This window comes from Pseudomonas nitroreducens NBRC 12694 (assembly GCF_002091755.1).
GTDB lineage: Bacteria > Pseudomonadota > Gammaproteobacteria > Pseudomonadales > Pseudomonadaceae > Pseudomonas > Pseudomonas nitroreducens.
This window is the reverse complement of the sequence record NZ_BDAI01000017.1, coordinates 1-56,655: the sequence shown is the minus strand read 5'-3', so window position 1 is coordinate 56,655 and position 56,655 is coordinate 1. Positions and strand designations below refer to the sequence as shown.

The window sequence follows — 56,655 nt, the reverse complement described above, 5'->3', positions numbered from 1 at the left end:
GGACGATCTTGATCCAGTTGCCGGTGGCATTCTGCGCAGGCAGCAGGGAGAAGGCACTGCCGGTGCCGACGCCGAGGCTGTCGACGGTGCCGGAGTACTTCACTTCGCTGCCGTAAAGATCCGAGCGGATCTCCACCGGCTGGCCGATGCGCATGTGCTTGAGCTGGGTTTCCTTGAAGTTGGCGTCGATCCACACCTGGTCCAGCGGAATCACCGCCATCAGCGCGGCGCCCGGCTGCACGCGCTGGCCGACCTGCACGGTGCGCTTCGCAACGTAGCCGGTAACCGGCGCGATGATCACAGCGCGGGCATCGTCCAGATAAGCCTGACGCAGTTTCGCAGCAGCGGCCTTCACGTCAGGGTGGGAAGCAATCACGGTGTCGTCGACCAGCGCGCGGTTGGTGTCCAGTTGCTGTTCGGAGGTGGTCAGCGAGCTGCGCGCTGTGTCCAGGGCGTCGCGGGCGTGGGCCAGTTCTTCCTGGGAGATGGCGCCGTCGTTGGCGAGGTTCTGGCGGCGCTTGAAGTCGGCCTCGGCCTTGGCCAGGGCGACCTTCTTGGCCGCCACGTCGGCCTTGTAGCCGTCGACGTTGCTGAACAGCCCCCGCACCTGGCGCACGGTGCGCGCGAGGTTGGCTTCGGCCTGCTGCAGGGCGATGTCGGCGTCGCTGGGGTCGAACTTCACTAGCACCTGGCCCTTGCGCACCAGGTCGCCGTCATCGGCGCCGATGCTGACCACGGTGCCGGTGATCTGCGGGGTGATCTGCACGACGTTGCCGTTCACGTAGGCATCGTCGGTGTCCTCGTGCCAGCGGCCGTAGAGGACTTCCCAGGCGACGCTGGCGAGGCCTGCGAGGATGACGACGGCGAGCAGGATCAGCAGCCAGCGCTTGCGCTTGGGATTGCTGCTCGGGGTTTCTTGCATTGCGGTGCTCATGTCGGGTGCCTCGTTCAGTGCGCGGCGGCCGCGTTCGCCTGGGCGAGCGGGGCGGGAGTGGGAGTGGGAGTGGTGTCGGGCTGGTAGCCACCGCCCAGGGCCTGGATCAGCTGCACCGAGAGGTCGATGCGCTGGGCGTCCAGGCTGGCCAGTTGGCGTTCGGCGAGGAGCAACTGTTGTTGCACGCTGAGGGCGTCGAGGTAGTTGCCGACACCTTCGCCATAACGGCGCATGGCCAGGTCGAAGTTGGATTTGGCGATGTCGCGGGCATCGCGCTGGTCGTCGATCTGCTGCTCCAGCGAGCGCAGCTTGCCGAGGTCGTCGGTGACTTCGCCCAGGGCATTGATCAGGGTCCTGTTGTACTGGGCAACAGCCAGGTCGTAGTCGGCGTTTTTCCCGGCGAGGTTGGCGCGCAGGCGGCCGCCGTCGAAGATCGGCAGGGAGATCGCCGGGGCGATCTGGAAGAAGCGGCTCGGCGCCTTCAATACGTCGCTGGTGTGCAAGGCAGCCAGGCCGACCATCGCGCTCAGGTTCAGGTTGGGATAGAACTCGGTCTTCGCCGAATCGATGCTTTTCGACGCGGCCTCGACGCGCCAGCGTGCGGCAACGATGTCCGGGCGCCGGCCCAGCAGTTCAGCCGGCAGGTTCGACGGCAGGGTCAGTGCGCCAGGTTTGAGTTCCTGCGGACGCTGCAGCTCCTGGCCGCGGTCCGGGCCCTGGCCGAGCAGGACGGCCAGGGCGATGCGATCGCTGGCAATGTCCTGTTCCGCCGCCGCCAATTGCTGCTTGGCGCTGGCCACCTGGGTTTGCGTCTGTTGCAGCTGGACCTTGCTGTCCAGGCCGGCATCCATACGCTTCTGGCTGAGCTGGAAGAGATGTTGTGAGCGATCCAGTTCGTCCTGGGCCAGGTCGCGGGCGATGAAGGCGTGGGCCAGTTCGCTATAGGCACGGGCGACATTGGTGGACAGCGTGATCGACGCGGCCTGGCGGTCGACTTCGGCGGCGTTGGCCTGGCCGAGCGCGGCCTCCCAGGCGTCGCGCTGACCGCCCCAGAGGTCGAGGTCGTAACTGAAGCTCGCCGACAGGTATTTCACCGCTGAGTAGCGGCCGCCGGTCGGCGCCGGCAGGACGCTTTCCGGTGCGCGGATGCCGGCATAACTGGCAGTGCCCTTCACGCTGGGCATGCGCTCCGCGTCCTGCGCCTGGGCAGCGGCTGTGGCCTGGCGGGCGCGGGCCTCGGCGATTTGCAGGTCCGGGGTGCCACGCAGGGCTTCATCGATCAGGCTGTCCAGTTGTGCGTCGCCCAGACCGGTCCACCAGCGCTCGCTGGGCCAGGCGGCGGGCGACAGCGGGGTGCCGTCGAGGCTGACGCCGGCCTTCAGGCTGGTGGGATCAACGGCCTTGCCGCTGGTGTGCAGGCCTGAATAGTTGGCGCAACCTGCAAGGCCGAGCATGGCGGCGAACACGGCCGCCGGCAGCAGGGCAATACAAGGACGTTTCATCTTCAATTCTCCTGCGCCGGGCAGCTGGCCGCGGCGCCATGGGCGCGCAGGATCTTGTCGAGCAGGCCGGTGAGGGTCTGCAGTTCGTCGCTGGAAAGGCCGCCGACCAGTTCGTTCATGGCGGCAGCCGCGATGCGCGGCGCCTCGTCGTTCACCGCCTGGCCCGCAGCGCTCAGGCTCAGGCGCACGCTGCGGCGATCGTTGGGACAGGGCTGGCGCAGCAGCAGGTCCTTGCGCGACAGGCGGTCGAGCATGCGGGTCATGGAGCCGCTGTCGATCGACAGCTCGCGGCACAGCTCGGCCGGGGTGTTGGCGCGGTCGTTGCCGATGAAGAACAGCACCTTGAACTGCGCGGCGGTGATGTCCAGGTGCGCCAGGTGCTTGTCCAGCAGGCGATCCTTGAGGATGGCGGTGGCGCCCAGCAACTGGCCGATTGAGCCTTTGAACGGAAAGTCCGCGACGTCGTAGTGATTCATGTCAAAACAGATAGCTGCTTAGGCAGTGAAATGTTTCGAAATGATACTGCCTAGGCAGCGATTGACAAGGTGCGATTGTCGCGATTGCGCAACAATCCGTTCGACGAAGCGCAATTGGGACGTGATTGGCAACAGGGATGGTTGATTTCCTACGACCTTGGCGGCTCTTTATGCACAACGGAGAAAGCTTTAGGGCACAAATCGCATATGCCCTGTGATGGCAATCACGAAAGTTCGTAAGTTGCTGTTTTTGAAAGATTTGTTTTTCGTGTACAGAAAATGATCAGATCGCAGCGAGACGGTCTGGCCGGTAAGGAAGGTGGCGTTTTTCCTGGGTTACGAACAGAGTTATCCACAGGGCCTGTGGGTGAAGCTCTGGAACGCCCGTCTCAGATGCGTTCAGCCAGCAACAGCAGGTTGCGCGGGGTCATTCGCGTGGCGCAGAAGGCGCCCAGGGTGGCGCGATAGCCCTGCTCCTCGAGGAATAACGCGCGGTCGAGCAGCAGCCAGAGCTCCATGGGCCGGCGGAACAGTCCGCGCACCAGTTCGAGGTTGCGGACTTGGGCCAGTCGCTGCCAGCCTCGGGCCTCCAAATGGAGCCAGTCGACCACGGCAGGCAGGTGGAGGCCCTTGAGCGCGGCGAGATAACGACAGTAATCGGCGAAGGATTTGTCCAGCCAGGTCGGTGATACGGGCGGGACGGGCAGGTAGTCGTCACTGTCGCGGACCTCCCGCTGCAGCAGGTCGAATGCCAGTCGACGTGCCATCGAAGCATCGCGCTGGCGGCGCACGCGGGCACCGGCGGTCACGGTTTCGGCCAGAGGCAGGCGCAGGTCTTCGCGCGAAAGCCCGAGAGTGGAGCCTTGCGCGGCGTTTGAGAGCGGCTGGTAGTGTTCGCTATCGATGCGGTTGTAGCAGCAAGGTGCAACCGCAAGCTGGCGACAGCCGCGACTGCTGGCGAGCTGCAACAGGCGCACGTGCAGGTCGCCGCAGGCGTGCAGGGCGACGGCGGTGTGCCCGGCCTGGAGATGCTCGAGGGCGTTCGGGGCGAGCACGTCCTGCTGATGATGTCGGGCCTGCAATTGGAGCCGGTCGCTCAGGCGCTGGCCATCCTCAACCAGTGCACTGTCCAATTCCAGGCTCAACAGTGGCTTGCCGTCGCGGGCCAGCAGGCGGCCCAGGTGGCCTTTGCCGGCGCACCAGTCGAGCCATTGCTGCGGCGCCTCGGTGAACTCCAGTCGGCTGGCGAAGGCTTCGATCTGTTGCCACTTGCGACCGGGGACATCGACAGTCAGCAGGTTCGACAGCTTTCCCATGGGCGTTGCCGGGAACTCGCCGACGACGGACAGTTTGGCAGCCATGGCAGCCAACGTGGGGAAGGGCGCGGGAGCGTCGAGTTGCTGCGGTGCGTTGTGCACCGCATCGGCCTCTTCGAGGCTTCGGCTGCGCAGCCAGGTGGCCAGTTCGGGGTGGTCGTGCTCCCAGGGCAGCTCCAGCACCGTGAAGGGTTTGGGCCGCCAGAGCGCCTGGTGTTCCAGCAGGAAGGTGTCCAGAGCCAGGAAGCGCTGGAGCAGGTCGGGGCCGGTCAGGGGAGTGTCGTTCGGGAGCACGGTGCGAAGCGGGAGAAAGCCACGGGGCGCGCATTATAGCGACCCCGTGGGGGAGCGGCGCGCCGGTCAGCGGCCCTGCATGGAGTCGACCTTCAGCCAGCGTTCCAGCAGGCGGAAGATGCGGGTCAGCAGGAGGGTGATGACCAGGTAGAACACCCCGGCGAGGCAGAAGAACAGCATGGCCTCGTAGGTGCGCGCGATGATGGTGCGGGTCATGCCCATGATGTCGAACAGGGTCACGGTGTAGACCACGGCGCTGGCCTTGAGCATGAGGATCACCTCGTTGCTGTAGGCCGGCATGGCGATGCGCGCGGCGCGCGGCAGAATGATGTGGAACAGCGCCTGGCGGCGGGACATGCCCAGCGCGCGGGCGGCTTCCACTTCTCCGACCGGGATGGCGTGGATGGCGCCGCGCAGGATCTCCGCGATGTAGGCGGCGGTGTGCAGGGTCATGGTCAGCAGGGCGCACCAGTACGGGTCGCGCAGGTATGGCCAGAGCGGCCCCTTGCGCACGCTTTCGAACTGGGCGAAGCCGTAGTAGACGATGAACAGCTGCAGCAGCAGCGGTGTGCCGCGGAAGAAGAAGATGTAGGCGTAGGGCACGGCGCGTACGTACCAGTGCCGCGAGGCGCGGGCGATGCCCAGCGGTACGGCGAGGCACAGGCCGGCTACCACGGCGATGGCCAGCAGCTCCAGGGTCAGGGTGGCGCCCTGGAGCATCTTCGGCAGCCATTTGAGGATCAGCTCGAGATCGGTCATAGCTCGTTCCTCACGAAGCCGCGGCCGGCGCGTCGCTCAAGGAAGTGCAGGGCGGCCATGATGAAGACGGTCAGGCCCAGGTAGATGAAGGCCGCAGTCATGTAGAAGGTGAAGGGTTCCTTGGTCGCGTTGGAAGCGACCTGGGCCTTGCGCATGATTTCGTCGAGGGTGATCAGCGAGACCAGCGCGGTGTCCTTCAGCAGAATCAGGTAGAGGTTGCCCAGGCCCGGCAGCGCCACGCGCCACACTTGCGGCAGGACGATGCGCCAGAAGATGCGCGGAGCGGAGAGGCCCAGCGCCTGCCCGGCTTCGCGGTGGCCCTTGGGAATCGCCAGTAGCGCGCCACGGAACACCTCGGTGGCGTAGGCGCCGAAGCACAGGCCCAGGGCGCAGGTGCCGGCGGCGAAGGGCGACAGGGCGAATTCGGGGTAGCCGAACAGGTCACCGATGGCGTTCAGGCCGGCCACGGTGCCGAAATAGATCATCAATACCCAGAGCGTCTCGGGTACGCCGCGCACTACGGTGGTGTAGAAACCGCCGAGCATGCGCAGGAAGCCATTCTTCGAGGTCTTGGCGACGGCGCCGAGCAGGCCGAGGATCAGTCCCACGCAGACTGCGGCGAGCGAGAGCTTGAGCGTCATCCAGGTGCCGGCGATCAACTGATCGCCAAAGCCGTGCAGGTCGAAAATCATGGGGAGTCACGCCTGAAGGCGCGCGCCGCCCGGCAAGGGCGGCGCGGCACGTGCATCAGTAGATGCTGAAGGGGAAGTACTTGTCGTTGATCTTCTTGTAGGTACCGTCGTCGACGATTTCCTTCAGAGCGGCGTTCAGCTTCTCGCGCAGCGGGTCGCCCTTGCGCACGGCGATGCCGATCTTGTCGTTGTCGAATACCGGCTCGCCCTTGAACTCGAAGTCCTTGCCGGCGTCGCTCTTCAGCCAGTCGTACTGCACGAACTTGTCGGCCAGTACGCCGTCGAGGCGGCCCGAGGACAGGTCGAGGTAGGCGTTTTCCTGGGTGTCGTACAGCTTGATGGTGACGACGTCGGACATGTTGTCCTCGAGCCAGGTACCGGCGATGGTCGCGCGCTGCGCACCGATCACCTTGCCTTTCAGGTAGCCCTTGTCGGTCTTGAAGTCGGTGGACTTGGGCGCCACGAACTGCAGCTTGTTGGTGTAGTAGGGGTTGGTGAAGTCGACGGCCTGCTTGCGCTCGTCGGTGATCGACATGGAAGCGACGATGAAGTCGAATTTCTTGGCGTTCAGGGCCGGAATGATGCCGTCCCAGTCCGAAGTGACGACTTCGCATTCGGTCTTCATCTTGGCGCACAGCGCCTTGCCGATGTCGAGGTCGAAACCGACGACCTGGCCGCTGGCGTCGATACCGTTGAAGGGCGGGTAGGCGCCTTCGGTACCGATGCGCAGTTTGTCCGCGGCGATGGCCTGGCTCCCCAGTGCAAAGGTGGCCGCGATAGCCAGAACGATCTTCTTATAGTTGTTCATGCAGTGATGCTCCGTTAGCGGTGGCTGGACATGAATTGTTTACAGCGTGCCGATTGCGGGTTGTCAAATACCTGCTGCGGCGGTCCCTGCTCTTCTACCAGGCCCTGGTGGAGGAACACCACCTCGCTGGAAACCTGGCGGGCAAAGTTCATTTCGTGGGTCACCAGCAGCATGGTGCGACCCTCCTCGGCAAGCGCGCGGATTACGTTAAGCACTTCCTGGACCATTTCCGGGTCCAGTGCCGAAGTCGGCTCGTCGAAGAGGATGACCTTGGGTTGCATCGCCAGCGTACGGGCGATGGCGGCGCGCTGCTGCTGGCCGCCGGAAAGCTGTGCGGGGAAGCTGTGGCGCTTGTCGGAGATGCCGACCTTGGCCAGCAGGGCTTCGGCGATCTCGGTGGCTTCGGCCTTGGTCTTGCCCAGCACACGGCGTGGCGCCTCGATGATGTTGTCGAGGATGCTCATGTGCGGCCAGAGGTTGAAGTTCTGGAAGACGAAGCCCAGTTCGCTGCGCAGGCGATTGATCTGCTTGCCGTCCGAGGCGACCAGCGAGCCATCCTTGGATTTCTTCAGCTTGAGTTCTTCACCGGCAACCAGGATCTGGCCCTGGTGGGGGTTCTCCAGCAGGTTGATGCAGCGCAGGAACGTGGATTTACCGGAACCGGAGGAGCCGAGAATGGAAATCACATCGCCGTCGCGGGCGGTCAGGGAAATGCCTTTGAGCACTTCCAGGTCACCGTAACGCTTGTGCAGGTTACGGATTTCCAGTGCGGGTATGGCCGTGGCCATAGGGGGCTCCTCTGTTGTTATTCGGACGCTTTCGCAGCAGGTCACTGCAGAATCGGGGCCATCCTGGCGAGGGGCAACCTAACATGCACTCCAGGGTGCGCCAAGCGCCCATCTGCCGCGGTCGTCGGCTGTAGTGGCAAGTTGTCGCATTGCCGCTCGGCGTTGTCGCCTGGGCTGAACTAGCCGCGCCGGAGGAGGGTGTCCGATGGTGGCGCGGGCGCGGGATAGTGCCAGTTTAGGCCGGCAGTTAAAAGTCCGGCGGCCACTGGGGCCGCCGGTTCGGGTTACTGCATCATCTGCCGCAGCTGCGGATTCGGATCTTCCAACGCCTCGGCGGGCGTAATGTCGTCCTGGGACTCCGGCGGCTGGCTGGCCATCAGATTCGGGTGGCCGGACAGGCGCGGGACCGGCAGCGGCTTAGCGTCGGCCAGGCCGGTACCGCCGGCTTCGGTGGCATTGATCGTCGATTTGCGTGGCTGGGTCAGCACGTGGAAGTCGGTGATCTCGATGACGCCCTTGCCCTCGGCCAGCAGGTGGAAGGAGAACGCCTTGCGCGCTTCCTCGTTGTCGAAGCCGAAGGTCACTTCCAGCGGCTGGTTGCGTTTCACCAGCGGGAAGTCCGGCATCTGGATCGGCACCGGCTTCTCGAACGAGCGCGTCTTGAGTGTCACTTTTGCACCCTTGGCGTCCATCTGGATCGCCCGGATCTTCAGGCTCACGGTGGTGTGGGTATTGGCCGGGAATTCCAGGTACTGCGCGCCGATCAGGTTGTCGGTGTACTCATTGTCGATCTGCGGCTTCAGGCGGATGCGTTCCTTGGTCGCGAACTGGTATTCGCGGGCCGACTGCGCATTGACCACCGACTGGTCGAGGATGTCCGCGCGAGCGGTCATCAGACGGGCATCGCGGCCACTGAAGCGCCCGACGAACTTGGCGCTGTCAGCGATGAAGCCGTCACTCTGGTAGCGCCGGCAAACCTGCTGGAAGTCGCACTCGGTGAAGTTGCCCTTGCCGTCGTGGTAGCGCTGCATGCCGTTGGTGAACGTCACCATCTCGCGCCCGTTGCTGTATTCGCGGAACAGGGAGCGGCCGGCAATATCCTGCGGCGCCTTGATGGCGAAGTAGTCGAGCACCGAGGATTCCATGTCGACGTGTCCGTAGACGCCAGCCTTCACCGGCGGGAGCGCGGCCTGTTCCGGTGCAAGAATCAGGTTCAGGCCCCAGGCCGAGGCAAGGCGTACGTTGTCGATGCCGTGGGATTCGTCGGAGGTGACGATCACCAGGGTGTCCTTGAGCACGCCTTTCTCTTCCAGGCCCTTGAGGAAGGCATCGACCGCGTCGTCGAGGTAGGCGACCGCTGCCTGGCGCGGCGTCGGGTACTTGGCCAGATACTCCGGGGTGGCCGAATACGGCTGGTGGGTGCCGACGGTGAGCAGGGTGAGCATCCACGGCTGTTTCTTCTGGCGCAGCTGGCCGACATAGTCCAGCGCACCCTCGAAGAAGGCCTTGTCATCCATGCCCCAGGCGAACTCCAGGTAGGGCTTCTTCTTGAACCAATCGCGGCCCAGGGTCTTGTCGAAGCCCATGGCCGGCATGACCTTGTCCTTGGCCATGAAGCGCAGCCCGGCGCCCTGCAGGAAGTGGGTGCTGAAGCCGGCCTGGTGCATCTGCGCCGGCAGGCACTCGGCGGCGCGGGTCGGATTGCCCAGCAGCTCGACGCCCTTGGGCGTGCCGTTGTCCAGCTTGCTGTAATCGCCGCAGAGCATGGCATAGAGGCCGCGGATGGTCTGGTGGCTATGCACTACGTAGTCCGGGGTGGTCATGGCGCGCTCGGCCCAGGTGCTCAGGCGAGGCATCATCGATTCTTCGTAGCTGCTGCTGAGCGCGGCCCGGTTGGTGGCCACGTAGGCGCCAGGAATACCTTCCATGGCGATGATCAGCACATTCTTCGCCTGGCCGCGACCGGCCAGCAGCGGCGTCCCGTTGAGGTCGTGCTGGGTCAGGCCGGTGACGTCCGGGCGGACTTCCGGAAGGTCGCGGTCGCGCCAGTCCTGATAGGCCATCTCGCCGCTGGTGACAGCGCGGGAGACAAGCTGGTGCGGCAGGTTGAACTGCTTCCACATTTCCGCATCGCTGGGCTGGAAGTACTGCACGGCGGCATGGCTGGCCAGCAGAACCGCCGGCACGGCATAGGCGTAGCGCGGCAGCGGCTTCTCGCGGCGGCGCCAGAGCAATGCGCTGAGCAGGATGCCGGCGCCGATCAGGATCGCCAGGTGCAGGTGGTTGAGGCCGCCGCCCTCGGTGGAGTTGGCGACGAAGGTCGGGTCGGCGAGGAAGTGCAGGTCTTCCGGCGCGGGCATGCGGCCCACGGCGCTGACCAGCTCGGCGGTGCCGATCACCGAGAGCGCCCAGACCAGCATCACCGGAATCGCGATGAACAGTCGTCGATTGTGCAGCGCGACGACCAGCAGTGTGCCGAGTGCCAGGTCCGACAGGTAGCCCAGGGGGGAGCTCCAGCCAAGGCTGTAGCGGCCGATCAGCGGGATCAGCAGGAAAAGGGCAGACAGAGAAACCAGGTTGCCCCGGGAATTCCACCAGCTAATGAGTTTGCGCACAGTGACTCCGCTACCAAACATCGAATCCCGGAGGGTATCCCACTCAAAGTGTGGAAATCGTCCGGATGGTCATGATTCTGAAAGATCGGTGTGCTATGTGCCAGTAGACACTGAACTTAAGCAAACATTCGATACGAATCGTGGGAGCGTGCCGGGGCGGGGGAGTGACTTGTTCGGACGGGAATGAAAAAGCCCCTGAAATCTCTCGATTTCAGGGGCTTTTCGGAAGGCTTGGTGCCCAGGGACGGAATCGAACCGCCGACACGGGGATTTTCAATCCCCTGCTCTACCAACTGAGCTACCTGGGCAACGTGGCGCGCATTAAAAGGGTTTTCGGAAAGGGTGTCAAGCGTGCCGCGAAAAAATTTTTCAAATAATACCGGAGCTTACGCGCTGGGCGGGACGTAGCCTTCGGCCTGCGCGTATTCCTCGCCGCTGAGGAACTTGTCCATTTCGGTGCTGAGGAACTTGCGATCCTCGGCGTTCATCATGTTCAGGCGACGCTCGTTGATCAGCATGGTCTGGTGCTTCTGCCATTCTTCCCAGGCTTTCTTCGAAACGTGCTCATAGATGTCCTGGCCCTTGGCCCCGGGATAGGGCGCGCGATCGAGGCCGGGCAGCTCTTCTTTGTATTTGCGGCACATCACCAGTCGGGTCATGACATTTCTCCTGCGTTCAACACGTCGGCGGCTCGTTTGAGCAGCTTCTTCACCGGGGCGGCAAGGCCGAGCCGGGGCGGGGTGGCGAGGTTATACCAGAGCCAGTCGGCCTCGGCCACGGCGGGGGTTGCGTCTTCGACGCGCACCAGCCAGGGCTCGATGGCCAGCTGGAAGTGGCTGAAGGTATGGGTCAGGCCGGGCAGTTCGCGGCGCTCGCCCAGGCGAAGGGCGTGGCGCTGGGCCAGCGGGTCGAGGGCGGCCAGGTCGTCCAACTCGGGGAAGCTCCACAGGCCGCCCCAGAGGCCGGTCGACGGACGGCGATAGAGCAGGATGTCGCCCTCGCGGTTGGCGAGGATCGGCATCAGCGTGCGCTTCTGCGGCAGCGCCTTGCGCGGCTTGGACACCGGGAAATCGGTCTCGCGGCCGAGGAAGTGCGCGCGGCAGCCCTCACGCAGCGGGCAGAGCAGGCAGCTCGGCTTGCTGCGGGTGCAGAGCGTGGCGCCCAGGTCCATCATCGCCTGGGTGTAGTGGTTGACCCGCTCCTGTGGCGTGAAGCGTTCGGCGGCGTCCCACAGTTGCTTGGCCACTTTCGGCTCGCCCGGATAGCCGTCGCAGGCCAGGTAGCGCGCCAGCACGCGCTTGACGTTGCCGTCGAGGATCGGCGCGCGCAGGCCCATGGAGATGCTGGCGATGGCGCCGGCGGTGGAGCGGCCGATGCCAGGCAGCTCGGCGAGCTGCTCGACGTCACGGGGGAATTCGCCGCCGTGCTGCTCCATGACCCGCTTGGCGGTCTTGTGCAGATTACGGGCGCGGGTGTAGTAGCCCAGGCCCGTCCACAGGTGCAGTACTTCGTCTTCCGGCGCATTCGCGAGATCGGCCACGGTGGGCAGCGCCGTCATGAAGCGGTCGTAGTAGCCCATCACGGTGCTGACCTGGGTCTGCTGCAGCATGATTTCCGAGACCCACACCCGATAGGGCGTGATGTTCTGCTGCCAGGGCAGGTCATGGCGGCCGTGCGTGTCGAACCAGTCGAGCACGGCCGAGTTGAAGCTTTGCGGGGTCACTTCTTGAACAGCCCTTTGAGTGCGTCTTTGAGTTCGGGACTGACCTTGTCGCCGAGCTTCTCTTCGAGTTTCTGGTTCAGCCGGTCCCCGGCCAACCGTGCGGCGATCTTGCCGATGCCGTCCTTGTCCAGGCGACAGGCCTTGGCGCCCAGCTCCAGCGGGCCGCGGCAGCGCAGCGGCCACTCGATGCCGACATAGCGCTTGTTCACTTCGCAGGCCGGATCGGGCATGTCGCTCTTGTCGCCTTCGATGGTCACGCCGACGCGGTAGTCCATGCCCAGTACACGCAGGTCGAGGTCGCCGTCAGCCTTGACGGTCAGGCCGGGAATGCTGGCCTTGAGGTCCGGGTTGCTGGCCACGCCGTTGCGGAAGGTGAGGTTGCCCTGCAGTTCGCGGAACGGGGTGTCCTTGCCGCCGTGCTCGGCGGTCAGCGACTTGCGGTTGAGCGTGGCGATGCCCTGGCACAGTTGTTGTTCGAGGTTGGCGTTGAGCAGCACGCCCTGGGTCATGACGAAGCGCGCGGTGCCGTTGAGGTTGTCGATCCAGGCCTTTTGACTGTTGCCCTGGGTGGTGATGTCGGCATCCAGATCGAGCAGGCCCTTCACCGGCGGCTTCTGGCCCTGGGATTCGAGCAGGCGCTCCACCGGTATGTCGGCGATGTGTTTCTTGGCCTTCAGCGTCGGTACGTCCTGGCGCACGTCGAGGCTGGCGCTGGCGTTGAACCTGCCGTCGTAGAGCTCGCCGCGCATGTCGTCGAGGTTGAGCAGGCCACCCTGGCCGCGCAACTTGAGCACGGCGTTGTCGATGGGCAGCTTGTCCAGGATCAGCTGGCCGAGGGTCAGGCTGGCGTCCAGGTCCAGTGCACGCAGGCGGGCGATAGGCAGCAGCGGCGTGTCGCTCCAGGCCTGCTGGGTCGGCTGGTTGGGCAGCGGAGTGTCGCCTTTGATAGCGCTCTGCTCGGTACTGGCAACTTCAGCCTTGCGTGCGCTGTTGGTGGCGTCCTGGGCCTGCTTGACCTTGGCCGGCAGGTAGCGGTCGAGGTTCAGCTTGTCGCCTGACAACTGGGCGCGGATGGCCTGCTTGCCGAAGTCGGCGATGCCGAGGTTGCCGCTGAAGCTGCTGTCGTCCAGCTTCAGCTTGAGGTCGTTCAAGGTCAGGCTGTTGCGGGTGGCGCTGACGCGGGTGGCCATTTCGAGCTTGGTGAGGGTGGTGGCGTCGGCCATTTCCGGCAGGGTCTGGCCGATGCTTTCGAGGAATTCGCGCAGATTGAACGGCGCCAGCGACAGGCCGCCATCGAACTTGGGTTCCTTGTCCAGCTCGCGGGCCTTGATCTCGCCGAGGGCGCGCAGCTGGTTGACGGTGACCTTCAGGCCATTCCACTCGGCAACCTGGGCTGCCTGGTCGAGTACCAGCTGGCCCTGGGCGCTGTAGTTGGCGGTCTTGCCCTGGAACTGGTCGCCGGAAACTTCGCCGGAGAGCTTGGCGTCTTCGAGCTGGTAGCGCTTGAGCGCGCGGTCGAAGCGCAGGTTGCCGGTCAGTTCGGTGCGGGCGCGGATCACCGGCTGGTTGGTGCCCAGGTAGGCGCTGAGCTTGAGCGGGATGTTGCTGCCTTCGCGGATGGCCCCGGTGGTCAGCTCGAGGCCCTCGACGCTGTAGGTCTTGCCGCTCTGGGCGTCGGCGTAGTCGATACGCGCGTTCTTCACGTTGAGGCTGTCGATGTCCAGCTTCATCGCCTGGTGGGATTGCTGGGCGTCGGCCTTGGCCTGCTCGGTCGGTACGGGCGCTGGTTGTGCGGCAGGCGGCGTGCCGGCGGCGGGCTGGGCGGGCTTGCCGATGCTTTCCCAGTTACCGACGCCGGCCTTGTCCCTGTTCAGGGAAAGGGTCAGGCCTTCGACGCGGATATCGCTCATCTGCACTTCCTTGCGCAGCAGCGGCAGCACGCGCACGGACATGGCCAGCAACTGGGCGTCGGCGAACGGCTTGTCCGGGGTCTGCAGGCTCGCCACGCTGGTGTCATGCAGTTCCAGCCCGAGCCAGGGGAACAGGCTCCAGCCGATATCGCCCTTGAGGTTCAGTTCGAGGTTGGCCTTGTCCCGGGCGAGCTGGCGGATCTCGTCCTTGTAGTCGTTCGGGTCGAAGAAGTGGGTCAGCACGAAGCCGGCGGCGACGATGAGCAGCAGCAGGACCAGGGCAATGATGCCGATGAGTTTGCCGAACGCTTTCATGGACGGGTCCTTGTTCAGGCGGCGAATGGAATGGCGAAGGAGTATACCAATGACGCGCCGGCACCCCAGCCCGCAGGGCAGGGTGGCGTTATTGCGGAGTTGGAACGGGGACGCGGCGCTCGGTTCCCGTCATGAACGCGATCAGGTCGTTTCCAGTGTCAGGCCGAGATGCTCGGCAAAAACAGCCGCTTCGTGTTTGCCGTCAGGTGCTGTCAGCCGCAGCGCGGCCCCTTGCAGCACAGCCAGGCGCTGCGCCTCTTCGAGAAGGCGGCGGGCCACGCCGCGTCCGCGGGTGACCTGGCGCACGCAGAGGCGGGAAAGCCGCCAGGTATCGCCATCGCGCTCGATCCAGGCGGCGCCCAGCAGGCGATCATTGAAGCGCCCGGTGAACAGCAGGCCGTCGGCAAGTCCACGCTCGACCAGCTCGCCGGCGTCTGGGAAGGGCGCCAGCAGCCAGTCGGGCGCGTCGGCGTAGATCTTCAGCAGGTCCTGGCGGTCCTGGTCGCTGGGCTGGGTCAGGTGCTGGACGACGATGGGCATGTTCGATCCTCGTATTCGGGCCGCGCAGTGTAGGACCATCGGCCAGCGCCGACCACCGCCCGTAGCGGCGCAGCGCCCTGCGCGCCTATAATGCCGGCCCTTCTTATAATTACGTGCAGTGTTAGCTGTGGAGCTGGTGATGGCCGAACGCAAGGCATCCGTCGCGCGCGACACCCTGGAAACCCAGATCAAGGTTTCCATCGACCTGGATGGAACGGGCAAGGCCCGCTTCGATACCGGGGTTCCCTTCCTCGAGCACATGATGGACCAGATCGCCCGCCACGGCCTGATCGACCTGGACATCGAGTGCAAGGGCGACCTGCATATCGACGACCACCATACCGTCGAAGACATCGGCATCACCCTCGGCCAGGCCTTCGCCAAGGCTATCGGCGACAAGAAGGGCATCCGCCGCTACGGCCATGCCTACGTGCCGCTGGACGAGGCGCTGTCGCGTGTGGTCATCGACTTCTCCGGCCGCCCCGGCCTGCAGATGCACGTGCCGTTCACCCGCGCTAGCGTCGGCGGCTTCGACGTGGACCTGTTCATGGAGTTCTTCCAGGGCTTCGTCAACCACGCCAACGTCACCCTGCACATCGACAACCTGCGTGGGCACAACACCCACCACCAGATCGAAACCGTGTTCAAGGCCTTCGGCCGCGCGCTGCGCATGGCCATCGAACTGGACGAGCGCATGGCCGGCCAGATGCCGTCCACCAAAGGGTGCCTGTAATGCAGACTGTCGCCGTCATCGACTACGGCATGGGCAACCTGCACTCGGTGTCCAAGGCGCTGGAGCGCGTGGGCGCCGGGCGCGTACTGGTGACCAGCGACGCCAATGTGATCCGCGAGGCGGACCGCGTGGTGTTCCCCGGCGTCGGCGCGATCCGCGACTGCATGGCCGAGATCAAGCGCCTGGGCTTCGACAGCCTGGTGCGTGAAGTCAGCCAGGACCGTCCGTTCCTCGGCATCTGCGTCGGCATGCAGGCGCTGATGGAGCGTAGTGAAGAGAATGACGGTGTCGACTGCATCGGTCTGTTCCCCGGCCAGGTGCGCTTCTTCGGCAAGGACCTGCACGAGGACGGCGAGCACCTGAAGGTGCCGCACATGGGCTGGAACGAAGTGGCGCAGGGCGTCGACCACCCGCTGTGGCACGACATCCCGAACAACGCGCGCTTCTACTTCGTGCACAGCTACTACATCGAGGCGGGCAACCCGCGCCAGGTGGTCGGCCGCGGCCATTACGGGCGTGATTTCGCCGCTGCGCTGGCCGATGGCTCGCGCTTCGCCGTGCAGTTCCACCCGGAGAAGAGCCATACCCATGGCCTGCAGTTGTTGCAGAACTTCGCCGCCTGGGATGGCCGCTGGTAAGCCATGGCCCGCCAGAAGGACAAGCCCGCGATCCTCGAACTCGATGGCGCCCAGCGCCAGAGTGCGGCGCGGGCCATCCAGCGTTTCCTCGAAGACCGTTTCGAGCTGGATGTCGGCTCCTTCGAGGCCGAGGAGGCGCTGGATTTCTTCATGCGCGAGTTCGGCCCGCTGTTCTACAACAAGGCGATCTTCGACGTGCAATCTCACCTGAAAGACCGGTTCGAGAGCATCGAAAGCGACTTGTGGGCGCTCGAGAAGAGCTGACCCGACCCCATTCATCTTTGGATTCGAGCAGGTTCAACCCATGCTGATCATCCCCGCAATCGATCTGAAAGACGGCGCCTGCGTGCGCCTGCGCCAGGGCCTGATGGAAGACGCCACCGTCTTCTCCGATGACCCGGTATCCATGGCCGCCAAGTGGGTGGAGGGCGGATGCCGTCGTCTGCACCTGGTGGACCTGAACGGCGCCTTCGAAGGCAAGCCGGTCAACGGTGAAGTGGTCACCGCCATCGCCAAGCGCTACCCGAACCTGCCGATTCAGATCGGCGGCGGCATCCGTTCGCTGGAAACCATCGAGCACTACGTCCGCGCCGGCGTCAGCTACGTGATCATCGGCACCAAGGCAGTGAAGCAGCCGGAATTTGTCGCCGAAGCCTGCAAGGCATTCCCGGGCAAGGTCATCGTTGGCCTCGACGCGAAAGACGGCTTCGTCGCCACCGATGGCTGGGCGGAAGTGAGCTCGGTACAGGTCATCGACCTGGCCAAGCGTTTCGAGGCCGATGGCGTCTCGGCGATCGTCTACACCGACATCGCGAAGGACGGCATGATGCAGGGCTGCAACGTCGAAGCTACTGCTGCCCTGGCCAACGCCACGCGCATTCCGGTGATCGCTTCGGGCGGCATCCACAACCTGGGCGACATCCAGAAGCTGCTGGACGCCCGCACACCGGGCATCGTCGGCGCCATCACCGGTCGCGCGATCTATGAAGGCACCCTGGACGTCGCCGAGGCCCAGGCACTGTGCGACGCCTTCAAGGGCTGAGCTGAACCACGGGGAACCCTGACATGGCACTGGCTAAACGCATCATTCCCTGCCTCGACGTGGACAACGGCCGCGTGGTGAAGGGCGTCAAGTTCGAGAACATCCGCGATGCCGGCGACCCGGTGGAAATCGCCCGTCGCTACGACGAGCAGGGCGCGGACGAGATCACCTTCCTCGACATCACCGCCAGCGTCGATGGCCGCGACACTACTCTGCATACCGTCGAGCGCATGGCCAGCCAGGTGTTCATCCCGCTGACCGTGGGCGGCGGCGTCAGGACAGTGCAGGACATCCGCAACCTGCTCAATGCCGGTGCGGACAAGGTCTCGATCAACACCGCCGCGGTATTCACCCCGGAATTTGTCGGCGAAGCCGCCGCGCGCTTCGGCTCGCAGTGCATCGTGGTCGCCATCGACGCCAAGAAAGTGTCGGCCCCCGGCGAAACCCCGCGCTGGGAAATCTTCACCCACGGCGGCCGCAAGCCTACTGGGCTGGATGCCGTGGAGTGGGCGAAGAAGATGGAAGGCCTGGGCGCCGGTGAAATCCTGCTGACCAGCATGGATCAGGACGGCGTCAAAAGCGGCTACGACCTGGGCGTGACCCGCGCCATCAGTGAGGCTGTGGGCGTTCCGGTGATCGCTTCCGGCGGTGTCGGCAACCTGGAGCACCTGGCCGCCGGCATCATCGAAGGCAAGGCCGACGCGGTTCTGGCGGCGAGCATCTTCCACTTCGGCGAGTACAGCGTGCCGGAAGCCAAGGCTTACCTGGCCAGCCGCGGCATCGTCGTGCGCTGATCCCTTCCGGGCCGGGGTTCTCCCGGCCCGATGGCTCTATCGCGAGCCTTCCTCTCCTGCGTCCGGTGGCCGCATCCCCTTCCTGCGCACGAAGCTTGCTAGCCGAAGGCTTCAGTCAAGGTAATGGCGTATCCATGTCCCATTGCCATATTCATAGGGTTTATTGGCGTCAATTCTCCGAGTAAGCTCTGCGCCTTCTCAGAAATGTCATACGCAGGAAATATCTCGATGCTGAAGCGCATTCTGCTCGCATGGCTAGGCTGCGGCCTGCTTCTGGCCGGTGCGGCAAGGGCCGAAACGGATTCTTCGGATTACAGCGTGGTGCTGCTCACCGAGAACTTCCCCCCTTACAACATGGCCATCAACGGCAAGAACTTCGCCCAGGAAGACAGCATCGACGGCATCGCCGTGGATATCGTCAAGGAGATGTTCAAGCGCGCCGGCGTGCAGTACAGCCTGACCCTGCGCTTCCCCTGGGACCGCATCTACAAGCTGGCGCTGGAGAAGCCCGGCTACGGCGTGTTCGTCACCGCCCGCCTGCCCGAGCGCGAAAGCCAGTTCAGGTGGGTCGGCCCGATCGGTCCGGACGACTGGGTGCTGCTGGCCAAGGCCGACAGCCCGATCAGCCTGAACAATCTGGACGAAGCGAAGAAATATCGCGTCGGCGCCTACAAGGGCGACGCCATGGCCCAGTACCTGAGCGAGCACGGCTTCGAGCCGGTGCTGGCGCTGCGTGACCAGGAGAACGCCGCCAAGCTGCGCGACGGCCAGATCGACCTTTGGGCCAGCGGTGACCCGGCGGGTCGCTACCTGGCCAAGCAGGTTGGCGTCACCGGCCTGAAGACCGTGCTGCGTTTCAATAGCGACCAGCTGTTCCTCGCGCTGAACCGCGAGACCCCGGATGCCGTGGTGCAGAAGCTGCAGGCGGCGCTGGACAAGATGCGCGCCGAAGGTTTCGTCGACGACGTACTCAACAGTTACCTGTGACACCCGAAGGCCGGCTGCTCGCCGGCCTTCGTGTTTGGCGCCGACATCCCTCGGCGCCGGTTTTGCCACGGAAGGCAGACGAGCGAAGTATTACGTCCCCTCTGCAGGGATGCCGCAAGCCCAATAACGATAACCAAGCGAGCGGTATGACCATGCTGAAAGTCCTGATCAAGACCCTGACCCTGGGTCTGTTGCTGGGGGCCGCCACGGCCCGCGCCGAGTTGCCCGCCGATTACAAGATGGTGCTGCTCACCGAGAACTTCCCGCCGTTCAACATGGCGGTGGACGACAAGAACTTCGCCCGTGATGAGGGTATCGACGGCATCAGCGCCGATATCGTTCGCGAGATGTTCAAGCGCGCCGGCATCCAGTACAGCCTGAGCCTGCGTTTCCCCTGGGACCGCCTGTACAAACTGGCCCTCGACAAGCCCGACTACGGGCTGTTCTCCACCACCTATACGCCCGAGCGCGTGCCGCTGTTCAAGTGGGTCGGGCCGATCGCCAAGACCCACTGGGTGCTGCTGGCGCCGCCGGGCAGTTCGATCAAGGTGAAGGACCTCAAGGACGCCGCCAAGTACAAGCTCGGTGCCTACAAGAACGACGCCGTCAGCCAGAACCTGGAGAGCCAGGGCATCCCGGTGCTCAACGCGCTACGCGATCAGGAAAACGTGAAGAAGCTGACCACCGGCGAAATCGACCTCTGGGCTACCACCGATCCCGTGGGTCGCTACCTGGCCAAGCAGGAGGGCGTGTCCGGCCTGCAGACCGTGCTGCGTTTCAATGAGGCGCAGTTGTACCTGGCGATCAACAAGGACACGCCGGACGAGGTGGTGGCCAAGCTGCAGAAGGCGCTGGACGAGATGCGCGCCGATGGCTTCATCGAGCAGGCGACCAATAACTACCTGTAAGGTCGGCTTATCGTTGTAGGAGCGAGCTTGCTCGCGAACCCAGCTTCCGCGGATTTCTGTGCCGGGCGCTGTTCGCGAGCAAGCTCGCTCCTACAGAAAGCCGATCCTGGCTACATCTATCGGTAAATCCCATCCCGCCCATGCCCCGCCATGGCGCGGTTGCCGCGCTCGGCGATCATCAACGGCGGTTTCACCAGTTCGAAGCCCTGGGCCTTCAGCGTCGGCAAAACACGCTTGAGCACCGCCAGGGTCGCCGGCTTCGGGTGGCCGATCATCACCACCGTGCCCTGCTTGCGCGCCAGTTGCAGGCCGCGCTGCATCTGCTCCATCACTGCGGCTTCGCTCGGGTCGTCATCGAGGAATACGTCCCGCGAGAGGCTGGCGAGGCCGATCTTCTGCGCCTCGGCGGCGGCTACGGTGGCAGCGCTGGTGCGGCTGTCGAGGAGGAACAGATGGCGGCGCTGCAGCTCCGCGGCCAGCCAGGCCATGGCCGGGCGGTCGGCCGTCATGCGGCTGCCTTCGTGGTTGTTCAGGCCTTGCACATAGGGGACTTTTGCCAGCGCGGCGTCCAGACGCCGAGCTCTTTCGTCCTGGGTCAGCTCAGGGCTCCAGGCGAAGTCACCGCGGGCCGGGTCCATCGGCATGTGCAGCATCACGGTGCGCCCGCGCTGGTGCGCCTCGCGCGCAAGCTCGGCGGCGTGGGGCGTGTCGGGGATGATCGCCAGGGCGATGGCGGGAGATATGTCGAGCACCTGGCGGTCGCGCGCCAGATTCTGCCCGAGGTCGTCGATGACGATGCTGACCAGCGGCTTGCTGCCATCCGGCCGGGGCGCGGCGGCCACCGGCAGGCACAGCAACGCACCCAGGCACAGGCTCAGTAGCAGCCGGGCCGGGCGCATCGGTCAGTTGTTGCCGCGGCTGACGCTGAGTCCTTTCAGCAGGCTGAGGGCTTGGCTGAGCTGGTAGTCGCCATCCTGCGGGCGATCCTCCGGCGGCTTGCCGGAGGCGGTCGGACGATCCTGGCCACCATTGCCGTTGGCCAGGTGGCCCTGCAGGTCGGCTTCCTTGAACCCGTCGAACTCGCTCTTCTCGCGGGTCACCTTGGCGCGTTCCACCTCAATGTCCGGGGTGATGCCCTGGGCCTGGATGGAGCGGCCGTTGGGGGTGTAGTACAGCGCGGTGGTGAGCTTCAGGGCGCGGTCGTTGTTCAGCGGCAGCACGGTCTGCACCGAGCCCTTGCCGAAGCTGTCGGTGCCCATGAGGATGCCGCGCTTCTGGTCCTGCAGAGCGCCGGCGACGATTTCTGCCGCCGAGGCGCTGCCGCCGTTGATCAGTACCACCAACGGCACACCGTCGCTCGGGTCGGCCGGATCGGCGGAGAAGCGCAGCTCGGAGTTGGGGATGCGGCCCTTGGTGTAGACGATCAGCCCCTTGGTGAGGAAGGCGTCCGCCACTTCCACCGCCGACTGCAGCACGCCGCCAGGGTTGTTGCGCAGGTCCAGGATCACGCCCTTGAGCTTACCCTTGTTGTCGTTGCGCAGCTTGGCCAGCGCCTTGACGGTCTCCTCGCCGGTGTTGACCTGGAACTGGGTGATGCGCAGGTAACCATAGCCCGGTTCGAGCATCTGGCTCTTCACGCTCTTGACCTTGATGATGGCGCGCTTGAGGGTGACGTCGAACGGCTTGCCGCCGCCGCGCACGATGGTCAGGGTGATCGGCGAGCCAGCCTTGCCGCGCATGCTGTCCACCGCCTCGTTCATCGACTGGCCCTTGGTCGGCTTGCCGTCGATCTTGACGATCAGGTCGCCCGGCTGGATGCCGGCGTTGGCGGCGGGGGTGTCGTCGATCGGCGAGATCACCTTGACGAAGCCATCCTCGCTGCCGACCTCGATGCCCAGGCCACCGAATTCGCCGCTGGTGCTTTCCTGCAGCTCGGCGAATTCTTCCGGGCCGAGGTACGCCGAGTGCGGGTCGAGGTTGCTGAGCATGCCCTTGATGGCATTCTCCAGCAGCGTCTTGTCGTCCACCGGTTCCACATAGGCCGCCTTCACCCGGTCGAGGACCTCGGCAAAGGTGCGCAGCTCATCGAGCGGCAGCGGAGCCTCCTTGCCGTTGGCCACAGCAGATGCGGCCGGCGCGTCGGCGGCCTGGGCCGCACCGACGCCGAGCAGCAAGGCCAGGGCCAGGGTAGTAAGACGGAAAGCTTGCGACATGTTTGGCTCCTAATGCGTGATCGCCGCTTATCCTTGCGTGCGACACCAGGTCGAAGGGTCCGCCGGGCGGCCCTGATGGCGAATGGCAAAATACACCGCCGGGGTACTCTGACCCCCGCTGGCTCCCACGGTTGCAATGGGATCGCCCGCTTTGACGGTATCGCCGGCGTCCTTCAGAAGACTTTGATTATGCCCATAAAGGCTCAGGTAGCCACCACCGTGGTCGAGAATCACCAGTAGGCCGGAGCCGCGCAGCCAGTCGGCGAACACCACGCGGCCGCCATGTACGGCACGCACGGTGCTGCCGGCAGAAGCGCCGATCAGTACGCCGTCCCAGGTGGCACGGGGGTCGTCGCCACGCGGGCTGCCGAAGCGCGCAAGGACGCGGCCATCCACCGGCCAGGGCAGCCGGCCCTTGGTGGCGGCGAAGGCTCCGCCGAAACCGGCGCCGCTGGAAACCAGCGGGCCGCTGTAATCGGGGCGCTTGGAGGGCGTGTCCGGCTTCTCGCCGCGTGCCGCCAGTTCCTGCTCGCGCTTGACCCGCTCGCGCTCGGCGGCCAGGGCGCGCTGTCGCGCTTCCTCGGCTTCGCGGGCCTGGCGGGCGAGGGTTTCCTCGATGGTCTTGAGTACCTTGTTGAGGTCCACCTGGCTCTGTTCGCGGTCCTTGAGCTTGCTGCTGCCGTCCTTGAGATCGCTGTTGAGCTTGGCCAGGGTCTCCTGGCGCGCCTTGCGGGCGTCGGCCAGTTCCTGGCGACGGGCTTCCAGGGCGCTCTGCTGGGCGACCTGCTCGTCCTTCTGCGAGGTGATTTCCTGCTCGACGTTGCTCAGCTGGCGCAACGTCTCGTTGAAGGCCGAGAGCTGCTCCAGGCGCGCCTTGTTGATGTAGTCGTAGTAGGTGAGGGTGCGGCTGAACTTCTCCGGGTGCTCCTGGTTCAGCAGCAGCTTGAGGTATTCCTGGCGGCCGCTCTGGTAGGCGGCGCGGGCCTGGATGGCGATCAGACGCTGCTGCTCAAGGCGCGCGCCCTGGAGTTTTTTTTTCTCTGAATCGAGGCGCTGCAGCTCTTCCTCGTTCTTCTTCATCTCGTCCTGGATCTGCTTGATCTGCTTCTCCAGGTCGCCCATCTGGGTCTCGGTGGACTTGAGCTGCTTCTGCACCCCGGACTTTTCGTCCTGGATGTTCTTCAGGTTTTTCTTCAGCTCGTTGATGTCTTTCTGCGTCTGCTCCAGCTGACGCTGGGCGTCGGCGCGTTCGTCGGCAACGGCCGGGAGCGGGCTCAGGAGGCAGATCAGCAGCAGCGGGAGGAGGGCGCGAGGCATTGGGCGGCGGGGACCTGAAGTCTGGACGGCCTAGTATGCCCGTGGCGGGCATTAAAAAAAACGCCCCAGGCCGCATGGCGTGGGGCGTTTGCTCTTACCGACGGGAGGTGGCTCACGTTCCCGCCAGATCGATAGCTATTAAAGCAGGGTGACGATCGATTTCCCGGTCATCTCTTTTGGCTGCTCCAGACCCATCAGGTTCAGCAGGGTCGGGGCCACATCGGCGAGTACGCCGCCCTCGCGTATGCTCAGCTTGCGCTTGCCGACATAGACGAAGGGCACCGGCTCGCAGGTGTGCGCGGTGTGCGCCTGGCCGGTCATGGCGTCTTCCATCTGCTCGACGTTGCCGTGGTCGGCGGTGATCAGCGCTTCGCCGCCGACCTTGTCCAGCGCCTCGACGATGCGACCGACGCAGGTATCCAGGCACTCGACGGCTTTCACCGCGGCTTCGAACACGCCGGTGTGGCCGACCATGTCGCCGTTGGCGTAGTTGACGATGATCACGTCGAAGCGCTGGTTCTCGATGGCGTCGACGATCTTGTCGGTGACCTCCGGCGCGCTCATTTCCGGCTGCAGGTCATAGGTGGCGACCTTGGGCGAGGGGATGAGGATGCGTTCTTCGCCTTCGAACGGCTCTTCACGGCCGCCGGAGAAGAAGAAGGTCACATGGGCGTACTTCTCGGTCTCGGCGATGCGCAGCTGGGTCTTGCCGTTCTTGGCCAGGTATTCGCCCAGGACGTTGTCCAGGGATTCGGGCTTGAACGCGCAGGGGGCCGGAATGCTCGCCGCGTACTGGGTCAGCATCACGTATTCGGCCAGGTGCAGCTCGCGCTGGCGCGGGAATTCCTTGAAGCCCGGCTCGACGAAGGCGCGCGACAGCTCGCGGGCACGGTCGGCGCGGAAGTTCATGAAGACCACGGCATCGCCATCTTCCACGCGCACCTGTGCGCCGATGCGGGTGGCCTTGACGAATTCGTCGCTCTCACCGCGCTCGTAGGCGGCGTTTAGCGCGCCCTCGGCGGTCTCGGCGGTGAATTCGGCAGTGCCGTCGGTGATCAGGTTGTAGGCGGCTTCGACGCGGTCCCAGCGATTGTCGCGGTCCATGGCGAAGTAGCGGCCGATGATGCTGGCGGTACGGCCCTTGCCGATGCGGGCGAAGGCGTCGTCGAGCAGCTTCAGCGACGGCTCGGCGCTCCTGGGCGGCGTGTCGCGACCGTCGAGGAAGGCGTGCAGGTAGATTTTCTCGGCGCCACGCTGGGCGGCCAGCTCGGCCATGGCGATCAGGTGGTCCTGGTGGCTGTGTACGCCACCGTCGGAAAGCAGGCCGAGGATGTGCACGGCCTTTCCGGCATTCGCTGCCTTGTCCACGGCGCCAGTCAGCACGGGGTTCTGGAAGAACTCGCCATCGCGGATGGCCTTGGTGACGCGGGTGAAGTCCTGGTAGACGACACGGCCTGCGCCCAGGTTCATGTGGCCGACCTCGGAGTTGCCCATCTGGCCGTCGGGCAGGCCGACGTCCATGCCGGAGCCTGAGATCAGGCCGTTGGGCTGGCTGGCCAGTAGGCGGTCCCAGTTGGGCTTCTTCGCGGCATAGATGGCGTTGTATTCCGGGCTCTCGCTATGGCCGAAGCCGTCCAGAATGATCAGGACCAGCGGTTTGGGCGTTGCAGTCATAGTTACGGCTCTTTCCGAGAATAGGGGTCAGAAAAGGACACATATTTTACCTTTTGGTGCCGACAGACGCCATGATCCCTAGGGTTCAGCCGTCAGATACGCGCGTGTATACTGGCCGGCATTTTTACGTCTGGATGTCCTGCGCATGTCTTCGTTTCTTCCTCGTCTGATCGAATTCGCCACCCACCACTACCTGCTGGTCGGTGCCCTGGTCATCCTGCTGGTACTGCTGGCCCTGCACGAAATGCGCAAGGGTGGCCGCGCGCTGTCCACCCGCGAGCTGACTGCCATGGTCAACGCCGAGCAGGCCGTGGTGCTGGATATCCGTCCCACCAAGGAGTTCACCACCGGTCACATCGTCGGTGCTCTGAATATCCCGGCGGACAAGCTGAACGCCCGCATGAGCGAGCTGGACAAACACAAGGCCAAGACCATCATCGTGGTCGATGGCATGGGGCAGCACTCGGGCACCTGGTGCAGCGTGCTGCAGAAGGCTGGCTACACCGCCGCCAAGCTCTCCGGCGGTATCGGCAGCTGGCGTGGCGACAACCTGCCCCTGGTGAAGTGAGATGCCGTCGACCTTGATCTACACCAGCGCGTGGTGCCCTTATTGCATCCGCGCCAAGGCCCTGCTGGACAAGAAGGGTGTCGCCTACGAGGAAATCTCCGTGGACGGCAAGCCTGGCGTTCGCGCCGAGATGGCCAGCAAGGCGGGCCGCACTTCGGTGCCGCAGATCTGGATCGACGGAACCCACATCGGCGGCTGCGACGATCTTTACGCGCTGGAACGCGCGGGCAAGCTGGATACGCTGCTCTCGGCGTGATCCCTCATTCTGAAACGATGCACAAGAAGGTCCCGAAATGACTGAACAAGCCAGCAACGGCGCAGCCGAACAAGACAACAACCCGCAGTTCTCGCTGCAGCGCATCTACGTACGCGACCTCTCCTTCGAGGCCCCCAAGGCTCCGGAAATCTTCCGCCAGGAGTGGCAGCCGGCCATTTCGATGGACCTGAACACCCGTCAGAAGCAGCTGGACGGCGACTTCTACGAAGTGGTCCTGACCGTTTCGGTGACCGTGAAGAACAACGAGGAAACCGCTTTCATCGTTGAGGTGCAGCAGGCCGGCATCTTCCTGATCAAGGGCCTGGACGCTTCCAGCATGAGCCACACCCTGGGTGCCTTCTGCCCGAACATCCTCTTCCCCTACGCTCGCGAAACCCTGGACAGCCTGGTTGTCCGCGGTTCTTTCCCGGCGCTGATGCTGTCCCCGGTGAACTTCGATGCGCTGTACGCGCAGGAAATTGCCCGTATGCAGGCTTCCGGCGAGATCCCGGCTCAGTAATCACTGACGCCCGACGAGAAAGGCGCCTTCGGGCGCCTTTTTCTTTGCCTGCGATCCGGGGTGGTCAAAATTTGCACAACATTGTGCGAGCTACGAGCCGCATGGCCTGTGCATGGTTATCCACAGGCTGTTCCGTCGGTTGCTCAGAGTTGCTGTGGGTAAGCGCTGCTGCTCTTCGTGGGAGCGCGCTTGCTTGCGAACAGTCTGGCTGTAGCTGAGGGAGTCCGGCGTTCGCGAGCAAGCTCGCTCCTGTAGAAAGGAAATGCGGGCTGAGCGTTCAAGTTTGGTGCATGCGCACTAGCAGGGCGCAGGTGCAGCGACACTCGACTCGCCGGGAAATGCCTGGGGAATGCTGCCGTCAGCGCGTTTCGGTTATCGGGTAGAAATCGCTGAAAGCCTTATGCGGCAAGGCCTGTAGGGTCTTTTCGTGTCGTGCCTCCGCTCGCCGGCAAGGCCCTGGGCCGATTTTGGCACGCCCTCTGCAATACCCCTGACAACAGCGATTTCAGGGGCCTCGGTACAGGCAGGCTGGGGAACCCCTCTTTTACATCTTGCGAGCGTGCAGCCCGAAGCGGCGGCCGTCGCAGCCGGTTCGGGGGTCCTGGTACAGGCAGGCCGGGAAAGCCCCCTTTTTATGCCCGCAGGCGTGCCACGGCGCCCTGCGCACCCGTTAGGGGTCCTGGTACAGGCAGGCCGGGGAAACCCCTCTTTTATGCCCGCGAACCTTCGCTCGAAGGCTTCGCCTCCCACTTCGGGGCCCCGGACCAGGCAGGCCGGGAATACCCCGCTTTTATTCGGGCCGCGCGCTGATGGTCAGGCGCCACCGGCCCTCGACTTCGGTGCTGTCCCAGGTACCTTGCAGGCGCCGGGTCGACAGCAGCGTCAGCAGAAGCCCTTCTCCTTGCGGCTCCAGTCTCCAGCGCACCGGCGCATCACCGATCCGCAGTTGCCCCTGCTGTGCCGTGGCAACGGCTTCGATCTGCAGCACCAGTGCGCCGTCCTGATGGCCGGCGCGAACGGCCGGCTGCGCGTCCAGGGTGAGTACCAGGCCATCGGTCGCAGGCTCTATGGCGAGGATCCGGGTTGGCCCTTCGTGCGGCGGATTGACCAGGCGGCCTATCATCAGGCCCAGCAGCAGGCCCAGCACACACAGCGAAACCATCACTTTCAGCCAGGGCCTGGGCCGCATTTGCTCCTTTGCGGGAGTAGAATGCCCGCCGTTCTCAGGCTCGGAGCGCTGCATGTTCCACGTAATCCTTTTTCAACCGGAAATTCCCCCCAACACCGGCAACATTATCAGGCTGTGCGCCAACGCGGGCGCAAGCCTGCACCTGATCGAGCCGCTGGGCTTCGAGCTGGACGACAAGCGCCTGCGTCGCGCCGGGCTGGATTACCACGAGTACGCCAGCGTGCGGCGCTACGCGAGCCTCGAGCAATGCCTGGAACAGCTCGGCCGCCCGCGCCTGTTCGCCTTCACCACCAAGGGTTCGCAGCCATTCCATGAAGTGGCTTACGAGCGTGGCGACGCTTTCCTCTTCGGTCCGGAAAGCCGTGGGCTGCCCGAGGAAGTGCGTGACGCGCTGCCGCCGGAGCAGCGCGTGCGCCTGCCGATGCGTCCGGGTTGCCGCAGCCTGAACCTGTCCAATACCGTCGCCGTGACCGTCTATGAAGCCTGGCGTCAACACGGCTTCGCCATGGACTGAGCGTTTTTTGTACGGCTCACGCCAACCCGCGTCGGGCGTGAAGCGCAGCGGCTTGCCCCAAGCTTATCCACAGGCAGGCGCACAGCCGATGTGAGCAACCCGCAAATTCCTGCACAGAAACCGAGCAAACTCCCAGACCGCGCATGCTCTGGGCTGTAGCACGTTCCTTCCCCGTTCCGTGCACAGTGTTATCCACAGGTTCTGGGGGTAAATGCTACCGGGATGTGACCTGGTTTAATGGGCATTGATGGCGGCCGTGGCCCCCGCTTACAGCCAATGACGCGCTCGCCAACTGTGAAGGAGCGGACTTCGTCCGCGAGCGGTCAGCCCCGCACCGCGCTGCGGGGTTTGGCACGGCAACACAAGAAAAAGGGGCCTTCGGCCCCTTTCCAGTGGAACGACTTCAGTCGTCGCCGTCCTCGTCCGGGCCGTCGATCTTCATGCCCAGTTCCTTGATCTTGCGAGTCAGGGTATTACGGCCCCAGCCCAGCAGCACGGCGGCGTCGCGGCGGCGGCCGGCGGTGTGCTTGAGCGCGGTCTCGATCATGATCCGCTCGAACGCCGGCACGGCGGTGTCCAGCAGGTTCGACTGCCCGCGTCCCAGTGCCTGGTCGGCCCAATGGCGCAACGCCTGCTCCCAGTTGGCGGCCGGCACGCTGTCCTGCGGCTGGGTCATCAGCTCCGGCGGCAGGTCGTCGATATGCACCTCACGGCCCGAAGCCATGACGGTGATCCAGCGGCAGGTGTTCTCCAACTGGCGCACGTTGCCCGGCCAGCCGAGGTTCTTCAGGTATTCCTCGGTTTCCGGCTTGAGCAGCTTCGGCTCGACTGCCAGCTCCTGCGCCGCGCGGGAAAGGAAGTGTCGGGCCAGTGCCGGGATGTCCTCGCGGCGGTCGGCCAGGCGCGGAATGTGCACCCGGATGACGTTCAGGCGGTGGAACAGGTCCTCGCGGAACTTGCCTTCGCGCACCAGGTTTTCCAGGTTCTGGTGAGTGGCGGCGATGATTCTCACGTCCACTTTCACCGGGGTGTGGCCACCCACCCGGTAGAACTCGCCGTCGGCCAGTACGCGCAACAGGCGGGTCTGGGTGTCGGCCGGCATGTCGCCGATCTCGTCGAGGAACAGCGAGCCGCCGTCAGCCTGTTCGAAGCGGCCGCGCCGCTGGTTGGCTGCGCCGGTAAAGGCGCCTTTCTCGTGGCCGAACAGTTCGGACTCCATCAGATCCTTGGGGATCGCCGCCATGTTCAGCGCGATGAACGGCGAAGCCGCGCGCGGGCTGTGGCGGTGCAGGGCGTGGGCGACCAGCTCCTTGCCGGTGCCCGACTCGCCGTTGATCAGCACGGTGATGTTGGAGTGGGAGAGGCGGCCGATGGCGCGGAATACTTCCTGCATCGCCGGCGCCTCGCCGATGATCTCCGGGGTGCGTGTCTGGTTGGCCGGGGCTTCCAGGCCCTGTTGCTCCTGGGCGTGCTGGTTGGCGCGCTTGACCAGGGAGACGGCCTCGTCGACGTCGAACGGCTTGGGCAGGTATTCGAAGGCGCCGCCCTGGTAGGAGGCCACGGCGCTGTCCAGGTCCGAATGCGCAGTCATGATGATCACCGGCAGGCGCGGGTGCACCTCGCGGATCTGCGCCAGCAAATCCAGGCCGCTGGAACCGGGCATGCGGATGTCGGAGATGATCACGTCCGGTTGTTGCCGGCCCAGGCGGCTCATCACGCTGTCGGCGCTGTCGAAGCTGACGGTGGTCATGCCTTCCTGCTGCAGGGCTTTTTCCAGCACCCAGCGGATGGAGCGGTCGTCGTCGACGATCCAGACGGTCTCTGATCGGCTCATGGTCAATGGACTCCTTGTTCCAGGGGCAGGAACAGACTGAACACGGTGTGGCCGGGATGGCTCTCGCATTCGATCAAGCCCTGGTGCTGGCTGATGATGTTCTGGGTGATGGCGAGGCCCAGGCCGGTGCCGTCGGCGCGGCCGCTGACCATGGGATAGAAGATGGTGTCCTGCAGTTCAGCCGGAATGCCGGGGCCGTTGTCGATGATCTCGACCTTGCACACGAGGCGATGGCGCGTGTGGCCGATGGTGAACTGACGCAGGGTGCGGGTGCGCAGGGTGATGCGCCCCAGCTTGAGTTCGTTCTGCGCGGCGATCGCCTGCATGGCGTTGCGCACGATGTTGAGCACCGCCTGGATCATCTGCTCGCGGTCGATCAGCAGATCCGGGATGCTCGGGTCGTAGTCGCGTACCAGCGGAATGGTGCCCTGGGTTTCGGCTTCGACGAGGCTGCAGACGCGCTCCAGCACTTCGTGGACGTTGGTCACCGAGAGCTGCGGGAGCTTGTTGGAGCCGAGCATGCGGTCCACCAGGTTCCTCAGCCGGTCGGCTTCCTCGATGATGACGTTGGTGTAGTCCTTGAGCGACTCGTCCGGCAGCTCGCGGGAAAGCAGCTGCGCCGCGCCACGAATCCCACCCAGCGGGTTCTTGATCTCATGGGCCAGGCCGCGCACCAGGAGCTTGGTGGTCTCCTGCTTGGACAGTTGCGCCTCTTCCTTGGTGATCCGCAGCAGCCGGTCGCGAGGGTGGACTTCGAGTAGCAGCAGGGTGTCGCGACGGTCGAGAATCGGCGTCACCGCGTAGTCGACGGTGATGGTCTGGCCGGTCAGCGAGGTCAGGGTCGCTTCGCGCTTGGTGAAGGGGTGCGCCTCTTCCACGGCCTGGCGCAGCGACTGCAGTGCCTCGGGCGATTCGGTGAACAGCTCGCTGATGAATTGCCCATGGCTGCGCTGGCCACTGACTGCCAGCAGCATTTCCGCTGCCGGGTTCATGTACTCCAGGCGCAGCTCGGCGTTGAGCAGGATCACCGCCGTGGTGAGGTTGTCGAGCAACAGGCGGAGCTGGGTTTCTGTAGGCATGGCGTAGGAGATGTCCCAAGACTGTGCGGGAAAATGCAAGAAGCAAACCAGGCCCTGAAAAGACGCGTATTTCGCGGCATCGCGCTGATTTGCGGTGCGCAGGCGGCCAATCCGCTCAGCGGGAGTGACCCGAAATGGGGAGAGTATAGAAAGTGGTGCAGGCATATGCACCGATATGGTGCATTTGTGGCTGGTCGCACGCCGCCGTCAGCGACGGTCGGCGCTGAACGGTTGGCTGCGGTCGAGGTCGAGCGAGTCGGCCACGGAAACGCGGAACATATGGAAGGGCTGGTTGGGCGTCTGCTCGATGGTGCGCCCGAGGGTGTCGATGATTTCCACCGACAGCTGGTGAGTGCCGCGATCGATGTTGTTCAGCGGGAAGACCGGGCTGCGGCCAGGGTCGCCGACCGGCTTGCCGTCCAGCAGCAGGCGGTAGAGGTGGCCGGGCAACAGGGCTGGGTCGCTGGTGGCGGAAACGATCAGGGCCCCGTCATTGGCGCGTACGGTGGCATCGGGCTCCGGCACGATGATGCGCAGCAACTGGTAGGCCGGCGGGCCGGGCGGCAGCGCGGGAGTGGCCGGTGCGTAGAGCGGCGGCGGCATCTGCACGCCGTTGGGCGAGCCGGGCTGGGAGTTGGTCGGCGCCAGTTGCAGCTTCTGCGCGTTGCCGCGCGGTGGCTGGTCGGTGAAGACGCGATTGCCGTCCTTGTCGATGTAGGTGTAGACCTCGGCGCTGGCCGAGAGGCAGAACAGTACCGAGAGCAGGAAAACCAGCAGATGACGCATCGTCAGTTGGCCTTGCGCGCAGGGCTGTTGGTGCTGATGCGTTGCAGGGTGAAGCTCACCGGACTGCTGGCCTGGATCACCCGGCTGCCCTGCAGCACCTGGACAGCCAGGGTGTGGTCGCCACGGTCGATGTTCTGCAGGCCGATGCTGGTGCTGCTGGTCGGGACGCCGTAGGGCTGGCCGTCGAGCAACAGCTGCAATTGATGATCCGGCGCCAGGGGCGGCTGCACCACGACGTTCACCGTGAAAGTACCGTTGTTCTGGCGCAGCGCTTCGTCGTTCGGCAGGTTGCTCAGGGCGAGAATGGCATAGGCACCGGCAGGCTGGTTCTGGCTGCCGCTGACGGCGGGGACGATGGGAGCCTGCGGGCCGACGGTGTTGGTCGGTGGCAATTCCACGGGCTTGGCGTCGACGTTGGTCGGCGGCTGGTTGGTGAACACCGTCTTGCCGTTGGCGTCGGTGTACTTGTAGATCTGCGCGCTGGCTGGCAATGCGGCGGCGAGCAGCAGGGCGGTAAGGATCAGGCGCATGAAGAATCTCCGGATGGTCGTGCCAAGCCTTGCACCGCCGACGGCGGCTGGCAAGTTGCCTATTGTCTTTCAGCAGGGTGCCGCGCGTTGTGCGCTGCTGCTCGTCGAAGGACCTTTCCCGCGCGGGACGGGTCCGAGCCTGGCGCCCGCGTCTGTATGATGCGGGCGAGCGTCATTTTCCATCGGTGTGGGGTGTGCCTGTGATTTCGATTCGTTACCTGCTTCGTCAGTGGCTGCTGCTGTGCTGCCTTGGCCTCGGCTTGTCCGCCGCCGGTCCTGTGCTGGCGGCGCTACCCGGGCCGCTGGCCGGGGTGACGGGCGGTGGCGAGGCCAAGGTCAGCGATGCCCAGCTGGAGCAGTCGCTGAACCAGGTGATCAAGACCCTGGAGAATGACCAGCAGCGCGGCGATCTGCTGAAGAAACTCAAGCAGCTGCGCGATGCGACGCAGAAGGGTGCACAGGAACAGGGCGGCGTGCTCGGCCTGATCGGCGATACCCTGGGCAGCCTGGAGAAGCAGTTCGAAGGCGCCAACAGCCCGATGGTGCGCTGGGCCGAGCTGTTCCAGGGGGCGGGTTACGAGCTGGAAGTGCGTACGCCGTCGCTGGCGGAATGGCCGGGGATGATCCTCGATTTTGCCCTGGTCATCCTCATCTGGGCCTGCGTCGCCCTCGGCCTGCGCTGGATCGCCGGGCGCATGCGCAAGCGCTTCGGCCTGGAAGACGAGCTGCCACAGCATCCCAAGACCCGCGACCTGCTGCTGTTCGCCTTGCGCAAACTGGGCCCCTGGCTGGTCGCCTTCCTGATTACCGTCTACCTGTCGGTTGTCCTGCCCAGCTCGCTCGGCAAACTGGTGGCGATGGTGATCGCTTACACCCTGGTGTGCGGCACGCTGTTCTCCGCCCTTTGCGTGATCTCCCTGTCGCTGCTCAGCGGTCCGCACCGCATGCGCGCGCTGGATATCCTGCGCCGTCGGGCCTTCCGTCCGCTCTGGCTGATCGGCAGCCTCGCCGCACTGGGCGAGGTGATGCACGACCCGCGCGTCATCGAGAGCCTGGGCATGAACATCTCGCTCTTCGTCGGTTCGGTGGCGAACATCTGCGCGGCGCTGCTCACCGCGCTGTTCGTCCTGCAGTTCCGCCGCCCCATCGCACACCTGATCCGCAACCAGCCGCTGGAACGCCGGCTCAAGCGCCGCGGCCTGAGCGACCTGGTCGAGCTGATCGGCTCGATCTGGTTCCTGCCGGTGCTGGTGCTGGTGGGCATTTCGCTGTTCGCCACCATCGTTACTGCCGGCGACAGCAGCTACGCACTGCGCCGGGCCCTGGTCTGCGCCGTCGTGGCGGTGGTGGCGATGACCGTCAACGGCCTGATCCGTCGCGCGCACCAGCGCTCTGCCCGGCGCGGTGCGCGTCGCCATGCGCCCTACATCGAGCAATTGCAGAGCTTCGGCTACACGCTGCTGCACATCGCCAGCCTGCTGTTCTTCCTGGAGATCGGCCTGCGCGTCTGGGGCATGTCGCTGATCCGCTTCGCCGAGGGCGACGGCTCGCAGATCAGCCTCAAGCTGTTCAGCTTCGGCACCACCCTGCTGGTCGCCTGGCTGGTCTGGATCCTCACGGACACCGCCGTGCAGCACAGCCTCGGACTGGGCGGCAAGAAGAGCGCCAATGCCCGCGCCCTGACCATGCTGCCGCTGATCCGCAACGTACTGTTCGTGACTATCGCGGTGATCGCCCTGATCGTCGCCCTGGCCAACATGGGCATGAACGTCACGCCGCTGCTCGCCGGTGCCGGTGTGATCGGCCTGGCCATCGGTTTCGGCGCGCAATCGCTGGTGGCGGATTTGATCACCGGCCTGTTCATCATCATCGAGGACTCGCTGTCCATCGACGACTACGTCGACGTCGGCGGCCACCTCGGCACGGTGGAGGGCCTGACCATCCGCACCGTGCGCCTGCGCGACCTGGACGGCGTGGTGCACACCATCCCGTTCAGCGAGATCAAGAGCATCAAGAACTACTCGCGCCAGTTCGGCTACGCCATGTTCCGCTGGCCGGTGCCGGCGAGCATGCCGATCGACGACGCGCTGGCGCTGGTCAAGGAAGTCTCCGGCGAGCTGCGCACCGACCGCACCATCAACCGCGCCATCTGGTCGCCACTGGAAATCCAGGGTATCGAGAGCTTCGATGCCGGCCAGGCGATCCTGCGCTTCCGCTTCAAGACCGCGCCGATCCGCCAGTGGGAAGTACAGCGGGCGTTCAACCTGCGCCTGCGGCAGAAGCTCGACAAGGCCGGGCTGGAGCTCTCCATGCCGCGCCTGAACGTGCAGCTTTCGCGCATGCGCAAATCGCGCCGCGAGGACGACGAGGAACAGGGCGTGCCGGCGGACGGTGGTATCTGACCCGGCCTCCCGTTGCAGAAAGGGGCCTGCTCGCGATCAGATCAGTGCCAGGCGGTTCGCGAGCAGGCTCGCTCCTGCGGGGATGAGCTGCGGCGTTTTTCTGCAGGCATAAAAAAGGCCTCCCGAAGGAGGCCTTAATGCTGTCGCTATTTATAGGTATTCGTGGATCAGACGCTGTAGTACAGGTCGTATTCCAGCGGGTGCACGAAGGTACGCACCTTGATTTCTTCTTCCGACTTCAGCTCGATGTAGGCATCGATGAACTCGTCGGTGAACACGCCGCCCTTGGTCAGGAACGCACGGCCCTTGTCGAGTTCTTCCAGCGCCTCTTTCAGGCTGCCGCACACCTGCGGGATTTCCTTCGCCTCTTCCGGCGGCAGGTCGTACAGGTTCTTGTCGGCGGCATCGCCGGGGTGAATCTTGTTCTGGATGCCGTCCAGGCCGGCCATCAGCAGAGCGGCGAAGCACAGGTAGGGGTTGGCAGCCGGGTCCGGGAAGCGCGCTTCGATGCGGCGGGCTTTCGGGCTGGAAACGTACGGGATGCGGATCGAGGCGGAACGGTTACGGGCCGAGTAGGCCAGCATGACCGGGGCTTCGAAGCCCGGAACCAGACGCTTGTAGGAGTTGGTGGCCGGGTTGGTGAAGCCGTTCAGGGCCTTGCCGTGCTTGATGATGCCGCCGATGAAGTACAGGGCGGTGTCGGACAGGCCGGCATAGCCTTCGCCCGCGAAGGTGTTCTTGCCATCCTTGGAGATGGACATGTGCACGTGCATGCCCGAGCCGTTGTCGCCGTACAGCGGCTTCGGCATGAAGGTCACGGTCTTGCCGTAGGCGTCGGCCACGTTGTGGATGCAGTACTTCAGGGTCTGCACTTCGTCAGCCTTGGCAACGAGGGTGTTGAACTTCACACCGATCTCGTTCTGGCCGGCGGTGGCCACTTCGTGGTGGTGAACTTCCACGGTCAGGCCCATTTCTTCCAGAGCGTTGCACATGGCGGTACGGATTTCGTGGTCGTGGTCGACCGGCGGTACCGGGAAGTAGCCGCCTTTAACGCCCGGACGGTGACCTTTGTTGCCGGTCTCGATGTCGGCGTCGGTGTTCCAGGAAGCCTGCTCGGAGAAGATCTTGAACATCGAGCCGGAGATGTCGGACTTGAACTTCACTTCGTCGAAGATGAAGAACTCCGGCTCCGGGCCGACGAAGACGGTGTCGCCGATACCGGTGGACTTCAGGTATTCCTCGGCGCGCTTGGCGATGTTGCGCGGGTCGCGCTCATAGCCCTGCATGGTGCTCGGCTCGATGATGTCGCAGACCAGGATCAGCGTCGGCTCTTCGGTGAACGGGTCGAGCACGGCGGTGCTGTCGTCCGGGAGCAGGATCATGTCGGAGGCTTCGATGCCTTTCCAACCAGCGATGGAGGAACCGTCGAACATCTTGCCGGCTTCGAAGAATTCATCGTCCAGGGCGTCGCGGGCGGGCATGGTGACGTGCTGCTGCTTGCCTTTGGTATCGGTGAAGCGCAGGTCAACCCACTTCACGTCATGATCTTTGATCAGTTGTTGCGACTTGTACGACATGCTGTCCTCCAGGAGGGATTAGAGCTGGGAGCTTTTTCGTGCCCCAGTATCGGGTGATGCCGGCCGGAATACTCCGCCAGGGCAACCTGCCTCACAAGAGAGCAAGTTGCGTGCCAGTGCCCGTAAACGGGCAGGGCCCCTGAAAATGCGGGCTGTGGCGGGTGTTGCGGCGAACTGCGCCGTTTCTCTGCACTGCTTTGGTGCTCCATGGTGGTGCACAAGTCCATTTTGGTGCACAAAAAAGAAAGTCTCTGATTTCTGCTCAAGTCTTGAGCAATTTCGGATATAATTCCGCCCCTTTTTTTCAGTCCCATGGCAATCGCCCGATTCGCATGAAACTCATCGTCAAGGTCTTCCAGGAAATCACCATCAAGAGCCGGCCGGTGCGCAAGCGCTTCATCCGGCAACTGGCGAAGAACATTCGCACGGTGCTCCGCGACCTCGACCCCGAGCTGATGGTCGAAGGCGAGTGGGACAACCTCGAGGTCGAGACCAGGGTCACCGACCCCAAGGCCCTGCGCGAGATGATCGAGCGGCTGACCTGCACGCCGGGCATCGGCCACTTCCTGGAAGTGCATGAGTACCCGCTGGGCGATTTCGACGACATCCTCGAGAAGTGCAAACAGCACTTCGGCGACAAGCTGCTGGGCAAAGTGTTCTCCATGCGCTGCAAGCGCGCCGGCAAGCATCCCTTCACCTCTATAGATGTGGAGCGTTATGTCGGCGGCGGCCTGCGCCAGCACTGCGGTGCGGCGGGCGTATCGCTGAAGAACCCGGAAGTGGAAGTGCGCGTGGAAATCCGCCACGACCGCCTCTATGTCATCCACGCTCAGCACGAGGGCCTGGGCGGCTATCCGCTGGGCGCGCTGGAGCAGGTGCTGGTGCTGATGTCCGGCGGCTTCGACTCCACCGTGGCGGCCTACCAGATGATGCGCCGCGGCATGATCAGCCACTTCGTGTTCTTCAATCTCGGCGGCCGTGCCCACGAACTGGGCGTGATGGAAGTCGCGCACTACCTGTGGCAGAAGTACGGCAGCTCCCAGCGCGTGCTGTTCGTCAGCGTGCCTTTCGAGGAAGTGGTCGGCGAGATTCTCACCAAGGTCGACGACAGCTACATGGGCGTGACCTTGAAGCGCATGATGCTGCGCGCCGCGAGCCGCGTGGCCGAGCGCCTGGAGATCGACGCGCTGGTGACCGGCGAGGCGATTTCCCAGGTGTCCAGCCAGACTCTGCCGAACCTCTCGGTGATCGACCGGGTGACCGACACCCTGGTGCTGCGCCCGCTGATCGTCAGCCACAAGCAGGACATCATCGATACCGCGACGAAGATCGGCACCGCCGAGTTCGCCAAGCACATGCCCGAGTACTGTGGTGTGATCTCGGTGAACCCGACCACCCAGGCCAAGCCGCAGCGCGTCGACTACGAAGAAACCAAGTTCGACATGGCCGTGCTCGACCGCGCCCTGGAACGCTCCACCCAGATGACCGTCGACCGCGTGATCGACGAACTCGGCAAGGACCTGCCGGTGGAGATGGTCGACGAAGTGTTGGCCGGCCAGATAGTCATCGACATCCGTCACCCGGATGCCCAGGAAGATGAACCGCTGGCCATCGAGGGCATCGAAGTCCTGCCGATGCCGTTCTACGCCATCAACAGCAAGTTCAAGGAACTGGACCCCAACCGCCAGTACCTCCTGTATTGCGACAAGGGCGTCATGAGCCGCCTGCACGCCCACCACCTGGTCAACGAAGGGCACACCAATGTGCGTGTTTACCGTCCGCAATAAAGGTGCGGACCAACGCCGCCAGCCCGGACTGTTCGGCGGCAGTATCCGCCACCGACCTCCCGACACATTGGGTGCGTAGGCTCACGCCCTGACCTTTTGCACCGCCGCGCCACGGCCCGGCCCCCGCTGCCGAAAACGGCAGCCGAAGATTCACTATCGAGACTGACACTGTGATCGAAAAACTGCGCAACATCGCCATCATCGCCCACGTCGACCATGGCAAGACCACCCTCGTAGACAAGCTCCTGCGCCTGTCCGGCACCCTCGACCGCAAAGAAGCGGAAAACGAGCGCGTGATGGACTCCAACGACCAGGAAAAAGAGCGTGGCATTACCATCCTGGCGAAGAACACCGCCCTGAAATGGAACGACTACAGCATCAACATCGTCGACACCCCCGGCCACGCCGACTTCGGTGGCGAGGTTGAGCGCGTGATGTCCATGGTCGACTCCGTACTGCTGGTGGTCGACGCCCAGGACGGCCCCATGCCGCAGACCCGCTTCGTGACCCAGAAGGCGTTCAAGGCCGGCCTGCGTCCGATCGTTGTGGTGAACAAGATCGACCGTCCGGGCGCGCGTCCTGACTGGGTTATCGACCAGATCTTCGACCTGTTCGACAACCTCGGCGCCACCGACGAGCAACTGGACTTCCCGATCGTCTATGCCAGTGCCCTGAACGGCATCGCCGGCATGGACCACGAGAAGATGGACGACAACATGGACGCGCTGTTCCAGGCGATCATCGACCACGTCCCGGCGCCGAAAGTCGACGTCGACGGTCCGTTCCAGATGCAGATCTCCCAGCTGGACTACAACAGCTTCCTCGGCGTGATCGGCATCGGCCGTATCGCTCGCGGCAAGGTCAAGACCAACACCCCGGTCGTGGCCATCAGCGACGACGGCACCAAGCGCAACGGCCGTATCCTGAAGATCATGGGCCACTCGGGCCTGCAGCGCATCGAAGTCGCTGAAGCCGAGGCCGGTGACATCGTCTGCGTCTCGGGCATGGACGAGCTGTACATCTCCGACACCCTGTGCGACCCGCAGAACGTCGAAGCGCGCCCGCCGCTGACCGTCGACCAGCCGACCGTGAGCATGACCTTCCAGGTCAACGACTCGCCGTTCGCCGGCAAGGAAGGCAAGTTCGTCACCAGCCGCAACATCAAGGACCGTCTGGACAAGGAACTGCTGCACAACGTGGCCCTGCGCGTCGAGCAAGGCGACTCCCCGGAGAAGTTCAAGGTCTCCGGCCGTGGCGAACTGCACCTCTCGGTACTGATCGAAACCATGCGTCGTGAAGGCTTCGAGCTGGCCGTAGGCCGTCCGGAAGTGGTCATCATCGAGACCGCCGAAGGCGAGAAGCAGGAGCCTTACGAGAACGTCACCATCGACATCGAAGAGCAGCACCAGGGCTCGGTGATGGAGCAGATGGGCCTGCGCAAGGGCGATCTGACCAACATGATCCCCGACGGCAAGGGTCGCGTGCGCCTGGAATACACCATCCCGGCGCGTGGCCTGATCGGCTTCCGTAACAACTTCCTGACCCTGACCTCGGGCACCGGCATCCTGACCTCGACCTTCAGCCACTACGGCCCGATCAAGGCCGGCGAAGTGACCAACCGTCAGAACGGCGTACTGGTCTCCATGGCCACCGGCACCGCGCTGACCTACTCGCTGGAAACCCTGCAGAGCCGCGGCAAGCTGTTCCTCGGCCCAGGCGACGAGATCTACGAAGGCCAGCTGGCCGGCATCAACAGCCGCGACAACGACCTGGTGATCAACCCCACCAAAGGCAAGAAGCTCGACAACATGCGCGCTTCGGGCAAGGACGAAGTCATCGCCCTGGTTCCGCCGATCCGCTTCACCCTCGAGCAGGCGCTGGAATTCATCGCCGATGACGAGCTGGTGGAAGTGACGCCGAAGTCGATCCGTCTGCGCAAGAAGATGCTGAACGAGAACGACCGCAAGCGCTACGAGCGCGCCAAGGTCTAAGTCGACCAGCAGTACGAGAAAGCCGGGCTTATGCCCGGCTTTTTTTTGCCCGTCTTCCGCGCTGGAGGTTTGTTCTTTGTAGGAGCGAGCTTGCTCGCGAACGAGTTACCCGGTAACGCCGGAGCTGGGCGGTTCGCGAGCAAGCTCGCTCCTACAGCTAAGTGTCACCTTTTAGGAAATTTCTGACTTTTTCACGGGGCGTGGCCGAACGACACCTTCCGACGTCAGAGTATTCGAAGCTGTGAGATCGTGGACGCAGGCCAGGGAGCCGGGCCGATATACTCAGCTGTCCGGGCGTACGCGTCCGGATCGGGATGGATTCGCACAGAACCTCAAGGATTCGAAAGCATGCAATGGATTTTCATGCTGGTCGGCCTGGTCATCGGCGCCGCTGCGGGCGAGTCGATCACCGGGGCGGTACTCGGCGCGGTGATGGGCCTCGCGCTGGGGCAGACCTTCGCGCTGCACAGCCTGCAACGGGAGAACGCCAGCCTTCGTGGTGAGCTGAAGGCTTTTGGCGAGCGCTTCGACCAGGGCACCAAGGCTCTCTATGAGCGGCTGCTGCAGGTGGAGCGCGGCGCGGCCGGGCAGGTGCCGCCGGCCGGCGTCGAGTACACCGCGCCCGAGATGCCCGTTGCTGCGTCCAAGACTGAGGCAGACGCCGACGGCGAGCCCGAATTCGAGGCACCCACCCGCGAAGCTGTTGCCACCGAGCTGGAGTGGAGTATCGAGCTGCCTGCCGACGAGCTGGCGCCCGCCCTAGCGCCTGCTGCGCGGGAGGAAGCAGCTGTCGAGTGGTCGGACCTGGTGCTCGAACCCCTGGACAAGCCAGCAACCCAGGTGCGTGTCGAAGAGCCCGAGGTTCGGCCACACGCGGCTCCTGCCGCCCCGCCGGTGCCACCACAACCGCCAGTTCCCTCCCTGTTCGACCGCGCCTTCGGGGCCGCCCGCGACTGGCTGCTCGGCGGCAACACCGTACTGCGCGTCGGCGTGCTGCTGTTGTTCCTCGGCCTGGCCTTCCTGCTGCGCTACGCCACCGAGGGCATGACCATGCCGCCGCAGGGGCCGTACATCGGCACCGCCGCCGCCGCGCTGGCGTTGCTCGGCCTGGGTTGGTGGCTGCGTCATCGGCGCCCGGCCTATGCGCTGATCCTTCAGGGCACCGGTATCGCCGTGCTCTACTTGACGGTGTTCGCCAGTATCAAGCTGTACCCGGCGATGAACCACGGCGAAGTGCTGATCGATCCGCAGGCCGGGTTCGTGCTGCTGGTGGCGGTCACCCTGTTCTCGGCGATCCTGGCCATCCTCCAGGATGCGCTGGGCCTCGCCGCTGCTGCCGTGCTGGGTGGTTTCGCCGCGCCGATCCTGGCTTCCACCGGCGGCGGCAGCCATGTCGCGCTGTTCAGCTACTTCGCCCTGCTCAACGCCGGTATCTTCGCCATCGCCTGGTTCAAGGCCTGGCGCCTGCTCAACCTGATCGGCTTCTTCGGCACCTTCGGTATCGGTCTCGCCTGGGGGCTGCGCTCCTACAAGCCGGAACTGTTCGCCACCACCGAGCCGTTCCTGGTCCTGTTCTTCCTCACCTACGTCGCCATCGGCCTGCTGTTCGCCCGCCGGCGCCTGCGCGAGGCGGCTGGCGCGCCGGAGGATGACTCCCGCGAGGCGCTGCTGCGCTGGTCGGCGCGGCAGACCGACTACGTCGACGGCACCATCCTGTTCGGCACGCCGTTGGCGGGCTTCGGCCTGCAGTACGGGATCATCCAGCACCTGGAGTTCGGCGCTGCGTTCAGCGCCCTGGCGCTGGGCCTGTTCTACATGGTGCTCGCCCGCGTGCTGGCCGGTCGCACTGCCGGCCGCGCGCTGCTGTTGGTGGAAACCTGCCTGGCGCTGGGCGTGGTATTCGGCACCCTGGCGATTCCGCTGGGCCTGGACGCGCGCTGGACGTCTGCCGCCTGGGCCGTGGAAGGCGCCGGTATCTTCTGGCTCGGGCTGCGCCAGCAGCGGCCGCTGGCGCGGATTTTTGCCCTGCTGTTGCAAGTGGGCGCAGCGCTGGCGTTCCTCGCCGGGCTGCATGCCGACCCGCAATCGCTGACGCTGCTCGAAGGCGCACCGCTGGGCGCGCTGATGCTCGGTGTGGCATTGCTGTTCAGCTTCTGGAACCTGCGCAATGCCGATCCACACATTCTGCGCAACTGGGAGCCGAGTGCGCGTCCGGTCCTGGCAGCTTTCGGCCTGGCCTTCCTCTACCTGATCGCGCCCCTGCTGCTGGGCGCGGACGGCACGGCCATGACCTGGGCCATCGCCGGGCTGGCCACGCTGTTCGCCGCGCTGCGCCTGCGCTCGCGCACTTTCCTGGCCTGCGCATTTGCCGTGCAGCTGTTGGGCGGAGCGGTGTTCCTCCTGCATCTGCATGGCGCGCAGGAGGGCGGCGGGGTGCTGGGCTCCGGCTGGCGCGGGCTGGTCACGGCCTCGCTGATTGGCCTCGCGCTGATCGCAGGCATGCTGGTCGCTGCGAGAGACGCCATGGTCCGCGACGACCGCCGGCTGGTGCTGGGATTGAGCGTGGTCCTGCTGCTGGGCCTGGCCTTCGTCAACCTCGCCGTGCTTTTCGTGCTGCCGTGGCAAGCGGCGGCGGCGGTGTGGGCGGGCAGCGGCCTGCTGATCCTCTGGTTGAGCCTGCAATTGCAGCAACGCGCCGCTTTCGTCTTCGGCCTGGTGCTGCAGGTGATTGGCGCGGGCGCCTTCCTCTTCGGTGGCGCCGCGCTGTTCGGCGACCTGCCCAGCGAGGGCCTGAAGCCGCTGGCGCACATGGGCTTCTGGACTCCGGCGGTGCTGGCGCTGGCCGCTCTGGTCGGCGCTTGGCGCCTGCACCGGGCCAGCGAGCGCGAGCGCAACCTGGCGCTGGGTGGTCTTGGGCTGGAGCAGCTTTCGCAGTTGCTGCTGGTCTGGGGCGCCGGTTGGTGGGCATTGACCGCGCTGTGGGAGATCGCCCGCTTCGTGCCCGGCGAGATGCGTGAGCACGTGGCGGTGCTGGTGGCTGCGATCAGCGTGGGCTTCTGGTCGCTGCTGGCGCGCCGCGAGCAATGGCGCGCGCTGGCGCTGCTGTGCCTGGCGCTGGTGCCGATGTCGCTAGTGGCCCTGGCCAGTGCCTGGAACCTGCAGTACCACCCGCTGGCAGAGCTGGGCTGGCTTGGCTGGCTGGCGGTGTTCGTGGTGCACTTCCTCATACTGCGTCGCCTCGATGCGCTGCTACCGCGCCTGGCCGCGCGCACGGCCCATGTGCTGGGCTGCTGGCTGATCCTCGGCGTGCTGGCGCTGGAGCTGCGCTACCTGTTCTTCGCCCTGGCCGAGCACTACAACGCCTGGCGCTGGCTGGGTTGGGCGCTGGTACCGAGCCTGTTCCTGATCCTCATGGGCGGTGTGGCGCGCCTGCCGTGGCCGGTGGCCGCCTTCGAGCGCGAGTACCGCGCCATCGCCGCCGCTCCGGTAGCCCTGGCGCTACTGGGCTGGTTCTGGCTGGTCAACCTGTTCAGCAACGGCGCGGCCGACCCGCTGCCGTACCTGCCGCTGCTGAACCCGCTGGAGCTGGGCATGCTCATCGTGCTCGGGGCGATCTTCCAGTGGACGCGCCTGGGCCTGCCGCAACTGGGCGTGGCCGAATCCACCCTGCGCCTGCCGGTGCAGGCGCTGCTGGGCGCCTCGCTGTTTGCCCTGCTGACCATGGCCGTGTGCCGTACCGCGCACCATTGGGGCGGCGTGCCGTTCGAGTTCGACGCCCTGAGCCAGTCCATGCTGGTGCAGGCCGGGCTGTCCATCGTCTGGGCGCTGATCGCGCTGGGTCTGATGATCGCCGGGCACCTGCGTGGCCGGCGTGATTTCTGGCTGGTCGGCGCGGTGCTGCTGGTCGTGGTGGTGATCAAGCTGTTCCTGGTCGACCGCGCCAGTGGCGGCAGCCTGGAACGCATCATTTCCTTCATCGGTGTCGGTGTGCTGATGCTGATCGTCGGCTACTTCGCGCCGCTGCCGCCGCGCCGGCCTGTGGACGAAGAGTCATCGCAACAGGAGCAACCCTCCGCATGAAGCTCAAGACACTCGTACTTTTCATCGGCGCGTGCCTGCTGGGTAATCACGCCAGTGCTGCGCCCGCGCCGGCGGATTTCGCCAATCGCGTGCCGCTGGAGGTTTCCGGCAACGGCCCGTGGTACCGCGTGCAACTGCCCATCGAGGTGCTGTTCGCGGCCCGCCATGGTGACCTGCGCGACGTGCGCATCTTCAACGCCGAGGGCGAGGCGCTGCCCTACAGCCTGCGCACCAGCGCGGCGAGCGAGAAAGAGGTGCGCAGCGAGGTGCAGGCGCGCATCTTCCCGCTGCGTGGAGCCTCCGGCAGTGCGGCCGGCGACAACCTGAAGATCGTCCGCAGCACCACCGGTACCATCCTGGAAATCACCCCGAATGCGCCGACGCCGGACAAGGCCCAGGTGCTCCGCGGCTGGCTGCTGGAGACCGGTGCCGGCGACCTGCCGCTGGACCGTCTGCAGCTTGACTGGACGGCCGACGGTGACGGCTTCCAGCGCCTGCGCATCGAGGCCAGCGACGACCTCGAACACTGGCGCTCGCTGGGCGAGGGACAACTGGCGCGGCTGGATTTCAACGGCCAGCGCATCGAGCAGAACGACATCGCGCTGCCCGGCGAGACGGCGCGCTACCTGCGTCTGTGGTGGGAGTCGCCCGAGCAGGCCGCGCAGCTGGTGGGCGCCACGCTCAGTGGCAGCCGCAGCACTAGCGGCCCGGTGCCGATGCTCTGGTCCGAACCGCTGGCGGCCAAGGCCGACACTAATGGTGACTTCAACTGGAGCCTCCCGTTGGCGCTGCCGGTGGAGCGCGTGCGGATTCCTCTGCAGCAGGACAACACCCTGGCACCGGTAGTCATCTCTGGCCGCCACGACGGCAACGTGCAGTGGACCCCGCTGGCGCGCGGCGTGCTGTATCGCCTGCCGGGGCAGGGTGGCGAGATTACCCAGGAAGAACTGGAGCTGCCTGGCCGCACGTTGGGCCAGTTGCGCCTGCAAGTGGATTCGCGCGGTGGTGGCCTCGGCGGCTCGACAGCGCACCTGAGCGTGGGCGTGCGCGCCAGCGAGCTGGTGTTCCTCGCGCGCGGCGGTGCGCCCTATGAGCTGGCGGTGGGCAACGGTTCGATCACCGATGGCAGCCTGCCGTTGACCACCCTGGTGCCCGGCTACGAGCCCAAGCGCCTGGCGGGCATGGGCGAGGCACGGCTCAAGGGCACTCTTCAGGCTCCTGCCACACCCGCGACGGCCCAGGAGGCGAAGGCCGATACAAACTGGAAACGCTACGGCCTGTGGGCGCTGCTGCTGGCGGGCGTCGGCCTGCTCGCGCTGATGGCGCTGAGCCTGCTGCGGAGCCATCGCCAGGCCAGCTGATCGACGCGGATCGCCGCAAGATAGGGGTGTCGCCTATAGAAATTCTGATACTGTCTTGGTTGTTCTGATTACCGAATAACAACAAAGCATGGAGTAGCAGAATGATCAGAAAGGCGCTCACCCCGCTGGCGGCTGCGTGCGCGATGGCCATTGCCGCACAGGCCTCCGCAGCCCCTTCGCCGTATTCCACCATGGTCGTCTTCGGCGACAGCCTGAGCGATTCCGGACAGTTCGCCGACGCCGGCGGCCCTGCCGGTGCCAGCACCCGCTTCACCAACCGCGTCGGCCCCACCTACCTGGACGGCAGCGGCGAGATTTTCGGCCCCACGGCGCCGATGATCCTGGGCGGCAAGCTGGGCATCAATGGCGCCGACCTGAACCCCTCCACGTCGCTGGTCCCCGGCACCGTGGACGGCAACAACTGGGCAGTCGGCGGCTATCGCACCGACCAGATCTACGATTCCATCACCGCGCCCGGTGGCTCTGTCGTCACCTCCGGCTCCAACAGCCGTACCCGTGATGGCTACCTGGTGAACAATCGCGCCGACCCGAACGCACTGTATTACCTCACCGGCGGCGGCAACGACTTCCTCCAGTTCCGCATCACCGACGACCCCACGGCCCGCGCCGCCGCCGGCCGCCTGGTGGACAGCGTCGATGCGCTGCACAACGCCGGTGCGCGCTACATCATGGTCTGGCTGCTGCCCGACCTCGGCCAGACCCCGGCCACCAACGGCACCGTGCTGGAATCCTTTGGCACCCAGCTGTCGGGCATTTTCAACGAGGAGCTGGCCGCGCAGCTGGCCGCCTCCAATGCCAACGTCATCCCGCTGAACATCCCGGCGATGTTCAAGGAAGTCCTGGCCAACCCGGGCGCCTATGGCCTGGCCACCGACCAGAACCTGATCGGCACCTGCTTCAGCGGCAACAGCTGCCCCGAAAACGCGGTGTATGGTCGCCACGGCAGCAGCCCCGATCCGACCAAGCTGATCTTCAACGACGGCGTGCACCCGACCATCGCCGGCCAGACGCTGATTGCCGACTATGCCTACTCGGTGCTCTCAGCCCCGTGGGAAGCAACCATGCTGCCGGAGATGGCCCTGGGTACGTACAACGCCTACCAGGACCAACTGCGCAGCCAGTGGCTGGCGGACTGGGAAAGCTGGCAGGGCGTGAACCAGTGGCGCGGCTTCGTCAGCGGCGGCGCGCAGCACCTGGACTACGACGACCAGGACAGCGCGGCCGACGGCTCCGGCTACGGCGCCAACCTGACCCTGGGCACCAGCTATCGTCTCGACGACGCTTGGCGCGTCGGTGGCTCGCTGGGCTTCTACCGGCAGAAACTGGAGCTGGGTTCCGACGACTCCGACTACAAGCTCAACAGCTACCTGGGCAGCCTGTTCGTGCAGTTCCAGCAGAACCGCTGGTGGGCCGACGCCTCTATCACTGGCGGCAAGCTCGACTTCGACGATGCCAATCGCAAGTTCAGCATCATCAACCACGAAGTCGAGGAAAAGGCCGACACCGACGGCAGCCTGCTGGCCTTCAGCGGTCGCCTGGGCTACGACATTGCCCAGGGCGGCGAGAACTGGCACCTGTCGCCCTTCGTCAGTGCGGACTGGGCGCGGGTGAAAGTGGACAGCTACGAAGAGGGCAGCGGCCGTTCCACCGCGCTGGCCTATGACGAGCAGAATCGCTACTCCCGGCGCCTCGGGGTGGGCCTGCAGGGCAAGTTCGACGTATCGCCGCAGACCCAGCTGTTCGGTGAAGTCGCGGTAGAGCGGGAATATGCCGACGACACCCAGAACGTCGGCATGAACTTCACCAGCCTGCCGGACATCGGCTTCAGCCTGCAGGGCTATACCCCGCAGAGTCACCTGCAGCGCGCCACCATTGGCGTCGCCCAGAAGCTGACCCCGGAGCTGACCCTGCGCGGCGGCTACAGCGCACACCGCAGCAGCGACGACCTGGCACAGGGGGTGAACCTGGCGCTGAGCCTGGACTTCTGATCGCCTGAGGTGAATGAGCGGGGTGACGGGCGGATGCGGCCGTCACCCCGTTTTCTTTCACGTGGGCCGCTCGCCGCGCGGCCGAAGGTCGCGGGGCCGACCGGCGTTGGGGAACTGCCCGTGAGCGGCGGGCTCCAAGCATTCGGTGAGCCGCTGTGCAAGGAGGCATCGCGGTCGTTTCCACGCTAGAATGCGCCCTGATTTTTTTCCTCTTCTCCCCTGGAGCCTTCCATGTCCCGCGTTACCCTGAGCCGCTACCTGATCGAGCAGACCCGCAGTCACAATACCCCGGCCGACCTGCGCTTCCTCGTCGAGGTAGTAGCGCGCGCCTGCAAGGAAATCAGCCATGCCGTCTCCAAGGGCGCCCTGGGCGGCGTGCTGGGCAGCATGGGCACCGAGAACGTGCAGGGCGAAGTGCAGAAGAAGCTGGACGTGATCTCCAACGAGATCCTCCTGGAGGCCAACGAGTGGGCCGGCAACCTGGCCGGCATGGCATCCGAGGAGATGGACCATCCCTACCAGATTCCGGGAAAGTACCCCAAGGGCGCCTACCTGCTGGTCTTCGATCCGCTGGACGGCTCCTCCAACATCGACGTCAACGTCTCGGTCGGCACCATCTTCTCCGTGCTGCGCTGTCCGCATGAGTACCTGAGCCAGAATGACAGCCTGCGCGAGGAAGCCTTCCTGCAGCCGGGTACCACCCAGGTCGCCGCCGGCTACGCCATCTACGGCCCGCAGACCATGCTGATCCTGACCCTGGGCAATGGCGTGAAGGGCTTCACCCTGGACCGCGAACTGGGCAGCTTCGTGCTGACCCACGAGAACATCACCGTGCCCACCAGCACCGCCGAATTCGCCATCAACATGTCCAACGAGCGCCACTGGGAAGCTCCGGTGAAGCGCTATGTCAGCGAACTGCTGGCCGGCAAGGAAGGCCCGCTGGGCAAGAACTACAACATGCGCTGGATCGCCTCCATGGTGGCCGACGTGCACCGCATCCTGACCCGCGGTGGAGTGTTCATGTACCCGCGCGACTCCCGCGAGCCGGAGAAGCCCGGCAAGCTGCGCCTGATGTACGAAGCCAACCCGATGTCCTTCATCATCGAGCAGGCTGGCGGCGCCGCCACCAACGGCCACCAGCGCATCCTCGACATCCAGCCGGAAAACCTGCACCAGCGCGTCGCGGTGTTCCTGGGCTCCAAGGAAGAAGTCGAACGCGCCACCGCCTACCACCAGGAAGGCTGATGAGCGCCGCGCCCTGGCAGTCGCTGCTCGACTGGTGGTTCGGCAACGCGCTGGACGCCAACGAAGTCGCCGCCCAGCGCAACGCCCTGTGGTTCGGCAAGAGCGCCTGCCAGGACGTGGACTCGGAAAACCGTTTCGGTGGCCTGGTGCGCCAGGCCCTGGACGGTGGTCTGCAGGAGTGGGAGCGCGAGCCGCAGAGCTGGCTGGCGCTGATCCTGCTGCTGGACCAGCTGCCACGGATGATCTTCCGTGATTCCCCGCGCGCCTACGCCGGCGATGCCCGCGCCCAGCAACTGGTGCGCCAGGGGCTGGAGGCCGGTTTCGATCGCCAGTTGCCGCGCATCGAGCGAGTGTTCGTCTACATCGTGCTGGAGCACGCCGAGAATCTGGCCAGCCAGAACGAGGCAGTGCGCCTGTATGAGGAATTGCAGGGCGAATCCAGCGAGAGCGAGAAGGTGCTGTTCGCTGGTTACCTCGCCTATGCGCGCAAGCACCAGGTGGTGATCAAGCGCTTCGGCCGCTTCCCCCACCGCAACGCCATTCTCGGCCGCGAATCCACGGTCGAAGAAGTACAGTTCCTCACGGAACCTGGCTCACGTTTCTGACTCCAACCCGGCGGCCGAACCGGTCGCTCTGTGCCAAGCTTGTTGGCCTGCCCCCAAAAAATGGAGTTGTCGATGTCTTTCCGCCGCCTCGCGCTCGTCGCGTTCTGTGTCGTCCTGGCCGCTTGCAGCAAAGTGAACCAGGAGAACTATTCCAAGATCAAAACCGGCATGAGCAAGGCCGAGGTGGAAAGCCTGCTCGGCAAGCCTGCCGAATGCTCCGGCGCACTGGGGGTTTCCAGCTGCACCTGGGGAGACGAGAAGGCTTTCATCAGCATCCAGTACGCTGGCGACAAAGTGCTGCTGTTCTCCGCCCAGGGCCTGAAGTAGGCCTGGGGGACGGGGCGGGCAGCCAAGGAGCAACGCAATGCGTCGATCCCTTATCTGGTTGGCCTGCCTCGCCGCGTTGAGCGGTTGTGCCGGTTCCTCGCCGCAACCGCCGCAGACCGTGCAGGTCGACCTCAAGCGCTACGAGGGCACCTGGTACGAGTTGGCGCGCAAGCCGATGTTTTTCCAGCGCCACTGCGCGCAGTCGGAAGCCCACTATCGGTTGCAGCCTGATTCCAGCATCGCGGTGACCAATCGCTGCCTGACCACCGACGGTGAATGGGACCAGGCCACCGGCCGCGCCGAAGCGCAGGTGCCGGGCCGCACCGACAAGCTCTGGGTGCGTTTCGACAACACCTTCACGCGGATCTTCCCGGGGCTCGCCAAGGGTGACTATTGGGTACTCTACGTCGACGACGATTACCAGACCGCGCTGGTGGGCAACCCGAATCGCGAGTACCTCTGGCTGCTGTCGCGCAAGCCGGTGGTGCCGGATGCCACCCGCATGAAGCTGCTGGGGCTGGCCCATGAGCGCGGCTACCAGACCGACGACCTGATCTGGCGGGCAGCCGATTCCAGTTCGGCGGCCCAATAAAAAACGCCCCTCGGGGCGTTTTTTCATGGCGGGTATTTCGCGCGGTATTGCCGGCGCGGGCTTTTCGTAGGAGCGAGCTTGCTCGCGAACTCGCCTCGCAGCGAAGGCTGTTCGCGAGCAAGCTCGCTCCTACAGGGGCTGTCAGTCCAGCAGCTCGCGAAGGACGCCACCGAACGCCTGGGCGCTTTGTTCTTCAAGCGCGTGCCGGCCTTCGCGCACACGCCATTGCCCGGCAACCATCACATCGCGTACCTGGCGGTCGCCGCCGGCGAACAGCCAGCGGTTGAGGATCGCGTCGCCACGGGCAGTTTGCAGGTAAGGGTCGCCACCGTTGAGTACCAGCAGGTCGGCGCGCTTGCCGACAGCCAGTTCCCCCGTGGGCTGGCCAAGCGCCTGTGCGCCGCCGCTGAGGGCGGCATCGAACAGGGTGCGGCCAACCATGGGCTGGTCCTTGCCGTAGAGGCGGTTGCGGCGCTGGTCGCGCAGGCGCTGGCCATATTCCAGCCAGCGCAGTTCCTCGACCACGCTCAGTGATACATGGCTGTCCGAACCGATGCCGAAGCGGCCGTTTTGGGCGAGGTAATCCACCGCCGGGAAGATGCCGTCGCCCAGGTTCGCCTCGGTGGTCAGGCAGAGGCCGGCGACCGCACCACTACGGGCCATGGCGGTGACTTCGTCGGGTTCGGCGTGGGTGGCGTGGACCAGGCACCAGCGTTCGTCCACCGCGACGTTCTCGTACAGCCACTGCAGTGGTCGGCGACCGCTCCAGGCCAGGCAGTCGTCGACTTCCTTCTGCTGCTCGGCGATGTGGATGTGCACCGGGCAGCCGCTGGAATCAGCGCCCAGCACCTCGGTGATCTGCTGCGGTGTCACCGCGCGCAGGGAGTGGAAGCACAGGCCGAGGCCCTGCTGCGGCTGGTCTGCCAGGTGCGTGCGCAGCCCGTCGATCAATTTCAGGTAGCTGTCCGTGCTGTTGATGAAACGGCGCTGGCCTTCGCTCGGCGACTGGCCGCCGAAACCGGCGTGGGAGTAGAGCACCGGCAGCAGGGTCAGGCCGATGCCGGCATCCGCCGCGGCTTGGCTGACGCGCAGCGCCAGTTCCGCCGGGTTGGCATAGGGCTGGCCGTCGATGTCGTGGTGCACGTAGTGGAATTCGGCGACGCCGGTGTAACCGGCCTTGAGCATTTCGATGTACAGCTGGCGGGCGATCACCCCGACCTGCTCGGGCGACAGGCGACCGACCAGGCGATACATCAGCTCGCGCCAGGTCCAGAAGCTGTCGTTGGGGTTGCCGGCAACTTCCGCCAGGCCCGCCATGGCGCGCTGGAAGGCGTGGGAGTGCAGGTTCGGCATGCCCGCCAGGACCGGTCCGGCGATGCGCTCGGCGCCTTCTGCGCTGGCGTCCGGGGTGATCGCGGTGAACTGGCCCGCGGCATCGATTTCGAAGCGGACGTTGCGCGCCCAGCCAGAAGGCAGCAGTGCAGTTTCGGCGAACAGAACGGACATGCGGGAGGTCCTCGCAGGTTTCTTGGAATTTGTATATACATATACAGACGTTTGCCGGGGCCGTAAACTGCAAGGCAACCCGGCGGTCGTCAGAGGACTTGTATGCACGGGTCGAATCCGGTACATGCCGGAGTCAGACCGCAGTCGCCCTCCATAGAAAGAACACCGTCGCCACGACAAGGAGTTTCCCGTGCCCGCATCGCCCACGCCTACCCCGCCCGCCGAGGGTTCGTCGCTCGCCGCGCAGATGGGGGAAATTCCCGCGCCGCTGTACGCTCGCGTCAAGCAGATGATCATCCAGCAGATCCAGTCCGGAACCTGGCCGCCGCACCACCGCGTGCCGTCCGAGGCGGAGCTGGTTGCCGAGCTGAGTGTCAGCCGCATGACCATCAACCGCGCGCTGCGCGAGCTGACTGCCGACGGCCTGCTGGTGCGCATGCAGGGCGTCGGCACCTTCGTCGCCGAGCCCAAGGGCCAGTCGGCGCTGTTCCAGGTGCAGAACATCGCCGAGGAAATCACTGCCCGCGGGCACAAGCACCACCTCGTGGTGATCAGTCTGGTGGAAGAGCTGGCCAGCGCCGAGCGCGCGCTGGCGCTGGACGTGCGCGAGGGCCAGCGCATCTTCCACTCGGTGATCGTGCACTACGAAAACGATATCCCGGTGCAGATCGAGGACCGCTACGTCAACGCAGCCGTGGCGCCGGATTACCTCAAGCAGGATTTCACCGGGCAGACGCCCTTCGCCTACCTCACCCAGGTCGCCCCGCTGAGCGAGGGCGAGCACGTGGTCGAGGCGGTGCTGCCCAGCCCCGAGGAATGCAAGCTGCTGTCCGTCGACCGCCATGAGCCATGCCTGCTGATCCGCCGGCGCACCTGGTCGGGACGCAATACCGTGACCAGCGCGCGCCTGCTCTATCCGGGTTCGCGCTACCGCCTGGAAGGACGATTCAGTTCATGAGTGAAGTGCGAATTCTGCGCGCCGCCGACTACCCGGCGATGCCCTGGAAGAACGGCGCGGGCACGACCCGCGAGATCGTCCGCGATGCCGGCGATGGCCTGGAAGGCTTCGGCTGGCGCGTGTCCATCGCCGACGTAGGGGCGCCGGGGCCGTTCTCTGCGTTCACCGGTTACCAGCGCGTCATCAGCGTGTTGCAAGGCGAGGGTATGCGGCTGAGCGTGGACGGCATCGATTCCCGCGACCTGCGCGCACTCGATGCCTTCGCCTTCGATGGCGCCAGTGCGGTGGACTGTACGCTGCTGGGCGGCGCGATTCGTGACTTCAATCTGATCTATTCGCCCACTCGCTACCGGGCACGCTTGCAGTGGCTGCGGTTGGACCGCGAGGCGCATTTCTTCAGCAGCGCTTCCACGGTGCTGTTGTTCAGTACGGGCGAGGGGGTTCACCCCAGTCTGAACGGCGAGGCCGCCGGGGTGCTGGGGCTGCATGACACGCTGATTGCCGAAGGTGCGGGCGTTCTGCGGGAGTGGCGGCTGGCGATGGCGGGAAGTGCAGATATCTGCGTGATCGAACTCGATCCGCGATGAACAACAAGGGCGCCTCGGCGCCCTTGTTGTTGGCGGGATGTTGATCCGTAGGGCGGGTTACGAATACAACCGCTCGTAGCCAATCCAGCGGCTCATCACCCCATCCTCGACCCACGCCCGCGCGGCGGCGATGTCCGGAGCGAAGTAGCGGTCCTGCTCATAGTGCGGCACCTGGCTGCGGATCAGCGTGCGGACTTCCTGCAACTGCGGCGAACTTTGCAGCGGCGCGTGGAAGTCCACGCCCTGCGCGGCGGCGAGCAGTTCGATGGCGACCACACCGGCGCTGTTGGCGGCCATGTCCTGCAGGCGGCGGGCGGCGAAGGTGGCCATGGAGACGTGGTCTTCCTGGTTGGCCGAGGTCGGCAGGCTGTCCACCGAGGCCGGGTGCGCCCAGGTCTTGTTCTCCGAGGCCAGCGCCGCCGAGGTGACCTGGGCGATCATGAAGCCGGAGTTGAGCCCGCCTTCCTTGACCAGGAACGCCGGCAGGCCGGACATGGCCGGGTCCACCAGTTGGGCGATGCGCCGCTCGGACAGCGCGCCGATCTCGGAGATTGCCAGCGCCAGCACGTCGGAGGCCATGGCCACCGGCTCGGCGTGGAAGTTACCGCCTGACAGAACGTCGCCGTCAGCGCTGAACACCAGCGGGTTGTCGGAAACCGCATTGGCCTCGCGCAGGAAAACTCCAGCAGCGAAGCGCAGATGGTCCAGGCATGCGCCCATCACCTGTGGCTGGCAGCGCAGCGAGTACGGGTCCTGCACACGCTTGCAGTCGATGTGCGACTGGTTGATCGGGCTGTCGTGCAGCAGTTCCCGGTACAACGCGGCGACCGTGATCTGTCCCGGTTGGCCACGCACGGCCTGGATGCGCGCATCGAAGGGCACGAACGAGCCCTTCAGCGCTTCCACGCTTAAGCTGCCGGCCACCACCGCGGAGATGAACAGCTTCTCCGCCGCAAACAGCCCGCGCAGGGCCAGAGCCGTGGAAACCTGGGTGCCGTTGATCAGCGCCAGGCCCTCCTTCGGGCCCAGCACCAGCGGCTCGGCGCCGGCGATGGCGAGGCCTTCGCTGGCTTCGAGGATGCGCCCTTCATGGCGCACCTGGCCGACGCCCAGCAGGATCGCGGACATGTGCGCCAGCGGCGCGAGGTCGCCGGAGGCGCCCACCGAACCCTGGGATGGAATACACGGGTAGACACGTGCGCGGTAGAGCTTGAGCAGCGTCTCGATCACCGCCGGGCTGACGCCGGAAAAGCCGCGCGCCAGCGAGCCGATCTTCAGCGCCATGATCAGCGCCACGCTGGCGTCGTCCAGCAGCGCTCCGGTGCCGGTGCAATGGGAAAGGATCAGGTTGCGCTGCAGGGTGGCGAGTTGCTCCTCGGGAATCGAGGTGCGCGCCAGCAGGCCGAAACCGGTATTGATGCCGTACACGGTGCGCTGGTCGGCGATGATCTGGCTGACCGTCTGCGCGCTGTGCAGGATGGCTTCGCGGCATTCGTCGGCAAGCTGCAGGTCGGGCTGGTGCTGGTAGATGGCGCGCAGTTGGTCGAGGTCGAACTGGCCGGGCGTCAGGATCAGGGTTGCGGGCATGTCGGCATCCTGGATTCGGTGAAGTGTTACCGTGGATAGTTCCTGTATATACAGGTATAGCAATCTCTGTGCCATGGTGCGCCAGGGCCCATGCCTTCGTCGCCGGTCGCGCTGAGAGGCCGCTCGGGAGAAAGTGAATGTCACCCCCGGTGGCATTTCCAGTCCGATGGTTGTGGGCAAACCGCGCCGCGGCGGCTAAACCCTAAGGACACCAACGCGTCCGGAGTCGCCCATGTCCGCCCCCCGTTGCCTGTTCGCGCTGCTACTGGCCTTCGGCCTGTGCGCCCAGACCCTTGCTGCCGGCTGTCCCTATCCGAAACCCGTGGTATTCGCCGGGCTGAACTGGGAGAGCGGGATGTTCACCACCGAGGTCCTGCGCTTCATCCTGGAGAAGGGCTACGGCTGTCAGACCGACGCCGTGCCGGGTAACACGGTGACCATGGAGAACGCGCTGAAGCAGAACGACATCCAGGTCACCGGCGAGCAGTGGGCCGGGCGCAGTACCGTGTGGCAGCAGGCCGAACAGGCCGGCCAGGTGTTCTCCGTGGGCGAGACAGTGAAGGGCGCCAGCGAAGGCTGGTGGGTGCCGGATTATGTAGTGCACGGCGATGCCAAGCGCGGCATCAAGGCTTCCGCGCCGGGCCTGAAGTCCGTCAGCGACCTGCCCCGTTACAAGGCGTTGTTCAAGGATGACGAGGAGCCGGACAAGGGCCGCTTCTACAACTGCCCCACCGGCTGGACCTGCGAGATCGTCAACACACAGAAGCTCAAGGCCTACGGGCTGACTGACAGCTACGTGAACTTCCGTACCGGCGCCGGCCCGGCGCTGGATGCGGCGATCAGCTCGGCCATCGCACAGGGCCGGCCAGTGCTCTTCTATTACTGGGCGCCGACGCCGCTGCTGGGGCGCTTCAAGTTGGTGCAGCTGGAGGAGCCACCGTTCAGTGAGGAGGCCTGGAAGACCTTGACCGACCCGAACAACCCCAATCCCGAGGGCTCTCGCTCGCTACCGGCGAAGATCAGCATTGGCGTGTCGCGCGACTTCCACGACAAGGCGCCGGAACTGGTGCAGGTGTTCGAGCAGGTCGAGCTGCCGCTGCCGATATTCAACGCGCTGCTCGCAGACATGGCGCAGCATCATCGGAACGTGGCGGACGTGCGGGCAAAGTTCTTCCGCGAGCACCGGGCGTTGTGGTCGAAATGGGTGACGCCCCAGGCGGTGGGGAGGATCGATGCAGCGTTGAAGTGAGCGAGTGCCTGAAGAGTGGTCATTGTGCTGGACGCTTTTCTTCCCCTTGTCCTGTCAGTGCTCGTGGTCTGACGCTGGCGTACTTTCCTTCGTCCTCATGCTTGTCTATACAACCTGTGTCTCTTCGTAGCGAGCGGTGTTACCGAAGGCTACGAAACGGTGCACGGAAGCCTTCTTCCGGTGCGGCTGTCTGTCAGACGGCGCTTTCTGTCAGCTCCTGCTCGTTTCATGTTTTCCTATTTTTATTTTTATTAATCAATAGCTTAATTGATTGTTCTGGTGGGCGATCAGCACCGCCAAACAAGGTTGGCCCTTGCTTTGCTTATACTTGTACATACAAGCATAGACATGATGGTTTCGAGACTTTCGGAACTGTCCAACGAACCGCCAAAGCCCTCACCGGCTGAACGATCCGAGCAAGCGAAGGAGCCTTCCGTGACCAAATTCCGCGACGTCGAAATCCGTGCCCCGCGCGGCACCCAACTGAACGCCAAAAGCTGGCTGACCGAAGCGCCGCTGCGCATGCTGATGAACAACC

50 protein-coding genes and 1 tRNA gene (1 of these 51 only partly in view) are annotated in these 56,655 nt (G+C 65.0%); 25 read left to right on the top strand and 26 right to left on the bottom strand.

The annotated features are described in order from the left end of the window. The 14 genes from PNI01S_RS26160 to PNI01S_RS26095 all read right to left on the bottom strand — a co-directional run. Nucleotides 1-934 carry the 5' portion of an HlyD family secretion protein gene (locus PNI01S_RS26160; RefSeq protein WP_084359713.1) on the bottom strand. 251 nt of this gene lie to the left of the window's left edge, so the window shows 934 of its 1,185 coding nt (coding positions 1-934); it begins with the start codon at nt 932-934; the stop codon falls past the left edge of the window. A gap of 14 nt (nt 935-948) precedes the next feature. Further along, complete coding sequence (locus PNI01S_RS26155) at nt 949-2,436, bottom strand: efflux transporter outer membrane subunit (RefSeq protein ID WP_084359712.1); 1,488 nt, start codon at nt 2,434-2,436, stop codon at nt 949-951. Nucleotides 2,437-2,438: 2 nt separating this feature from the next. Continuing rightward, nucleotides 2,439-2,912: a MarR family winged helix-turn-helix transcriptional regulator gene (locus PNI01S_RS26150; protein WP_084359711.1), complete on the bottom strand. Its 474-nt coding sequence runs from the start codon at nt 2,910-2,912 to the stop codon at nt 2,439-2,441. Nucleotides 2,913-3,301: 389 nt separating this feature from the next. Next, on the bottom strand, nt 3,302-4,522 hold the full coding sequence (locus PNI01S_RS26145) for a methyltransferase (RefSeq protein ID WP_084359710.1): 1,221 nt from the start codon (nt 4,520-4,522) through the stop codon (nt 3,302-3,304). A gap of 66 nt (nt 4,523-4,588) precedes the next feature. Next, a complete protein-coding gene (locus PNI01S_RS26140; RefSeq protein WP_024762234.1) occupies nt 4,589-5,281 on the bottom strand; it encodes an ABC transporter permease in 693 nt (230 codons plus the stop codon). Continuing rightward, the gene (locus tag PNI01S_RS26135) at nt 5,278-5,973 is read right to left on the bottom strand and encodes an ABC transporter permease (RefSeq protein WP_024762235.1); all 696 of its coding nucleotides are present in this window, start codon (nt 5,971-5,973) and stop codon (nt 5,278-5,280) included. The genes PNI01S_RS26140 and PNI01S_RS26135 overlap by 4 nt, the downstream gene beginning before the upstream one ends. A 55-nt stretch (nt 5,974-6,028) precedes the next feature. Beyond that, nucleotides 6,029-6,781: an ABC transporter substrate-binding protein gene (locus PNI01S_RS26130; protein WP_024762236.1), complete on the bottom strand. Its 753-nt coding sequence runs from the start codon at nt 6,779-6,781 to the stop codon at nt 6,029-6,031. A 14-nt stretch (nt 6,782-6,795) separates the two neighbouring features. Further along, nucleotides 6,796-7,569: an ABC transporter ATP-binding protein gene (locus PNI01S_RS26125; RefSeq protein ID WP_024762237.1), complete on the bottom strand. Its 774-nt coding sequence runs from the start codon at nt 7,567-7,569 to the stop codon at nt 6,796-6,798. 284 nt (nt 7,570-7,853) lie between these two features. After that, complete coding sequence (locus PNI01S_RS26120; protein WP_024762238.1) at nt 7,854-10,184, bottom strand: LTA synthase family protein; 2,331 nt, start codon at nt 10,182-10,184, stop codon at nt 7,854-7,856. A gap of 232 nt (nt 10,185-10,416) precedes the next feature. Next, nucleotides 10,417-10,492 (bottom strand) — tRNA-Phe (locus PNI01S_RS26115). A gap of 78 nt (nt 10,493-10,570) precedes the next feature. Then, nucleotides 10,571-10,843 carry an oxidative damage protection protein gene (locus tag PNI01S_RS26110; RefSeq protein WP_037012291.1) on the bottom strand — a complete coding sequence of 91 codons (273 nt, stop codon included), beginning with the start codon at nt 10,841-10,843 and terminating at the stop codon, nt 10,571-10,573. Further along, complete coding sequence (mutY, locus tag PNI01S_RS26105) at nt 10,840-11,907, bottom strand: A/G-specific adenine glycosylase (RefSeq protein WP_037012295.1); 1,068 nt, start codon at nt 11,905-11,907, stop codon at nt 10,840-10,842. The genes PNI01S_RS26110 and mutY overlap by 4 nt, the downstream gene beginning before the upstream one ends. Next, complete coding sequence (locus tag PNI01S_RS26100; protein ID WP_084359709.1) at nt 11,904-14,132, bottom strand: AsmA family protein; 2,229 nt, start codon at nt 14,130-14,132, stop codon at nt 11,904-11,906. The genes mutY and PNI01S_RS26100 overlap by 4 nt, the downstream gene beginning before the upstream one ends. 141 nt (nt 14,133-14,273) lie before the next feature. Then, a complete protein-coding gene (locus tag PNI01S_RS26095; protein WP_084359708.1) occupies nt 14,274-14,672 on the bottom strand; it encodes an acetyl-CoA sensor PanZ family protein in 399 nt (132 codons plus the stop codon). A gap of 139 nt (nt 14,673-14,811) precedes the next feature. Here PNI01S_RS26095 and hisB point away from each other — a divergent pair, with 139 nt between their 5' ends. From hisB to PNI01S_RS26060, 7 genes are all read left to right on the top strand, one after another. Continuing rightward, nucleotides 14,812-15,405 (top strand): imidazoleglycerol-phosphate dehydratase HisB, encoded by a 594-nt coding sequence (hisB, locus tag PNI01S_RS26090; protein ID WP_015479330.1) that lies wholly within the window; start codon nt 14,812-14,814, stop codon nt 15,403-15,405. Continuing rightward, complete coding sequence (gene hisH / locus PNI01S_RS26085; RefSeq protein ID WP_024762242.1) at nt 15,405-16,043, top strand: imidazole glycerol phosphate synthase subunit HisH; 639 nt, start codon at nt 15,405-15,407, stop codon at nt 16,041-16,043. Before hisB ends, hisH begins: the two co-directional genes overlap by 1 nt. Before the next feature lie 3 nt (nt 16,044-16,046). After that, a complete protein-coding gene (locus PNI01S_RS26080) occupies nt 16,047-16,307 on the top strand; it encodes a DUF2164 domain-containing protein (RefSeq protein WP_015479328.1) in 261 nt (86 codons plus the stop codon). A gap of 40 nt (nt 16,308-16,347) precedes the next feature. Continuing rightward, complete coding sequence (gene hisA, locus PNI01S_RS26075; protein WP_024762243.1) at nt 16,348-17,085, top strand: 1-(5-phosphoribosyl)-5-[(5-phosphoribosylamino)methylideneamino]imidazole-4-carboxamide isomerase; 738 nt, start codon at nt 16,348-16,350, stop codon at nt 17,083-17,085. A gap of 23 nt (nt 17,086-17,108) precedes the next feature. After that, a complete protein-coding gene (gene hisF / locus PNI01S_RS26070) occupies nt 17,109-17,879 on the top strand; it encodes an imidazole glycerol phosphate synthase subunit HisF (RefSeq protein WP_024762245.1) in 771 nt (256 codons plus the stop codon). A 231-nt stretch (nt 17,880-18,110) separates the two neighbouring features. Next, complete coding sequence (locus PNI01S_RS26065) at nt 18,111-18,866, top strand: substrate-binding periplasmic protein (RefSeq protein WP_089285863.1); 756 nt, start codon at nt 18,111-18,113, stop codon at nt 18,864-18,866. A gap of 152 nt (nt 18,867-19,018) precedes the next feature. Next, nucleotides 19,019-19,774: a substrate-binding periplasmic protein gene (locus PNI01S_RS26060; RefSeq protein WP_037012335.1), complete on the top strand. Its 756-nt coding sequence runs from the start codon at nt 19,019-19,021 to the stop codon at nt 19,772-19,774. 116 nt (nt 19,775-19,890) lie between these two features. On the opposite strand, the gene PNI01S_RS26055 is transcribed toward PNI01S_RS26060, so the two are convergent. From PNI01S_RS26055 to gpmI, 4 genes are all read right to left on the bottom strand, one after another. After that, nucleotides 19,891-20,673, bottom strand: coding sequence for a divergent polysaccharide deacetylase family protein (locus PNI01S_RS26055; RefSeq protein ID WP_089285855.1), 783 nt, complete (start codon nt 20,671-20,673; stop codon nt 19,891-19,893). Between the two features lie 3 nt (nt 20,674-20,676). After that, nucleotides 20,677-21,987: a S41 family peptidase gene (locus PNI01S_RS26050; protein WP_084359706.1), complete on the bottom strand. Its 1,311-nt coding sequence runs from the start codon at nt 21,985-21,987 to the stop codon at nt 20,677-20,679. Nucleotides 21,988-22,014: 27 nt separating this feature from the next. After that, nucleotides 22,015-23,304, bottom strand: a complete 1,290-nt coding sequence (locus PNI01S_RS26045) for a murein hydrolase activator EnvC family protein (RefSeq protein WP_084359705.1) — start codon at nt 23,302-23,304, stop codon at nt 22,015-22,017. Nucleotides 23,305-23,442: 138 nt separating this feature from the next. After that, nucleotides 23,443-24,978, bottom strand: a complete 1,536-nt coding sequence (gene gpmI / locus PNI01S_RS26040; RefSeq protein WP_084359704.1) for a 2,3-bisphosphoglycerate-independent phosphoglycerate mutase — start codon at nt 24,976-24,978, stop codon at nt 23,443-23,445. Between the two features lie 145 nt (nt 24,979-25,123). Between gpmI and PNI01S_RS26035 the strand changes: the two genes are divergently transcribed. From PNI01S_RS26035 to secB, 3 genes are read left to right on the top strand one after another with little or no spacing between them, the layout of a single operon-like run. Next, a complete protein-coding gene (locus PNI01S_RS26035) occupies nt 25,124-25,546 on the top strand; it encodes a rhodanese-like domain-containing protein (RefSeq protein WP_024762248.1) in 423 nt (140 codons plus the stop codon). Between the two features lies 1 nt (nt 25,547). Beyond that, nucleotides 25,548-25,802 carry a glutaredoxin 3 gene (grxC, locus tag PNI01S_RS26030; protein ID WP_024762249.1) on the top strand — a complete coding sequence of 85 codons (255 nt, stop codon included), beginning with the start codon at nt 25,548-25,550 and terminating at the stop codon, nt 25,800-25,802. A gap of 37 nt (nt 25,803-25,839) precedes the next feature. Next, complete coding sequence (gene secB / locus PNI01S_RS26025) at nt 25,840-26,322, top strand: protein-export chaperone SecB (protein WP_024762250.1); 483 nt, start codon at nt 25,840-25,842, stop codon at nt 26,320-26,322. 790 nt (nt 26,323-27,112) lie between these two features. Here secB and PNI01S_RS26020 read toward each other — a convergent pair. Further along, the gene (locus tag PNI01S_RS26020; RefSeq protein ID WP_024766652.1) at nt 27,113-27,565 is read right to left on the bottom strand and encodes a hypothetical protein; all 453 of its coding nucleotides are present in this window, start codon (nt 27,563-27,565) and stop codon (nt 27,113-27,115) included. On the opposite strand from PNI01S_RS26020, the gene trmL reads away from it, so the two are divergent. Further along, complete coding sequence (trmL, locus tag PNI01S_RS26015; RefSeq protein ID WP_065086484.1) at nt 27,564-28,025, top strand: tRNA (uridine(34)/cytosine(34)/5-carboxymethylaminomethyluridine(34)-2'-O)-methyltransferase TrmL; 462 nt, start codon at nt 27,564-27,566, stop codon at nt 28,023-28,025. The genes PNI01S_RS26020 and trmL overlap by 2 nt on opposite strands. A 403-nt stretch (nt 28,026-28,428) precedes the next feature. Here the strand turns inward: trmL and ntrC are convergent, their stop codons facing one another. From ntrC to PNI01S_RS25995, 4 genes are all read right to left on the bottom strand, one after another. Continuing rightward, nucleotides 28,429-29,859, bottom strand: a complete 1,431-nt coding sequence (gene ntrC / locus PNI01S_RS26010) for a two-component system response regulator NtrC (RefSeq protein ID WP_024766654.1) — start codon at nt 29,857-29,859, stop codon at nt 28,429-28,431. A gap of 2 nt (nt 29,860-29,861) precedes the next feature. Further along, nucleotides 29,862-30,938, bottom strand: coding sequence for a nitrogen regulation protein NR(II) (gene glnL / locus PNI01S_RS26005; protein ID WP_024766655.1), 1,077 nt, complete (start codon nt 30,936-30,938; stop codon nt 29,862-29,864). 207 nt (nt 30,939-31,145) lie between these two features. Next, nucleotides 31,146-31,724 (bottom strand): DUF4124 domain-containing protein, encoded by a 579-nt coding sequence (locus tag PNI01S_RS26000; RefSeq protein WP_037007625.1) that lies wholly within the window; start codon nt 31,722-31,724, stop codon nt 31,146-31,148. A 2-nt stretch (nt 31,725-31,726) separates the two neighbouring features. Further along, complete coding sequence (locus tag PNI01S_RS25995; protein ID WP_024766657.1) at nt 31,727-32,254, bottom strand: DUF4124 domain-containing protein; 528 nt, start codon at nt 32,252-32,254, stop codon at nt 31,727-31,729. A gap of 194 nt (nt 32,255-32,448) precedes the next feature. On the opposite strand from PNI01S_RS25995, the gene PNI01S_RS25990 reads away from it, so the two are divergent. Next, entirely contained in the window at nt 32,449-34,656 is a 2,208-nt protein-coding gene (locus PNI01S_RS25990; RefSeq protein WP_024766658.1) for a mechanosensitive ion channel family protein, read from the top strand. A gap of 167 nt (nt 34,657-34,823) precedes the next feature. Here the strand turns inward: PNI01S_RS25990 and glnA are convergent, their stop codons facing one another. After that, nucleotides 34,824-36,233, bottom strand: coding sequence for a glutamate--ammonia ligase (gene glnA / locus PNI01S_RS25985; RefSeq protein ID WP_037012316.1), 1,410 nt, complete (start codon nt 36,231-36,233; stop codon nt 34,824-34,826). Between the two features lie 332 nt (nt 36,234-36,565). Between glnA and thiI the strand changes: the two genes are divergently transcribed. The 9 genes from thiI (at nt 36,566) to PNI01S_RS25935 (ending at nt 50,230) form a co-directional block, all read left to right on the top strand. Further along, nucleotides 36,566-38,020, top strand: a complete 1,455-nt coding sequence (gene thiI, locus PNI01S_RS25975; protein ID WP_024766659.1) for a tRNA uracil 4-sulfurtransferase ThiI — start codon at nt 36,566-36,568, stop codon at nt 38,018-38,020. Nucleotides 38,021-38,190: 170 nt separating this feature from the next. Further along, nucleotides 38,191-40,011: a translational GTPase TypA gene (gene typA, locus PNI01S_RS25970; protein ID WP_024766660.1), complete on the top strand. Its 1,821-nt coding sequence runs from the start codon at nt 38,191-38,193 to the stop codon at nt 40,009-40,011. A gap of 348 nt (nt 40,012-40,359) precedes the next feature. Next, nucleotides 40,360-44,091, top strand: a complete 3,732-nt coding sequence (locus PNI01S_RS25965) for a DUF2339 domain-containing protein (protein WP_084359703.1) — start codon at nt 40,360-40,362, stop codon at nt 44,089-44,091. Further along, complete coding sequence (locus PNI01S_RS25960; RefSeq protein ID WP_084359702.1) at nt 44,088-45,452, top strand: DUF3999 domain-containing protein; 1,365 nt, start codon at nt 44,088-44,090, stop codon at nt 45,450-45,452. Before PNI01S_RS25965 ends, PNI01S_RS25960 begins: the two co-directional genes overlap by 4 nt. A gap of 101 nt (nt 45,453-45,553) precedes the next feature. Then, a complete protein-coding gene (gene estP / locus PNI01S_RS25955; protein WP_084359701.1) occupies nt 45,554-47,461 on the top strand; it encodes an esterase EstP in 1,908 nt (635 codons plus the stop codon). A 231-nt stretch (nt 47,462-47,692) separates the two neighbouring features. Further along, nucleotides 47,693-48,706 (top strand): class 1 fructose-bisphosphatase, encoded by a 1,014-nt coding sequence (locus tag PNI01S_RS25950; RefSeq protein WP_024766663.1) that lies wholly within the window; start codon nt 47,693-47,695, stop codon nt 48,704-48,706. Next, entirely contained in the window at nt 48,706-49,311 is a 606-nt protein-coding gene (locus PNI01S_RS25945) for a DUF924 family protein (RefSeq protein ID WP_038803535.1), read from the top strand. The genes PNI01S_RS25950 and PNI01S_RS25945 overlap by 1 nt, the downstream gene beginning before the upstream one ends. A 72-nt stretch (nt 49,312-49,383) precedes the next feature. Next, nucleotides 49,384-49,638: an outer membrane protein assembly factor BamE domain-containing protein gene (gene bamE / locus PNI01S_RS25940; protein WP_024766664.1), complete on the top strand. Its 255-nt coding sequence runs from the start codon at nt 49,384-49,386 to the stop codon at nt 49,636-49,638. 37 nt (nt 49,639-49,675) lie between these two features. Further along, nucleotides 49,676-50,230 carry a lipocalin family protein gene (locus tag PNI01S_RS25935; protein WP_024766665.1) on the top strand — a complete coding sequence of 185 codons (555 nt, stop codon included), beginning with the start codon at nt 49,676-49,678 and terminating at the stop codon, nt 50,228-50,230. Between the two features lie 141 nt (nt 50,231-50,371). On the opposite strand, the gene PNI01S_RS25930 is transcribed toward PNI01S_RS25935, so the two are convergent. Continuing rightward, nucleotides 50,372-51,736: a formimidoylglutamate deiminase gene (locus PNI01S_RS25930; RefSeq protein WP_024766666.1), complete on the bottom strand. Its 1,365-nt coding sequence runs from the start codon at nt 51,734-51,736 to the stop codon at nt 50,372-50,374. 247 nt (nt 51,737-51,983) lie between these two features. On the opposite strand from PNI01S_RS25930, the gene hutC reads away from it, so the two are divergent. Both hutC and PNI01S_RS25920 read left to right on the top strand, forming a co-directional pair. Beyond that, nucleotides 51,984-52,694, top strand: coding sequence for a histidine utilization transcriptional repressor HutC (gene hutC / locus PNI01S_RS25925; RefSeq protein ID WP_065086557.1), 711 nt, complete (start codon nt 51,984-51,986; stop codon nt 52,692-52,694). Beyond that, nucleotides 52,691-53,281, top strand: a complete 591-nt coding sequence (locus PNI01S_RS25920) for a HutD/Ves family protein (protein WP_024766667.1) — start codon at nt 52,691-52,693, stop codon at nt 53,279-53,281. The genes hutC and PNI01S_RS25920 overlap by 4 nt, the downstream gene beginning before the upstream one ends. A 57-nt stretch (nt 53,282-53,338) precedes the next feature. Here the strand turns inward: PNI01S_RS25920 and hutH are convergent, their stop codons facing one another. Beyond that, nucleotides 53,339-54,868: a histidine ammonia-lyase gene (hutH, locus tag PNI01S_RS25915; protein WP_065086476.1), complete on the bottom strand. Its 1,530-nt coding sequence runs from the start codon at nt 54,866-54,868 to the stop codon at nt 53,339-53,341. Nucleotides 54,869-55,100: 232 nt separating this feature from the next. Here hutH and PNI01S_RS25910 point away from each other — a divergent pair, with 232 nt between their 5' ends. Continuing rightward, nucleotides 55,101-56,117 (top strand): ABC transporter substrate-binding protein, encoded by a 1,017-nt coding sequence (locus tag PNI01S_RS25910; RefSeq protein ID WP_089285856.1) that lies wholly within the window; start codon nt 55,101-55,103, stop codon nt 56,115-56,117. A gap of 435 nt (nt 56,118-56,552) precedes the next feature. Then, nucleotides 56,553-56,655 (top strand): hypothetical protein (locus PNI01S_RS28710; protein ID WP_256576739.1); only part of this gene is annotated, 103 nt, incomplete at its 3' end.

Coding starts and splice junctions, on each gene's coding strand:
- PNI01S_RS26155 (WP_084359712.1), bottom strand. CDS start 2,436: ATGAAACGTCCTTGTATTGCCCTGCTGCCGGCGGCCGTGTTCGCCGCC.
- PNI01S_RS26150 (WP_084359711.1), bottom strand. CDS start 2,912: ATGAATCACTACGACGTCGCGGACTTTCCGTTCAAAGGCTCAATCGGC.
- PNI01S_RS26140 (WP_024762234.1), bottom strand. CDS start 5,281: ATGACCGATCTCGAGCTGATCCTCAAATGGCTGCCGAAGATGCTCCAG.
- PNI01S_RS26135 (WP_024762235.1), bottom strand. CDS start 5,973: ATGATTTTCGACCTGCACGGCTTTGGCGATCAGTTGATCGCCGGCACC.
- PNI01S_RS26130 (WP_024762236.1), bottom strand. CDS start 6,781: ATGAACAACTATAAGAAGATCGTTCTGGCTATCGCGGCCACCTTTGCA.
- PNI01S_RS26125 (WP_024762237.1), bottom strand. CDS start 7,569: ATGGCCACGGCCATACCCGCACTGGAAATCCGTAACCTGCACAAGCGT.
- PNI01S_RS26110 (WP_037012291.1), bottom strand. CDS start 10,843: ATGACCCGACTGGTGATGTGCCGCAAATACAAAGAAGAGCTGCCCGGC.
- PNI01S_RS26100 (WP_084359709.1), bottom strand. CDS start 14,132: ATGAAAGCGTTCGGCAAACTCATCGGCATCATTGCCCTGGTCCTGCTG.
- PNI01S_RS26095 (WP_084359708.1), bottom strand. CDS start 14,672: ATGCCCATCGTCGTCCAGCACCTGACCCAGCCCAGCGACCAGGACCGC.
- hisB (WP_015479330.1), top strand. CDS start 14,812: ATGGCCGAACGCAAGGCATCCGTCGCGCGCGACACCCTGGAAACCCAG.
- hisH (WP_024762242.1), top strand. CDS start 15,405: ATGCAGACTGTCGCCGTCATCGACTACGGCATGGGCAACCTGCACTCG.
- PNI01S_RS26080 (WP_015479328.1), top strand. CDS start 16,047: ATGGCCCGCCAGAAGGACAAGCCCGCGATCCTCGAACTCGATGGCGCC.
- hisA (WP_024762243.1), top strand. CDS start 16,348: ATGCTGATCATCCCCGCAATCGATCTGAAAGACGGCGCCTGCGTGCGC.
- hisF (WP_024762245.1), top strand. CDS start 17,109: ATGGCACTGGCTAAACGCATCATTCCCTGCCTCGACGTGGACAACGGC.
- PNI01S_RS26060 (WP_037012335.1), top strand. CDS start 19,019: ATGCTGAAAGTCCTGATCAAGACCCTGACCCTGGGTCTGTTGCTGGGG.
- PNI01S_RS26055 (WP_089285855.1), bottom strand. CDS start 20,673: ATGCGCCCGGCCCGGCTGCTACTGAGCCTGTGCCTGGGTGCGTTGCTG.
- PNI01S_RS26050 (WP_084359706.1), bottom strand. CDS start 21,987: ATGTCGCAAGCTTTCCGTCTTACTACCCTGGCCCTGGCCTTGCTGCTC.
- PNI01S_RS26045 (WP_084359705.1), bottom strand. CDS start 23,304: ATGCCTCGCGCCCTCCTCCCGCTGCTGCTGATCTGCCTCCTGAGCCCG.
- gpmI (WP_084359704.1), bottom strand. CDS start 24,978: ATGACTGCAACGCCCAAACCGCTGGTCCTGATCATTCTGGACGGCTTC.
- PNI01S_RS26035 (WP_024762248.1), top strand. CDS start 25,124: ATGTCTTCGTTTCTTCCTCGTCTGATCGAATTCGCCACCCACCACTAC.
- grxC (WP_024762249.1), top strand. CDS start 25,548: ATGCCGTCGACCTTGATCTACACCAGCGCGTGGTGCCCTTATTGCATC.
- secB (WP_024762250.1), top strand. CDS start 25,840: ATGACTGAACAAGCCAGCAACGGCGCAGCCGAACAAGACAACAACCCG.
- trmL (WP_065086484.1), top strand. CDS start 27,564: ATGTTCCACGTAATCCTTTTTCAACCGGAAATTCCCCCCAACACCGGC.
- PNI01S_RS26020 (WP_024766652.1), bottom strand. CDS start 27,565: ATGCAGCGCTCCGAGCCTGAGAACGGCGGGCATTCTACTCCCGCAAAG.
- ntrC (WP_024766654.1), bottom strand. CDS start 29,859: ATGAGCCGATCAGAGACCGTCTGGATCGTCGACGACGACCGCTCCATC.
- glnL (WP_024766655.1), bottom strand. CDS start 30,938: ATGCCTACAGAAACCCAGCTCCGCCTGTTGCTCGACAACCTCACCACG.
- PNI01S_RS26000 (WP_037007625.1), bottom strand. CDS start 31,724: ATGCGTCATCTGCTGGTTTTCCTGCTCTCGGTACTGTTCTGCCTCTCG.
- PNI01S_RS25995 (WP_024766657.1), bottom strand. CDS start 32,254: ATGCGCCTGATCCTTACCGCCCTGCTGCTCGCCGCCGCATTGCCAGCC.
- glnA (WP_037012316.1), bottom strand. CDS start 36,233: ATGTCGTACAAGTCGCAACAACTGATCAAAGATCATGACGTGAAGTGG.
- thiI (WP_024766659.1), top strand. CDS start 36,566: ATGAAACTCATCGTCAAGGTCTTCCAGGAAATCACCATCAAGAGCCGG.
- PNI01S_RS25965 (WP_084359703.1), top strand. CDS start 40,360: ATGCAATGGATTTTCATGCTGGTCGGCCTGGTCATCGGCGCCGCTGCG.
- PNI01S_RS25960 (WP_084359702.1), top strand. CDS start 44,088: ATGAAGCTCAAGACACTCGTACTTTTCATCGGCGCGTGCCTGCTGGGT.
- estP (WP_084359701.1), top strand. CDS start 45,554: ATGATCAGAAAGGCGCTCACCCCGCTGGCGGCTGCGTGCGCGATGGCC.
- PNI01S_RS25950 (WP_024766663.1), top strand. CDS start 47,693: ATGTCCCGCGTTACCCTGAGCCGCTACCTGATCGAGCAGACCCGCAGT.
- PNI01S_RS25945 (WP_038803535.1), top strand. CDS start 48,706: ATGAGCGCCGCGCCCTGGCAGTCGCTGCTCGACTGGTGGTTCGGCAAC.
- bamE (WP_024766664.1), top strand. CDS start 49,384: ATGTCTTTCCGCCGCCTCGCGCTCGTCGCGTTCTGTGTCGTCCTGGCC.
- PNI01S_RS25935 (WP_024766665.1), top strand. CDS start 49,676: ATGCGTCGATCCCTTATCTGGTTGGCCTGCCTCGCCGCGTTGAGCGGT.
- PNI01S_RS25930 (WP_024766666.1), bottom strand. CDS start 51,736: ATGTCCGTTCTGTTCGCCGAAACTGCACTGCTGCCTTCTGGCTGGGCG.
- hutC (WP_065086557.1), top strand. CDS start 51,984: ATGGGGGAAATTCCCGCGCCGCTGTACGCTCGCGTCAAGCAGATGATC.
- PNI01S_RS25920 (WP_024766667.1), top strand. CDS start 52,691: ATGAGTGAAGTGCGAATTCTGCGCGCCGCCGACTACCCGGCGATGCCC.
- hutH (WP_065086476.1), bottom strand. CDS start 54,868: ATGCCCGCAACCCTGATCCTGACGCCCGGCCAGTTCGACCTCGACCAA.
- PNI01S_RS25910 (WP_089285856.1), top strand. CDS start 55,101: ATGTCCGCCCCCCGTTGCCTGTTCGCGCTGCTACTGGCCTTCGGCCTG.